Origin of the sequence: Saccharopolyspora mangrovi, from assembly GCF_035320975.1 — a bacterium.
Lineage (GTDB): Bacteria > Actinomycetota > Actinomycetes > Mycobacteriales > Pseudonocardiaceae > Saccharopolyspora > Saccharopolyspora mangrovi.
Genome location: NZ_JAWLNX010000002.1, coordinates 336,321 through 393,348, shown reverse-complemented (window position 1 = coordinate 393,348; position 57,028 = coordinate 336,321). Strand labels below are relative to the sequence as shown.

The 57,028-nt window shown below is 67.0% G+C and carries 51 protein-coding genes, 1 tRNA gene and 1 pseudogene (2 of these 53 only partly in view); 29 read left to right on the top strand and 24 right to left on the bottom strand.

Features of this window, described 5'->3' with window-relative positions; translation table 11 throughout:
• The 3 genes in view from R4I43_RS04415 to R4I43_RS04405 are tightly spaced (at most 19 nt apart) and all read right to left on the bottom strand, a layout consistent with a single transcriptional unit that may run on beyond the window.
• On the bottom strand, nt 1-1,066 hold the 5' portion of the coding sequence (locus R4I43_RS04415) for a molybdopterin molybdotransferase MoeA (RefSeq protein ID WP_324264207.1). Its footprint begins 170 nt before the window's first position; only the first 1,066 of its 1,236 coding nucleotides appear in the window; the start codon lies at nt 1,064-1,066; its stop codon lies beyond the left edge, outside the window.
• Nucleotides 1,053-2,126 carry a cytochrome d ubiquinol oxidase subunit II gene (gene cydB / locus R4I43_RS04410; protein ID WP_324264206.1) on the bottom strand — a complete coding sequence of 358 codons (1,074 nt, stop codon included), beginning with the start codon at nt 2,124-2,126 and terminating at the stop codon, nt 1,053-1,055. The genes R4I43_RS04415 and cydB overlap by 14 nt, the downstream gene beginning before the upstream one ends.
• Before the next feature lie 19 nt (nt 2,127-2,145).
• Nucleotides 2,146-3,693: a cytochrome ubiquinol oxidase subunit I gene (locus tag R4I43_RS04405; protein WP_324264205.1), complete on the bottom strand. Its 1,548-nt coding sequence runs from the start codon at nt 3,691-3,693 to the stop codon at nt 2,146-2,148.
• Nucleotides 3,694-4,170: 477 nt separating this feature from the next.
• On the opposite strand from R4I43_RS04405, the gene R4I43_RS04400 reads away from it, so the two are divergent.
• Both R4I43_RS04400 and fdhD read left to right on the top strand, forming a co-directional pair.
• Nucleotides 4,171-6,462: an FdhF/YdeP family oxidoreductase gene (locus R4I43_RS04400; protein WP_324264204.1), complete on the top strand. Its 2,292-nt coding sequence runs from the start codon at nt 4,171-4,173 to the stop codon at nt 6,460-6,462.
• A 121-nt stretch (nt 6,463-6,583) separates the two neighbouring features.
• Nucleotides 6,584-7,418 (top strand): annotated as a pseudogene (gene fdhD, locus R4I43_RS04395) (formate dehydrogenase accessory sulfurtransferase FdhD).
• Between the two features lie 20 nt (nt 7,419-7,438).
• Here fdhD and R4I43_RS04390 read toward each other — a convergent pair.
• Nucleotides 7,439-8,482 (bottom strand): FUSC family protein, encoded by a 1,044-nt coding sequence (locus R4I43_RS04390; protein WP_324264203.1) that lies wholly within the window; start codon nt 8,480-8,482, stop codon nt 7,439-7,441.
• A 333-nt stretch (nt 8,483-8,815) separates the two neighbouring features.
• Here R4I43_RS04390 and R4I43_RS04385 point away from each other — a divergent pair, with 333 nt between their 5' ends.
• From R4I43_RS04385 to R4I43_RS04370, 4 genes are all read left to right on the top strand, one after another.
• Complete coding sequence (locus R4I43_RS04385; protein WP_324264202.1) at nt 8,816-9,754, top strand: LysR family transcriptional regulator; 939 nt, start codon at nt 8,816-8,818, stop codon at nt 9,752-9,754.
• Between the two features lie 92 nt (nt 9,755-9,846).
• Complete coding sequence (locus tag R4I43_RS04380) at nt 9,847-11,487, top strand: Na+/H+ antiporter (RefSeq protein ID WP_324264201.1); 1,641 nt, start codon at nt 9,847-9,849, stop codon at nt 11,485-11,487.
• Between the two features lie 29 nt (nt 11,488-11,516).
• Nucleotides 11,517-12,971 carry an ATP-binding protein gene (locus R4I43_RS04375; RefSeq protein ID WP_324264200.1) on the top strand — a complete coding sequence of 485 codons (1,455 nt, stop codon included), beginning with the start codon at nt 11,517-11,519 and terminating at the stop codon, nt 12,969-12,971.
• A 51-nt stretch (nt 12,972-13,022) separates the two neighbouring features.
• Nucleotides 13,023-13,253: a hypothetical protein gene (locus tag R4I43_RS04370; RefSeq protein WP_324264199.1), complete on the top strand. Its 231-nt coding sequence runs from the start codon at nt 13,023-13,025 to the stop codon at nt 13,251-13,253.
• 13 nt (nt 13,254-13,266) lie between these two features.
• Here R4I43_RS04370 and R4I43_RS04365 read toward each other — a convergent pair whose 3' ends face one another.
• The 5 genes from R4I43_RS04365 to R4I43_RS04350 are packed head-to-tail and all read right to left on the bottom strand — an operon-like array spanning nt 13,267 to nt 16,234.
• Nucleotides 13,267-14,637: a tyrosine-type recombinase/integrase gene (locus R4I43_RS04365; protein ID WP_324264198.1), complete on the bottom strand. Its 1,371-nt coding sequence runs from the start codon at nt 14,635-14,637 to the stop codon at nt 13,267-13,269.
• Between the two features lies 1 nt (nt 14,638).
• The gene (locus tag R4I43_RS04360) at nt 14,639-15,133 is read right to left on the bottom strand and encodes a hypothetical protein (protein WP_324264197.1); all 495 of its coding nucleotides are present in this window, start codon (nt 15,131-15,133) and stop codon (nt 14,639-14,641) included.
• Complete coding sequence (locus tag R4I43_RS34265; protein ID WP_407691195.1) at nt 15,025-15,429, bottom strand: hypothetical protein; 405 nt, start codon at nt 15,427-15,429, stop codon at nt 15,025-15,027. The genes R4I43_RS04360 and R4I43_RS34265 overlap by 109 nt, the downstream gene beginning before the upstream one ends.
• A complete protein-coding gene (locus tag R4I43_RS34260; protein ID WP_407691187.1) occupies nt 15,332-15,853 on the bottom strand; it encodes an RNA polymerase sigma factor in 522 nt (173 codons plus the stop codon). Before R4I43_RS34260 ends, R4I43_RS34265 begins: the two co-directional genes overlap by 98 nt.
• Before the next feature lie 60 nt (nt 15,854-15,913).
• On the bottom strand, nt 15,914-16,234 hold the full coding sequence (locus R4I43_RS04350) for a hypothetical protein (RefSeq protein ID WP_324264195.1): 321 nt from the start codon (nt 16,232-16,234) through the stop codon (nt 15,914-15,916).
• A gap of 301 nt (nt 16,235-16,535) precedes the next feature.
• On the opposite strand from R4I43_RS04350, the gene R4I43_RS04345 reads away from it, so the two are divergent.
• A complete protein-coding gene (locus R4I43_RS04345) occupies nt 16,536-17,171 on the top strand; it encodes a TetR/AcrR family transcriptional regulator (RefSeq protein ID WP_324264194.1) in 636 nt (211 codons plus the stop codon).
• A 410-nt stretch (nt 17,172-17,581) separates the two neighbouring features.
• Here the strand turns inward: R4I43_RS04345 and R4I43_RS04340 are convergent, their stop codons facing one another.
• The 4 genes from R4I43_RS04340 to R4I43_RS04325 all read right to left on the bottom strand — a co-directional run bounded on the left by R4I43_RS04340 (nt 17,582) and on the right by R4I43_RS04325 (nt 21,840).
• Nucleotides 17,582-18,391, bottom strand: coding sequence for an SDR family NAD(P)-dependent oxidoreductase (locus tag R4I43_RS04340; RefSeq protein ID WP_324264193.1), 810 nt, complete (start codon nt 18,389-18,391; stop codon nt 17,582-17,584).
• Between the two features lie 116 nt (nt 18,392-18,507).
• A complete protein-coding gene (hchA, locus tag R4I43_RS04335) occupies nt 18,508-19,386 on the bottom strand; it encodes a glyoxalase III HchA (RefSeq protein ID WP_324264192.1) in 879 nt (292 codons plus the stop codon).
• 53 nt (nt 19,387-19,439) lie between these two features.
• A complete protein-coding gene (locus R4I43_RS04330) occupies nt 19,440-20,453 on the bottom strand; it encodes an NAD(P)H-quinone oxidoreductase (protein ID WP_324264191.1) in 1,014 nt (337 codons plus the stop codon).
• 28 nt (nt 20,454-20,481) lie between these two features.
• Nucleotides 20,482-21,840 carry an MFS transporter gene (locus R4I43_RS04325; RefSeq protein WP_324264190.1) on the bottom strand — a complete coding sequence of 453 codons (1,359 nt, stop codon included), beginning with the start codon at nt 21,838-21,840 and terminating at the stop codon, nt 20,482-20,484.
• Nucleotides 21,841-22,023: 183 nt separating this feature from the next.
• Between R4I43_RS04325 and R4I43_RS04320 the strand changes: the two genes are divergently transcribed.
• A complete protein-coding gene (locus tag R4I43_RS04320) occupies nt 22,024-23,298 on the top strand; it encodes a PucR family transcriptional regulator (RefSeq protein ID WP_132674405.1) in 1,275 nt (424 codons plus the stop codon).
• Between the two features lie 126 nt (nt 23,299-23,424).
• On the opposite strand, the gene R4I43_RS04315 is transcribed toward R4I43_RS04320, so the two are convergent.
• On the bottom strand, nt 23,425-23,778 hold the full coding sequence (locus R4I43_RS04315; RefSeq protein WP_132674281.1) for a UBP-type zinc finger domain-containing protein: 354 nt from the start codon (nt 23,776-23,778) through the stop codon (nt 23,425-23,427).
• A 382-nt stretch (nt 23,779-24,160) separates the two neighbouring features.
• Here R4I43_RS04315 and R4I43_RS04310 point away from each other — a divergent pair, with 382 nt between their 5' ends.
• The gene (locus tag R4I43_RS04310; protein ID WP_324264189.1) at nt 24,161-25,435 is read left to right on the top strand and encodes an MFS transporter; all 1,275 of its coding nucleotides are present in this window, start codon (nt 24,161-24,163) and stop codon (nt 25,433-25,435) included.
• A 44-nt stretch (nt 25,436-25,479) separates the two neighbouring features.
• Here R4I43_RS04310 and R4I43_RS04305 read toward each other — a convergent pair whose 3' ends face one another.
• A complete protein-coding gene (locus R4I43_RS04305; protein ID WP_324264188.1) occupies nt 25,480-26,385 on the bottom strand; it encodes a TetR family transcriptional regulator in 906 nt (301 codons plus the stop codon).
• 312 nt (nt 26,386-26,697) lie between these two features.
• On the opposite strand from R4I43_RS04305, the gene R4I43_RS04300 reads away from it, so the two are divergent.
• The 6 genes from R4I43_RS04300 (at nt 26,698) to R4I43_RS04275 (ending at nt 32,691) form a co-directional block, all read left to right on the top strand.
• Complete coding sequence (locus tag R4I43_RS04300) at nt 26,698-27,495, top strand: cyclase family protein (RefSeq protein WP_324264187.1); 798 nt, start codon at nt 26,698-26,700, stop codon at nt 27,493-27,495.
• The gene (locus tag R4I43_RS04295) at nt 27,492-29,156 is read left to right on the top strand and encodes a class I adenylate-forming enzyme family protein (protein ID WP_324264186.1); all 1,665 of its coding nucleotides are present in this window, start codon (nt 27,492-27,494) and stop codon (nt 29,154-29,156) included. Before R4I43_RS04300 ends, R4I43_RS04295 begins: the two co-directional genes overlap by 4 nt.
• An 83-nt stretch (nt 29,157-29,239) precedes the next feature.
• Nucleotides 29,240-30,109, top strand: a complete 870-nt coding sequence (locus R4I43_RS04290; RefSeq protein ID WP_324264185.1) for a phosphotransferase family protein — start codon at nt 29,240-29,242, stop codon at nt 30,107-30,109.
• Between the two features lie 43 nt (nt 30,110-30,152).
• A complete protein-coding gene (locus R4I43_RS04285; RefSeq protein WP_324264184.1) occupies nt 30,153-30,917 on the top strand; it encodes an SDR family NAD(P)-dependent oxidoreductase in 765 nt (254 codons plus the stop codon).
• A 523-nt stretch (nt 30,918-31,440) separates the two neighbouring features.
• A complete protein-coding gene (locus tag R4I43_RS04280) occupies nt 31,441-31,578 on the top strand; it encodes a hypothetical protein (RefSeq protein WP_324264183.1) in 138 nt (45 codons plus the stop codon).
• A 174-nt stretch (nt 31,579-31,752) separates the two neighbouring features.
• Nucleotides 31,753-32,691, top strand: a complete 939-nt coding sequence (locus tag R4I43_RS04275) for a tyrosine-type recombinase/integrase (protein WP_324264182.1) — start codon at nt 31,753-31,755, stop codon at nt 32,689-32,691.
• A gap of 399 nt (nt 32,692-33,090) precedes the next feature.
• Here the strand turns inward: R4I43_RS04275 and R4I43_RS04270 are convergent, their stop codons facing one another.
• Together R4I43_RS04270 and R4I43_RS04265 are read right to left on the bottom strand one after the other, a co-directional pair.
• Nucleotides 33,091-34,050, bottom strand: coding sequence for a tyrosine-type recombinase/integrase (locus R4I43_RS04270; protein ID WP_324264181.1), 960 nt, complete (start codon nt 34,048-34,050; stop codon nt 33,091-33,093).
• 115 nt (nt 34,051-34,165) lie between these two features.
• Nucleotides 34,166-34,239: transfer RNA gene (locus tag R4I43_RS04265), tRNA-Pro, on the bottom strand.
• 143 nt (nt 34,240-34,382) lie between these two features.
• Between R4I43_RS04265 and R4I43_RS04260 the strand changes: the two genes are divergently transcribed.
• The 4 genes from R4I43_RS04260 (at nt 34,383) to R4I43_RS04245 (ending at nt 36,160) form a co-directional block, all read left to right on the top strand.
• Nucleotides 34,383-35,144 (top strand): transcriptional regulator, encoded by a 762-nt coding sequence (locus R4I43_RS04260; protein WP_324264180.1) that lies wholly within the window; start codon nt 34,383-34,385, stop codon nt 35,142-35,144.
• Between the two features lie 12 nt (nt 35,145-35,156).
• Nucleotides 35,157-35,531, top strand: coding sequence for a hypothetical protein (locus tag R4I43_RS04255; protein ID WP_324264179.1), 375 nt, complete (start codon nt 35,157-35,159; stop codon nt 35,529-35,531).
• 137 nt (nt 35,532-35,668) lie between these two features.
• A complete protein-coding gene (locus R4I43_RS04250; protein ID WP_324264178.1) occupies nt 35,669-35,878 on the top strand; it encodes a hypothetical protein in 210 nt (69 codons plus the stop codon).
• Between the two features lie 45 nt (nt 35,879-35,923).
• Entirely contained in the window at nt 35,924-36,160 is a 237-nt protein-coding gene (locus R4I43_RS04245) for a hypothetical protein (protein WP_324264177.1), read from the top strand.
• 433 nt (nt 36,161-36,593) lie between these two features.
• Here the strand turns inward: R4I43_RS04245 and R4I43_RS04240 are convergent, their stop codons facing one another.
• Nucleotides 36,594-37,835: an FAD-dependent oxidoreductase gene (locus R4I43_RS04240; RefSeq protein ID WP_324264176.1), complete on the bottom strand. Its 1,242-nt coding sequence runs from the start codon at nt 37,833-37,835 to the stop codon at nt 36,594-36,596.
• Nucleotides 37,836-37,851: 16 nt separating this feature from the next.
• Nucleotides 37,852-39,090 (bottom strand): MFS transporter, encoded by a 1,239-nt coding sequence (locus tag R4I43_RS04235; protein ID WP_324264175.1) that lies wholly within the window; start codon nt 39,088-39,090, stop codon nt 37,852-37,854.
• A 220-nt stretch (nt 39,091-39,310) separates the two neighbouring features.
• Here R4I43_RS04235 and R4I43_RS04230 point away from each other — a divergent pair, with 220 nt between their 5' ends.
• The 4 genes from R4I43_RS04230 to R4I43_RS04215 all read left to right on the top strand — a co-directional run bounded on the left by R4I43_RS04230 (nt 39,311) and on the right by R4I43_RS04215 (nt 44,177).
• Nucleotides 39,311-40,183: a LysR family transcriptional regulator gene (locus tag R4I43_RS04230; RefSeq protein ID WP_324264174.1), complete on the top strand. Its 873-nt coding sequence runs from the start codon at nt 39,311-39,313 to the stop codon at nt 40,181-40,183.
• A gap of 92 nt (nt 40,184-40,275) precedes the next feature.
• Entirely contained in the window at nt 40,276-41,037 is a 762-nt protein-coding gene (locus tag R4I43_RS04225) for an IclR family transcriptional regulator (RefSeq protein ID WP_324264173.1), read from the top strand.
• 184 nt (nt 41,038-41,221) lie between these two features.
• Complete coding sequence (locus R4I43_RS04220) at nt 41,222-43,159, top strand: FAD-dependent monooxygenase (RefSeq protein ID WP_324264172.1); 1,938 nt, start codon at nt 41,222-41,224, stop codon at nt 43,157-43,159.
• 265 nt (nt 43,160-43,424) lie between these two features.
• Nucleotides 43,425-44,177, top strand: a complete 753-nt coding sequence (locus R4I43_RS04215; protein ID WP_324264171.1) for a FadR/GntR family transcriptional regulator — start codon at nt 43,425-43,427, stop codon at nt 44,175-44,177.
• Here the strand turns inward: R4I43_RS04215 and R4I43_RS04210 are convergent.
• The 5 genes from R4I43_RS04210 to R4I43_RS04190 are packed head-to-tail and all read right to left on the bottom strand — an operon-like array spanning nt 44,160 to nt 50,560.
• Nucleotides 44,160-45,029 carry an SMP-30/gluconolactonase/LRE family protein gene (locus R4I43_RS04210; RefSeq protein WP_324264170.1) on the bottom strand — a complete coding sequence of 290 codons (870 nt, stop codon included), beginning with the start codon at nt 45,027-45,029 and terminating at the stop codon, nt 44,160-44,162. The two genes, R4I43_RS04215 and R4I43_RS04210, sit on opposite strands and share 18 nt — an antisense overlap.
• Nucleotides 45,026-45,649 (bottom strand): bifunctional 4-hydroxy-2-oxoglutarate aldolase/2-dehydro-3-deoxy-phosphogluconate aldolase, encoded by a 624-nt coding sequence (locus R4I43_RS04205; RefSeq protein WP_324264169.1) that lies wholly within the window; start codon nt 45,647-45,649, stop codon nt 45,026-45,028. The genes R4I43_RS04210 and R4I43_RS04205 overlap by 4 nt, the downstream gene beginning before the upstream one ends.
• Nucleotides 45,646-46,455: an SDR family NAD(P)-dependent oxidoreductase gene (locus R4I43_RS04200; protein WP_324264168.1), complete on the bottom strand. Its 810-nt coding sequence runs from the start codon at nt 46,453-46,455 to the stop codon at nt 45,646-45,648. Before R4I43_RS04200 ends, R4I43_RS04205 begins: the two co-directional genes overlap by 4 nt.
• Nucleotides 46,456-46,487: 32 nt before the next feature.
• Nucleotides 46,488-48,221: an IlvD/Edd family dehydratase gene (locus tag R4I43_RS04195; protein ID WP_324264167.1), complete on the bottom strand. Its 1,734-nt coding sequence runs from the start codon at nt 48,219-48,221 to the stop codon at nt 46,488-46,490.
• A complete protein-coding gene (locus tag R4I43_RS04190) occupies nt 48,218-50,560 on the bottom strand; it encodes a glycoside hydrolase family 31 protein (RefSeq protein ID WP_324264166.1) in 2,343 nt (780 codons plus the stop codon). Before R4I43_RS04190 ends, R4I43_RS04195 begins: the two co-directional genes overlap by 4 nt.
• Nucleotides 50,561-50,657: 97 nt before the next feature.
• Here R4I43_RS04190 and R4I43_RS04185 point away from each other — a divergent pair, with 97 nt between their 5' ends.
• The 6 genes from R4I43_RS04185 to R4I43_RS04160 all read left to right on the top strand — a co-directional run.
• Nucleotides 50,658-52,115, top strand: coding sequence for an MFS transporter (locus tag R4I43_RS04185; RefSeq protein ID WP_324264165.1), 1,458 nt, complete (start codon nt 50,658-50,660; stop codon nt 52,113-52,115).
• A gap of 128 nt (nt 52,116-52,243) precedes the next feature.
• Nucleotides 52,244-53,683 (top strand): NAD-dependent succinate-semialdehyde dehydrogenase, encoded by a 1,440-nt coding sequence (locus R4I43_RS04180; protein WP_324264164.1) that lies wholly within the window; start codon nt 52,244-52,246, stop codon nt 53,681-53,683.
• Nucleotides 53,680-54,408, top strand: coding sequence for a sulfite exporter TauE/SafE family protein (locus tag R4I43_RS04175; protein ID WP_324264163.1), 729 nt, complete (start codon nt 53,680-53,682; stop codon nt 54,406-54,408). The genes R4I43_RS04180 and R4I43_RS04175 overlap by 4 nt, the downstream gene beginning before the upstream one ends.
• 289 nt (nt 54,409-54,697) lie before the next feature.
• On the top strand, nt 54,698-55,408 hold the full coding sequence (locus R4I43_RS04170; RefSeq protein ID WP_324264162.1) for an MFS transporter: 711 nt from the start codon (nt 54,698-54,700) through the stop codon (nt 55,406-55,408).
• A gap of 46 nt (nt 55,409-55,454) precedes the next feature.
• Nucleotides 55,455-55,928, top strand: coding sequence for a hypothetical protein (locus R4I43_RS04165; RefSeq protein ID WP_324264161.1), 474 nt, complete (start codon nt 55,455-55,457; stop codon nt 55,926-55,928).
• Nucleotides 55,928-57,028: the 5' portion of a Zn-dependent hydrolase gene (locus tag R4I43_RS04160; protein ID WP_324264160.1), read on the top strand. The gene runs 156 nt beyond the window's last position; 1,101 of the gene's 1,257 nt are visible here — the first part of the coding sequence; it begins with the start codon at nt 55,928-55,930; its stop codon lies off the right edge, out of view. The genes R4I43_RS04165 and R4I43_RS04160 overlap by 1 nt, the downstream gene beginning before the upstream one ends.

Here is a 57,028-nt window from a genome sequence, read left to right as displayed (position 1 = left end):
TGTTGTCCGAATGCCACGGGAGTTCGGTGGTGCCTCGCACCTGGTGGAAGTCGATCGCGGGACGCCCGCTGAGGCGCTCTAGGAGGGGCATGGCCAGGGTGACGATTCCGGCCACGGCAGCCAACGGGTTGCCGGGAAGCCCGACGAGTCGACGGGCGCGACCGTCGGCTGAGTTCGGCAGCTCGGCCAGCAGCATGGGGTGGCCCGGTCGCACCGCCACGGAGTCGACCAGCAAGCGTGCGTTGATCTCGGCCAGCACCGCGTGCAGGTGGTCGACTGGCCCCGCGGCCGTGCTGCCGGTCGTGATCACCACGTCCGCGGGGGAGTGGCGAACGGCGTTGAGCAGCGAATCGCGGTCATCGGACACCAGGCGGCGAGTGATCACCTCGGTAGCGCAACGCAGCCAAGGCTCGAGCATGGGGCTCAGCGCGTCCCTGACGCGGCCTTGGTGGGGGAGGCCGGTGTCGAGCAGTTCGTCCCCGAGCACCAGGAGCTCGACGGTGGGGCGCTGGTGCACCGCGAGGTGGTCGTATCCGGCTGCCGCGGCGAGTCCCAGCACGCCGGGCGTGACCGTGCTGCCCGCCGGCAGCAGTGGTTCGCCACGACTGCACTCTTGGCCGCGTGGGCGGACGTCGCGGCCGGGCGTCGGGGAACTCGCGGTGCCGAGTTCCCACAGCAGCGCGGTGGAACCCTCGACGTGTCCGTGCTCGTAGCGCAGCACTGCGCTCGCCCCGGCAGGAAGTTGAGCACCGGTGGCGATGCCGACGGCAGCCCCGTCGGGCAGCCGCGCAGGTTCCTGGCCGGCGAGCGTGGTGGATTCGTGAATCGTCCAGGGGCCTGGCCCGGCGACGGCCCAGCCATCCATCGCGGAGGTGTCAAACGCCGGAAGGTCTGTCAGCGCGGTCAACGGCTCGGCGAGCGTGTGACCGAGCGCCTCAGGAAGTTTCCGGGTGCGTGCGGGCATCGCGACTCCTGTGTCTCGCGCGATTTTTCGTGCTTTCGTCCATGTTGTGAGGTGACCGTGCGGTCTCGCGTGATGTTTCGGCCTGGTTCTACCGGCTGACATGGTTACGGCCCTCCTTGCCCGCTTCGGTGGTCGTGGCTTGGCCGGGAAGACGATCCGCCGGTGTTGGCGCGGGCGTGGGGGGCGCGCCGATTCGCTGGCGGAAGACCCAGTAGGTCCAACCCTGGTAGAGCAGCACGAGAGGGGTCGCGAAGCCCGCGATCCAGGTCATGATCTGCAGGCTGTAGTCGCCGGAGGCGGCGTTGTCGACGGTCAGGCTCCACTGCGCGGTCAGCGTGGAGGGCACGACGTCCGGGTAGAGAGCGAGGAACAACGTCACGGTCACCGCGACCACGCTCACACCGGAGAAGACGAAAGCCCAGCCTTCTCGGGCACGACGGTTGGCCTCGAGCGCTGCGATCAGACCGGCCAGTCCGAGAATCGCGATCGGGGTGCTGGCGGGCGCCCCGAACTCCACGCTCGTCCAGACCAGGAAGAAGGCCGCCAGCGCGAGGGTGATCAGGCCCGCCTTGACCGCGAGGTCACGCGCACGTCCGCGGATCGCACCGTCGGTCTTCAGCGCAGCGAAGACCGCTCCGTGGAACGTGAACAGGACCACCGTGAGCAGCCCACCGAGCACCGCGTAAGGATTGAACAGGTCAGCCAGGGTACCGAGGTAGACGCCATCGGCTCCGATCGGAAGCCCTCGGACGAGGTTGGCCAGCAGCATGCCCCACAGGAACGGAACCACCAGCGAAGACCAGAACAGGATGACGTCCCAGTTGCGCTTCCAACGGAGATCGTCCCGTTTCGCCCGATACTCCAAGGCGAGGCCCCGCACGATCAAGCCCACCAGGATCATGAAGGTCGGCAGGTAGAAGGCGCTGAACATGGTGGCGTACCAGTCGGGGAATGCGGCGAAGGTGGCGCCCGCTGCGGTGATGAGCCACACTTCGTTGCCGTCCCACACCGGACCGATCGTGCTGATCAGCGCGCCGCGTTCCTTGCTGCTCCGGCCGATGAGCTTGGTCAGGATGCCGACGCCGAAGTCGAAGCCCTCCAGGAAGAAGTACCCGGTCCACAGCACAGCGATGACGACGAACCACACGTCGGGGAGTTGCATGATCCTGCTTCCTCTCGGATCAGTACGCGAACGAGAGCGGCTTCTCAGCGTGTTCGGACGGGCGTGAAGGCACAGTGGAGGCCCGGGGTGGCCGTTCGGAGGTCGGGGGCCCTGCGCTGGCGTACCTCGCCAGCAAGCGGACTTCGACGATCGCCAGGGTCAGGTAGAGCCCGGCGAAGCCCAGCAGCGTGATGAGTTGCTCGGTAGTCGACACAGCTGGGGACACGGCATCGGCGGTGCGCATCAAGCCGTAGACGACCCAGGGCTGGCGTCCCATTTCGGTGAAGATCCAACCACTGGCGTTGGCGATCAGCGGGAACGCCAGGGTGAACAGGCCGATCCGCCAGGCCCACGCCGAGGCCGTGGTGCTCAACTCGCGGTTGTGCGTGACCATCAGCCGCGGGACCGCGTCATGGCGTGTCCGATACTGCGGCGAGAGCCACAACCTATTGCGGGTCAGCCACAGGCCCGCAACACCGACCAAGAAGGAGACCATTCCAGTGCCGATCATGACGCGGAAACCCCAGTAGGCGATCGCGACCTGCGGCAGGTAGTCGGCGGGCTGTCCGCCGAATGCGGCGGCCTCGGCCGCGGCGATGTCGTTGATCCCGGGCACCGGAGTGCTGAAGTCACCGTGCGCGAGGAAGGACAGCACTCCGGGGATCTGCACATCGATTTCGTTGCGCCCCTCGGCGACGTCGCCGTAGGCGAACACCGAGAAGGGCGCCGATCGCTCGGTCTCCCAGAGAGCTTCGGCGGAAGCCATCTTCATCGGCTGCTGCTCGAACATCACCTTCGCGAGGCTGTCACCGGAGAGAGCGGTGCCGAGGCCGGCGATCGCGGCCAGCACCAGACCCAGCCGGAGTGAGCTGCGCATGGCGGCCACCGCCTTGGTGTCCACGGGCGCGCCTCGGTTCTTGCGCCGGCTGTCGCGCCACAGGTGCAGTGCGGAGATGCCGACGACGAAGGCGCCAGCGGTGAGCATGGCGGCGGTCAGCGTGTGCGCGACCACGACCACGGTCGTCTTCTGGAAGAGCACGGCGCCGATATCGGTGAGCTGGGCCTTGCCGGTTGCCGGGTCGATCCGGTAGCCCACCGGGTGCTGCATCCAGGAGTTCGCGGCCAGGATGAAGTAGGAAGACAGCACGGTGCCGAGTGACACGATCCAGAGGCACGCGCAGTGGATCTTCCTCGGAAGCCGGTCCCAACCGAAGATCCACAACCCGATGAAGGTGGATTCGAAGAAGAAGGCCAGCAGTGCCTCCATCGCCAGCGGTGCGCCGAAGACGTCGCCGACGAACCGGGAGTAGGCCGACCAGTTCATCCCGAACTGGAACTCCTGCACGATCCCGGTGACCACACCCAGAGCGATGTTGATGAGGAAGAGCTTCCCCCAGAACTTGGTGGCGTGGAAGTACTTCTCACGGTCCGTGCGCACCCATGCGGTCTCCAGGCCGGCGGTGATGGCCGCGAGACCGATGGTCAGCGGGACGAAGATGTAGTGGTAGACGGTCGTGAGCCCGAATTGCCACCGCGCGAGAGTGTCCTCGGCCAGTGCCGTGTACACGTCAACTCCTCCTCGGCCGCGCGCCTGGACGTGCCGGGATTGCATCGACACGTCGCGGGAAACGCGAAATCTTGACGACGACCACCTTTGTCGCTTTTCCTTGGCGGGTCAAAGTGGTGTTTTCGAAGGGTTGATAACCAGCGCCTATTGATGGCTGAATGATTGCTCCGGTTGTTTCCTGTTGGGGTGCACTTGCGCGCGGTCGAGGTCTGTCCGGTGTGCGTGATGCTGGGCACGTCTGGGCTGGAATGCTCGTGAGCGGTCGTGGCAGAATGCCTGCAACTCCGTCAGTGGCAACGTTTTTCGGCGAACGCGGAGCTTCGTGGTTCGTGATGGTAAAAGCTGCTTATCGGACGATATCTTCTTGTTCTTTGACTTTGTTTCGGATTCGGCGTTCGCTCGTTGCCGACTGGATTTTTGAAGTCCGTCGCTACGCGATTTTCGCGCCCGACGGGCGATTAGGGGATTGGTCACAACATGAGCAGGATGGAAGATCCCGACGACGACCTGAAGGTCACCCCACCGAAGACGTGGGCGACAGGTGTGCCGGCCGTCACGCACGCCATGCAGTACTCGCTCAGCCAGACCTCGCCGCGACGGACCGCGCTGACGCTGCTGAACCTCAACCAGGGCAAGGGGATCGACTGCCCGGGATGTGCCTGGCCGGATCCGGATCCCAAGCACCGGCCGATGAACGAGTACTGCGAGAACGGCGCCAAGCACATCAACGACGAGGCGACCACCAGGCGTGTCGCCGCCGAGTTCTTCCGGCAGCACCCGGTTTCCGAGCTCGACGAGAAGTCGGATTACTGGCTCAACCAGCAGGGACGGCTCACCGAGCCGATGGTCAAGCGCCCGGATTCCGACTTCTACGAGCCCATCGACTGGGACGAGGCCCTCGATCTGATCGCCGGGGAGTTGCGCGCGCTCGACTCCCCCAACGAGGCGCTGTTCTACACCTCGGGGCGCCTCAACAACGAGGCGGCCTTCCTGCTGCAGCTGTTCGCGCGGGCGTTCGGCACGAACAATCTGCCCGACTGCAGCAACATGTGCCACGAGTCCAGCGGGTTCGCGATGCAGGAAACGCTGGGCATCGGCAAGGGCAGCGTCAGCCTGGACGACATGCACCACTCCGACCTGATCTTCGTGATCGGCCAGAACCCGGGCACCAACCACCCGCGGATGCTCTCGGCGTTGGAGAACACGAAGCGCAACGGTGGCGAGGTCGTGGCGGTGAACCCGCTGCCGGAGGCCGGGCTGATGCGGTTCAAGAACCCGCAGAAGATGCGCGGTGTCCTCGGGCGGGGGACCGAGATCGCCGACCAGTTCCTGCAGATCCGCCCCGGCGGCGACTTGGCGTTGTTCAAGGCCTTGAACCTGCTGTTGCTCGAGGCCGAGGATGCCGCCCCCGGCACCGTCCTGGACCACGAGTTCATCCGTGCGCACACCACGGGGTTCGAGGAGTTCGCCAGGCAGGCGCGCGAGCTGTCGTGGGAAGACGTGCTTTCGGCGACAGGCCTGACTCGTCAGGAGATCGAGCAGGTCCGCGATCGCGTGCTCGCCAGCGGCAGTGTCATCGCGTGCTGGGCGATGGGCTTGACCCAGCACAAGCACGGCGTGGCCACGATCCGCGAGGTCATCAATTTCCTGATGTTGCGCGGGAACATCGGCAAACCCGGGGCGGGGGTGTGCCCGGTGCGCGGGCACAGCAACGTGCAGGGGGACCGCACGATGGGTGTGTGGGAGCAGATGCCGCAGGAGTTCCTCGACTCCCTCGAGCACGAGTTCGGATTCACACCGCCGACCGAGCACGGCTGGGACTCGGTCGACTCGATTCGCGCCATGCTGGACGGCCGCGCGCGGTTCTTCCTCGGCGTGGCGGGCAACTTCGTCCGCGCCACCCCCGACAGCGAGGTCACCGAGAAGGCGATGCGGCAGTGCCGGGTGACCGCGCACATCTCCACCAAGCTCAACCGATCGCACACCGTGTGCGGTGAGACTGCCCTGATCCTGCCCACCTTGGGGCGAAGCGATCGCGACATCCAGGCCGGAGGCGAGCAGTTCGTCACGGTCGAGGACTCGATGAGCATGGTCCACGCCTCCCGTGGACGGCTCGAGCCGGCATCGGATCGGCTCCTCAGCGAGGTCGCCATCCTCGCCCGGCTGGCCCGCCGCGTGCTCGGGGACGATCCCGACATCCCGTGGGAGGGGTTCGAGGCCGACTACGACACGATCCGCGACCGGATCTCGCGCGTGTTGCCCGACTTCGAGGACTTCAACACCCGGGTGGCCGATCCCGGTGGGTTCGCGCTGCCGAACCCGGTGAACAGCGGCACGTACCCCACCGCGACCGGAAAAGCGGTCTTCACCTGCAACGAGTTCGAGAGCATGGAACCGGGCAAGGGATATCTGGTCCTGCAGTCACTGCGCTCGCACGACCAGTGGAACACCATTCCGTACGCGTTGAACGACCGGTACCGCGGTATCCACAACGCACGGCGGGTCGTGCTGGTGAACCCGGCGGACCTGGACGAGCTGGGCATCGCCGATCAGACCGAGGTGGACCTGGTGAGCGTGTGGCACGACGGTGTCGAACGGCGGGCACCGGGCTTCCGGGTGATCGCCTACCCGGCGGCGCGCGGGTCCGCGGCCTCCTACTATCCGGAGACCAACGTCCTGGTCCCACTGGGCAGCGTGGCCGACACCAGCAACACGCCCACCTCGAAGGGTGTGCTCGTGCGCCTGGAACCCGCCGCCAGCGCGAGTTGACGAGACCCGGCAGGCGCTCGCTCCCGGAACGCGGGGCGGGCGCCTGCCCGCGGTTCATGGAACGCAGCCTGACCCCGAGCGCTGCCCGGCCGGGCCGGGGACGCCGTAGAAGGAGAACACGATGGGAAGAGTGACCGTCAGACGTCCGGTGTTGCGCATCCGCGATGGCAGGCAGTCGCAACGGCCCGACACCCTCGCTGCCGAAGAACCCGATGGAGATCCGCATCGGCGGGCGTCCGGTCACGGTCACCATGCGCACTCCTGGTCACGATTTCGATCTCGCGACCGGGTTCCTGGTGAGCGAAGGCGCGGTGCGTGCGGCCGAGGACGTCATGTCCATCCGATACTGCGCGGGTGCCATGGCCGATGGTGTCAACACCTCCAACGTCGTCGATGTCGCACTGGCGCCAGGAACCCCGGAACCCGAGGCATCACTGGAACGCAACTTCTACACCACCTCGTCGTGCGGGGTGTGCGGAAAGGCCAGCCTGGATGCGATTCGCACGACGACGACGTGGCCGATCGCCGATGACCCGCTGGAAATCGACCCGGCCACGCTCACGTCCTTGCCCGATGTGTTGCGGTCCGCCCAGCGGGTGTTCGACAGCACAGGCGGACTGCACGCGGCCGGACTGTTCACATCCGATGGTGAACTCATCTGCGTACGCGAGGACGTCGGGCGGCACAACGCCGTCGACAAGGTCATCGGAAACGCCGTGCGGTCTGGCCTGCTCCCGCTGCGTGAAACCATTCTCATGGTCAGCGGCCGGGCTTCGTTCGAGCTGGTTCAGAAAACCGTGATGGCCGGGATCCCCGCCTTGGCGGCCGTGTCCGCGCCTTCGTCGCTGGCCGTGGAACTCGCCGAAGACAGCGGACTCTCGCTGATCGGTTTTCTGCGTGGTGAGTCGATGAACGTCTACTCCGGAGCCGAACGGCTGACGTTCGAATCCGCGTAACGGCATGGCCGGAACCGTCGTCAGGTGCGGAACGCTGTGCTGAGGTGGGACCGGTTCCGGCTCGACCTCAGCTTCGGCCGTCTGACGAGCACCGCCATCGCGATGCCGGCGGCGACCCCGATCAGCGTGTCGATGCCGCGATCGGTGAGCATCGTCAGCGGGTCGGACGGGTCGGCGAGCTGGGTCATCAACATGATCAACGGCGTGAAGAAGCCGAGAGCGATGCCGTAGTGGCGCATCATGAACAGTTCCGTCGGGAACAGCAGCACGATCACGAGGACGGCGAGCACGGTGCTGCCGAAATCGGGGGCCAGCAGCAGCGCGGTGGCGACGAGGCCGGTCAGCGTTCCCAGGACGCGGTGGATTCCGCGGTGGACGACGTCGTGGATACCGGGGTCGAGCAGGTTCGCCTTGTCGATGACGGCCAAGGGCACGGCGGCTGACACCATCGCCCAGTTGGCGTGCTCGGTGCCGAGCAACAGGCCGCACGTACCGGCGACCGAGATCGCGAGGGCGTAGCGCGCAGCGTGGATCAGCAGGTCGAACGCGCACGGGCGCCGGCGGTTGGTATCGCGGGTGCTGCGCTCGCCCGGGGTGGTCCTGGCGGTCCCGATGCGGGACACGAGCAGGCAGAACAGCGCGGTGCCCAGGCAGATGCCCACGGCGAGGTCGTACGGCACGTGACCTGCCGGGATGGTGGCGGTGGTGCCGAGCGCGAAGATGCCGAAGAAGGGGCCCGCAGGACGCAGGTCCAAGGTGTCGGTCAGCAACGAGATCAGGGTCGCGCAGCAGACCGCGACCGCGACGAGTGCCCAAGGAGGGGCTTGAAGCTCGGAGAGCAGAACGCCGGTGCTCACCGAGGCCACGAGGATCGCGCCTGCTTGGGTTTGATGTCTCAAGCGGAGGCGGTATGGCTCGGCTCGCCCGTACATCCCGGTGAAGGAACCGAACACGGCGTAGACGAGCATCTCGTAGTGGCCGGACAGCAACACCAGGATTCCGGGGAAGAACAGGCCCAGCGCGACCCGGAACGCGTGCACGTGGTCCCTGTCGGACGGGCTCATCCTGATGAGGAGGCGGACGTGCCCGCGGACCGACCGCAGGTGCTCCTGTCGACGAACAGCGCGCAAGGGAACCTCCCGATCGCGTCGGTGCGGTAGCGCACCGTCCTGCCCGCGATCACATCGAATTCTGCGTTCTGGGAAATGCCGCGACGGCATCCCGCGTGAATTCCGGCCCCTTTGCCGCGAATTTCATCGCAATTGGTTACAGGAATTATCTGCCGCTGGATCCGAGATGTCCAAGTGGTGATTTCGAACAGGCGATAAGGGTGGCTTATCGGTCGGCTCCGCGTCGGCGCTCACCTGCGGGTGTTCAGTCGACCGGGCTAGAACGGTGTGGTCAAATGGGTCATGCTATTCCGCCAGCTTGAGTACTTCGTCGCCTTGGCGCGGGAGCGCCACTTCGCGCGAGCGGCAAGTGCTTGTTATGTCTCGCAGCCGGCGTTGTCCGAGGCCATTCGCAAGCTCGAGCACGAACTCGGAGTGCCGCTGGTCTGGCGCGGGCACAACTACGAGGGGCTGACCCCGGAGGGGGAGCGGCTGGTGCTGTGGGCGCGGCGGATCCTGGCCGAGCACGACAGCCTCAAGCAAGAGGTCGCGGCCCTGCAAACCGGGCTCACCGGCCGGCTCCGGCTGGGCGTGATCCCGGCGGCCTCGGGCACGGTCGCGTTGCTGACCGATCCGTTCTGCGCCGAACATCCTCTGGTGAACGTGCATCTCGAAACCAGCTTGCGATCGAGCGAGATCGTCGATCGCATTCGCCGGTTCGAGCTGGATGCCGGTCTCGTCTACCCCGACGACCAGGACGTCTCGGACGTCCTCGTCCACCCGCTCTACGAGGAACAGCACGTGCTGGTCGCCAATGGCGAACTGGTAGCAGGCTACGCGGACACCATCAGCTGGTCGGATGCGCTCGAATTGCCGATGTGCCTGCTCAACGAGGGAATGCGCGGGCGCCAGCTCATCGACGCGGCATTGGCCGCGCACGACCTGAAGCTGACACCGCGGCTGGAAACGGATTCGTTCGTCTCGCTGCTCGCGCACGTGGGAACCGGCCGGTGGGCCTGCATCATTCCGCAGACGTGGCTGCGGACCCTGCGGCCACCTGCGGGTGCCAGGGTGCTGCGCTTGGAGGCGCCGTCGTTGCGGTCTTCGATCGCGCTGGTCACCAGCGCCGCCGAGCCGGGGCCGGTGCTGGCTCGAGCGTTGCGGCGCACCGCCCAGAACGCGGAGATCGCGGGCACGCTCGGAACCGCCCCTCCGTCGGACGAGTGATCGGCGCGGCGGCCGTCAGCTGGCCGGACTACCGGGGATGATGCTCCGCTGTCCTGGTTCGCGGGCGGATTCACTCGGGTGGAGGTGTGCCCATGCTTGGTGAGGTCGGCTTCGCGCTGGCGGTGGTCGGTGTCGTGGTGCTGGTGGGCCAGTCCGGTCGGTGGACGCGTCTGCCCGACGCGGTCGCGCTCGCTGTGGTCGGGCTGGTGTACGCGGCGCTTCCCGGGCCGACCGTGCGGTTGGATCCGCAGGTCGTGCTCGACCTGGTGCTGCCCCCGCTGCTGTACTACGCGGCGCTCAACTCGAGCTTGCTGGCGCTGCGCAACCGCCTCCGGGCAGTCATCAGCCTGTCCGTGCTGTTGGTGCTGGTAACGGCGTTCGCCGTGGGCGGTGTGGTGGCGTGGCTGGTGCCGGTGGTCCCGTTGGCCGCGGCGGTCGTGCTGGGAGCTGCCGTAGCTCCTCCGGACCCCGTGGCCGCGCTCGCCGTGGGGCGACGTGCTCAGCTGTCCGGCCGGTTGTCGACGCTGATCGAGGGCGAGGGTCTGCTCAACGACGCCACGGCGCTGACGGTGTACCAGCTGGCGCTGGTTGTCGCGGTCGGCGGGCAGTTCGATGCCGGATCGGCTGCCGGGACGTTCGTGCTCGCGGTGCTCGGCGGGTTGGGCATCGGGAGTGCGGTCGCGTTGCTGGTGCGATCGACCAGGCCGTTCCTGACCGATGCCATCCTGGTCAACGCGGTCTCGCTGGCCACGCCGTTCGTGGCTTACGTCTTGGCCGAACTGTGCCGGGTGTCGGGGATCCTCGCGGTCGTCGTGGCTGGTTTGATCATCGGACATCAGAACCCGCGGTTGCAGAGCAGCGCGAGCCGGATCCAGATCAGCGCGGTGTGGCGGCTGGTCAACTTTCTGCTCGAGGGCGTGGTGTTCCTGCTCATCGGCATGCAGCTGCCGGAGGTGGTGCGCGGCGTCGAGCAGTACCCGCCGGCAACCGTGGTCACCGCCGTCGCGGCCACGCTGGGCGGGGTGCTGCTGGTACGACCTGCCTGGCTGGTGCTCACACAGCACGTGCCGCGCCGCTTGCGGAGCAGGCTCGGTGGCCTCGATGACCGCAGAACTGCCGAAAAGGCGTTGTCAGGTCGGGAAATCACCGCGTTGAGCTGGGCAGGCACTCGCGGCGTGATCACCCTGGCCGCGGCGTTCGCGATCCCGGAAACGACTGACTCCGGTGCCGCTTTCCCCGCGCGTGATCTTCTACTGCTGTCCGCGTACGTGGTCGTGCTGGTCACGCTGGTCGGTCAGGGCCTGACGTTCGGACCGCTCGTGCGCGTGCTGGGAACACGCGCCGATCTGGTGGATCAAGCGCGGCTGCGCAACTACGCGCGCATCGCCGCGGCTGACGCCGCTTTGATCAGGTTTGACGAACTGGTGCGCGACGAGCAGCTCTCCGAGCAGGCAGCCGCCAGCATCCGCAACAGCCTGATCGCACGCCGCCGACGGCACGCCGACCAAGCGGCGTTTCTCGAGGAGGATCCGGCCACACCGCGTTCGGCCGACTACGAGTCCGCGCTGCGGGTGCGCCGCGGTGTGCTGGACGCCCAGCACGACGAACTCCTCAAGTGGCGTGATGCCGGGCGCTTGCCGGACAGCGATCTGCGCTTGCTCCAGCGAGAACTCGATCACGAGGAGCGCACCCTGCCGATGCCCACCGAGGGTGACTCCCGAGGACACGCCTAGGGGCTGCGGCGCTCGATTCGCACGAGAACATGGTGCGCGGCTGCGCGTTCGGGAGGTTACTGCTCGACCGCTTGCGTCCTGATAGGACGCGCCGATCGACCCATCGGAAACGCGTCTTGGCCACAGTGGATGGTGTGGTGCTGTACTTCGGTCACGGCCTTGTACGCGGCGGTCCGGTCTCCACCGCGCGAGATTCGAGGGGGTGTGTCGTGCCGGTGTGGCGGGTGCGCGATTTCCACGGCGACGACCTGGATCAGGCGATCCACATCTGGGATCAGAGTCGCGAAGGTGCGGAACCGGTTTTCTCGGCCGCCGAGGTGGTGTCGATGGCGCAGTCCGGTCACCCGGCGATGGTCGCGGTCGTCCAGGACGACGTCGTCGGGATGGCGGCGGCGAGAGTGGAAGGCGAACGGGCATGGCTGGCTCTGTTCGCGCTGGACAGTCGTTGGCGCAACCGTGGCATCGGCAGCGCTTTGCTCACCGAGCTCGAGAAGAAGCTGCGTCATCAGGGCGTGCACCGCATAGCGAGCCTGGTTCCCGAGGGAGCGGCTGGGGAGAAGGCGATGGCCAATTCCGGCTACCGCCCGCGCACCGATTTGACCTACTTCGAGAAGGTCGAGGAACTCGACCCAGCTGATGTCGACATGCTCGAACACCTCGGCGGCAGCCTCATCCCGCCGGGACGATGGGATGAGCTCGCCGGGATGCAGCGGGAGAAGGACGTCATCGAACGCCGGGTCGTGCTGCCGATCACGCACCGCGAGCAGGCGGAACGGCACGGTGTGTTGCCGCCGAAGGCCACCGTGCTGTTCGGGCCGCCCGGCACCGGCAAGACCAGCTTCGCCAAGGCGATCGCCTCCAGACTGAACTGGCCATTCGTCGAACTCTTCCCCTCGCGACTGGCGGCCTCGTCGCCGGACGGACTGGCGGCGTCACTGCGGGAGGTCTTCGCCCAGCTGGAAGAGCTCGATGACGTCGTGCTGTTCATCGACGAGGTCGAGGAGATCGCGGGTACTCGCTCGACGCCCTCGGCGGGCCCAGCGCACGGTGTGACCAACGAGCTGCTGAAGTTGATCCCCGGGTTCCGCGAGCACGATCACCGGCTGCTGGTCTGCGCCACCAATTCGGTGCACTCGTTGGACCCGGCGTTCCTTCGACCGGGGCGTTTCGACTACATCATCCCGGTCGGTCCGCCGGATCGGCCTGCGCGTCGGGCCGTGTGGTCGCGCTACCTCGGACCAGCACGCGACAACGTCGACCTGGACCTGCTGGTCGAGCGGAGTGAGTTCTTCACCCCGGCCGACATCGAATTCGCGGCACGTCAGGGTGCGCAAGCGGCTTTTGAACGTGACGTGTTCGAGGCGAGCGGGGAACTCGCCACCACCGAGGACTACTTGCAAGCGATCGCCGAGGCGCGCCCGACGCTGTCGGCTTCGGCGATCAGCGACTTCGAACGCGATATCGAGGTGTACACGCGGCTGTAGGCCGTGCTCGCTCGTGATCGTCTGTGCACGACGGAAAGGTGGATGTGCGCTATGCGTAACCGGCCGCTCGTCTGGGCCTGCGCGGCCGTCCTGGTCGCGTCCGGGTTGATCGCGTTCCACGTGGTCGCAGCGCCGCGAGGTGAGCTGGCGGGAGGGCTCCACATCGGCATGGGGCTGATCTTCGTCGGACTGCTTGCTGCGAAGCATTACCTGGACCAGAAGGCGCTCGCCTTGTCCAAGCGGCGGCACGGCGACCGAGCTTCACAGCAAGCTCGGTCGTGATCCGCGGCGCCGGTTAGCCGCTGCTCGCTGAGCGTTCCACGGTGATGGTGACGTGCTTCATCAGAGGCTGATCGCTCTGGGAGCTGTGATCACCGAGGGCGCACAGGACGTTCATCTCGGGCATGTACCCCGCGGCGCAGCCTCGCGGGATGTCGTAGGGAATCGCCGTGTAGCCCTGCAGATGACGGGTGCTGCCGTCGCGGGCCGTGCTGGTGATGTCGACGTCGTCGAATTCGCTGATGCCGCTTTCTCGCATGTCGTCGGCATTCAGGATTTCCTCGCTCTGTATATGTGATGGTTTCAGGGGGTATTGAATTTGGCTCCTGGGTTGGGCCGGCGGGCTTTGGCCTTCCAGTGCGAGGGGGTGTGGCTCGCCGGTGAGTGCGGAGAGGGCGGTGGCGGCTTCTTCGATCTCGGCGCGGATGTAGGTGGTTGTGGCGGTGGGTTCGTGTCCGCGGGGTAGGTGGCCGGCGTAGGCGCGGGTGACGGCGTAGCCGAAGTGGCGTTCGACCCAGGTGAGGGTGGTGTGCCGAATCCAATGGATGCTGACCTGTTGTGCGGCGACCCAGGGCAGGTGGTCTCCGATGCGGTTCCAGAGGTGGTCGTAGCGGCGGCGGGTGATGGGTCGACCGTCGCGGTAGCGGAACACGGTCGCGTCGGGAGCGGTGTTGTGGCGGTGGTGGATATGGGCACGTAGGTGGTCCATGAGGCTGGGCGAGATGGGCTGTGTTCGTCGTGTGCCACCTTTTTCGGTCAGTTGGACGACGCAGAGTTCGGGGTCGAGGTCGCGTGGTCGGAGGGTGAGTGCGCCGGCGCGGCGGCATGCGGTTTCGGTGTGGAAGCGGAGGAGGAGTGAATCGAGAGCGGGGTCGTTGCCGGTGGTGGCAGCGATGTGGTTGATCTCGGTGAGGTGGCGATTGGAGAGGGCGCGCCGGGTACTGGGCAACCTGGTTGGTTTTGGCACGCGACTGGCCGGGTTGGCGGTTCCCGAGAGCAAGCCGTCTGCTTCGGCTTGTTCGTAGAGGCGGCGTAGCGCTGCGATGAAGTGCTCGGCGGCGCTGCGGCCACCGCGGCTGTTGCGCCGGGTAAGAGCTCGCGCTTGAACGTGTTCCGCGAGGAGTCGGATCTCGGTACTGGTGGGCTCGGTGAGTCGACGTTGCGGCCAGTGTTCGACGAGTTGTCGCCAGTAGCGACCATATGTCCGTCTGGTGCCGACGCTGACCGAGGCCGCTACCAGGGGTACGTACTGCTCGAATGTCGGCGTCGGCGGATCTGTGGTGGTGAGATCGGTGGGGGCTAGGTTGAGTCGCGCCAGGAGGACGCGGAGTGCCTGAAGTTCCTCGCGGATTCCCTCAGTGTCTCCCTCGTCGGTTTCAGCGCGCATGTCAGTCCTGAGCGATGACCTGGGTGTGGAAGAGGAGAAGCATCTGTTCGACCATGGCCTCTGGGTATAGGAGGACGAGATCGTGGCTGGGCATGGCCGTGAGCAGGACGCTGCGGCCGGGCTCAATGCCACAACGTCCCCTGACTCTGGATGGAATCCCGAGGCAGCCGCGCCCTGGCAGCGTGACGGTGCCGTCTGCTGGGTCCCGGCGGATCACGACGATACCGGCGACTGTGGTGAGTGAGAGCCGATCGTGGGGTGACCAGCCGAGTCGGTCGAGAACGCTGCGTGCGGCGATCCGGCCAGAACGATCGATGCGTCCCATGCTGAATGCTGATGAGCTGTCTGCCACCGGTCCCAGCTCGGGAACGGGAAGCGGGGGAATCTCTAGCTCGGCGTCAGGCCTACGGTCGGGGATAACGGCAGCGACGATGGATTCCGTCCATCCTGTCGGGCCAGTTTGTTCGTCCCGGTTAAAGCGGCCGATCCTTTCCATCTCCGTCGCCTCCCCCTGTTCCGTGCTCTGAGTGTGTTTGGAAAGCCCACCGAAGTCCCGCTCAAACCTCGGAGATATATGGGAAGGGTAGTCGGGATGGTGCGATTTCCGTCGCAGTCAGTCGGTGCTCCCCCCCCTACGCCCGTTGATCGGCGGGCCCGCGACCGCTCACGAACTGGTTCCGCAAGACCCGTTCGTTCACGACTGAAGAGAGCGGCGAGGCGGCGGATGGCGCGGTGTTGGAGGGCTTTGACCGCGTTGACATCGCGATTCATGGCTACTGCGGTATCGGCGATCGAGAAGTCGTGGAAGAACCGCAGCAGCAGGCACTTCCGCTGGGACGATGCTTTCCGGGCTGGCGTGTGCGACTTGGGTGCTGGCGGTGTCATGATCGAGGAGTTCGTTCCGGTGGCGGGCGGATTTGAGCTGGTCGCGGATCAGATTGGCGGCGATAGTGGTGAGCCAGGCGCCGACGTCGCGGCCCTGGTAGGTCACGGTGTGCAGACTTCGCAGCGCGCGCAGGAAGGTCTCGCTGGCCAAGTCCTCGGCCACGGCCTGGTTGCGGAGACGGGCCTGCAGGTAGCGGTGTAGTCCTGGTGCGTAGGTCTGGTAGAGGGTGGCGAAAGCACCGCGATCGCCGGCCTGTGCGGCAGTCACGAGCTGCCAGGACGCGCTGCTCCTCGGGGACGCGATGTCTGTGGGAGGAGTTGGTGTGCTCATGGGGCTCGTCACGAGTGAGTTACGGCAGCTGAGGTCGTGGAAGGCGCTGAGGCATGGCGGCTAGGCCTCCTGGTCTCGTGCAGTCCGCGGATCGCGCCGGTGGCCGCGTAAGGAACGAGAAGTGCTTTGGAGGCCGTGCCTCCGGTCTCTGGCGATCAGATCGCGCAGCGTCCCGACGAGCCAGCCGATGAGTGGGATCAGTGCCGGACTGACCATGAACAGCATGAGGGGGATCGCCATGCTGAGCAGTTGGGCCATGCCGTTGGTCATGGTGCGCCCCATTCTTGCCATGTCGTGCACGGTGGATTGGGCTAAGCGGTTGAAAGGGTCCTGCGCTGCGGAGTCGGCGGTTGAGATCAGTGCGATGAGCAGCTGAACCATGTGGGCAGCCTTGGCGCCCGGACTTGCGGCGGTCGATGCGGTGGGCTCGCATCCGCCGATGCACCGCAGCTTTACCTGCGGTCAGTGCCTGTCTTTCGCGCGACCCGCTCGCCTCGGCCATGGAGATTGACCCTTGCTGCAGCCCATCTCTGTCCCGGAAGCGCTGGTGGCACTTCGCGCGGTTTGGTGCCACGAGGCAGCGGACTCGTCACATGAACGGAATCGGTGTGCACACCTTACACAAAAATACCACGAATGTGAACTCGGGTGGCAGCGTGATCGCTTCTGTATAGTTTGGGGCGTGAGTGACCAGGGGTTTCACGCGGAGGTGCGGGCCCTCCTCCGCGATCGACTACTCGATGCGGCCTTCGAGCTGACCTGCTCCCACGGCTGGCAAGCCGTGACCATGGGGCGCATCGCCGAGCGGGTCGGAGTGAGTCGCAAGAGCGTCTACAACGAGATCGGCACCAAGAACGATCTGGGAGTGGCCCTCATCGCTCGTGAGACCGAGCGCTTTCTCGCCGGAGTCTCCGCCCAACTGCAGGCCCATCCGGGTGATCCGGGTCGTGGCCTGCCGGCCGCCACGGAGTTCGTGATGCGCACGGCTGCCGACAATCCACTCGTCAAAGCTGTGGTCCTCGGCGCCCCCGGGGGCAACAACGATCTCCTGCCCCTGCTCACGACCCACCCTGAACCGGTCCTGCAGCCCGCCCTGGCCCGCATCCAGGCCGACGCCGCCGTCCTCTACCCGCAGCTTCCCCCGGACACGCGCGTGTGGCTGATCGAAGTGTTCGTGCGCCTCACGCTCAGCCACCTCACTCAACCGGTTGGCCCTGTGGAAGATGCCGTCGCTCAAATCCGAACCCTCGTCGCGCACGCCACTACGGCCACGATTGAGACAGGCAGCGACACGTCAGAGGAGACGACGAAGCGGTAGATCGCCATGGGTTTGCGCTGAGGGGTGCCGGTGCGGAAGGTCTGTCTGGTCGAGGGGAGGCCGACGTCTGTTCCGTAAAGATGGGCCGACGTTCCGCAGGCACCGTTTGGGTCAGCGGGGGTGGGGACGCTGCCGCCGATTGGTCGTGCTCTCCGCCAAAGAACTTTCCCGGTGCCCGAACTCGGGGAATTGCCGGGAGGAACTGCGGTTGGCGGTTGAGACTTGATCGGGGCACGCAGCCCGGCACAGAGATCGACAACGATGCCTGGGGAACTCCACCACCGCAAGGAGTTGGCATCTTGACCTCGGCGCATGTTCCGGCGTTTTCACCGCCCGACGGATTCGGTGGGAGCTGAGGGAAAGCTCGTCGGACTCATGACCTCGACGAACCCGTGGGCGGGAGTCGGATGTCAGGTGCCGCTGGCCATATCGGACACGTGTTCCCACTTCTCCCAGTGGCGGATGCGGTCGGCGTAGACCCGGTTGAAGGTGTTCACAACACCGGAGCCGAAGGCGACCCGACGAGGCGGCTGCTTCGCGTCGACGATTTCGAGCATGGCCGGTCCCGCGTGGCTGGGGTCGTAGCCGCCTGATCCCCATGAGCCCGGCCGGATGGCGTCGTAGGCGGGGTTCGGTGTGGTGTGCTTGGCGGACTGGCCGCCCCAGTCGGTGGCGTAGCCTGCGGGTTCGACCACCGTGACGTGGATACCGAAGCCGGCGACTTCCTGGGCGAGCACGTCGGAAAGACCTTCGACCGCCCATTTGCTGGCGACGTAAGCGCCGAAGTGCGGGACGGCGACGATGCCGCCGAAGCTGGAGATCTGGATGATGTGTCCGCTGCGCTGCTCGCGCATGATCGGAAGTGCGGCCTGGGTGACCCACATGGTGCCGAACAGGTTTGTCTCGATTTGCTCGCGTGCCTCCTTTTCGGACGTTTCCTCCACGAAGCCGAACAGTCCGTAGCCTGCGTTGTTGATGACGACGTCAAGGGCCCCGAAGTGCCGCTGCGCGGCGTGCACCGACTCGAATGCGGCGGCGCGATTCGTCACGTCGAGAGTGAGGGGAAGGATCGCGTCGCCGTAGGTGTCGACCAGTTCGGCCAGCGCATCGGGGTTGCGGGCTGTGGCGGCGACTCTGTCGCCACGGTCAAGGGCTGCCGTGGCGAAGACGCGGCCGAATCCGCGGGAGGCGCCAGTGATGAACCAGGTCTTGCCACTCATGCTGATGCTCTTTCACTGGGGTTCGGGTTTAGTCCCGGGGCCGCCGCGGTGATCCGGTTGTCGGATCCCCCGGCGGCCCGGGATTCGTTGCGCTTTGGTGAGCGCCCGAAGGGGCCCTATCCGGTCTTCTGAACTGCCTCGATGAGAGCCCCTGCGGCGAGGAGGCCGAGATCGTTCGAGGCGAGTGGGCTGTCGCCGGTCAGAAGCTTGCGGTCTTGGTGGGTCTTGCCGGTCATGTCATCGTTGAGGACTGTCAGACCTTGTTTGGTCAACCGGTCGGCCACGAGCCACCGCAGCCGCCCTGGCAGGTAACCGATGTCAAGGTTCGGCCCTTCGTCGAGCGCATCCGGGAACACGCAGGCGGAGTAGCCCTTGAATGGCGATTCCTCCTTGTCCAGGGAGGCGGCGAGCAGCGCGGCAGGGCCGTGGCACAACGTGATGACGAACTTGTCGTTCGCCAGAGCCCAGTCCAGCGTGTCCCGCACGGCCTCGCTCTCCGGCAACCCGATGACGGCAGCATGTCCACCAGGGATGAAAACGGCAAGGTAGTCAGAATCCTCTCCGAGTTCGTTGGCGACGACCTCGGTGAGTTTCTTGGGTTGCTTCAGCTTCGCCTTGAGCGACTCATAAGTGGCCTGCACAGCCTCGTCCTCGTGCGGCATGGCCCACAATTCGAGTTTGGCCGGATTGCCACCAATGGTCGCGACATCGACCTCGAAACCGGCCTCGATGAGGTGGTGCAGGGGAAGCAGCATTTCGACCGGGTGGTTACCCGTCGAGAAGAACTTGCCGTTTTCCAGCAGGAGGTAGCGCTCGTCCGCAGCGATCATGAGGATCTTCCACTTGCCGCCGGTGTATTCACCCTTGTGCTGCACCCCGGCGAAGTTGGTCTTCGACGCGGTGTATTGGCTCAATGAGTACGGGGACGGGAAGAACGCGTTGTCCTCAGCTTCGTCCGGCGTTGGATTCTTGCTCAGATTGGCTGTATCGGACATCTCGTGAACCTACTTTCATTGTTGAACCTTGTCGAACCTGTGACCGAGCAAAGTCAGCTCGGTGGTCGCAGGACGATCTTGCCGACGTGAGAGCCGCTTTCCATCAGCCGGTGCGCATCGGCGGCGCGTTCCAGCGGGAACACCTCGTGGATCTTGGGTAGGCATCGGCCTGCAGACAGGGCGGGCCACACCTTGTCGCGCAGATCGTCTGCGACGGAGGCCTTTTCTTGAGCTGAACGGGATCGCATGGTGGAACCAGTAAGTTTTGCTCGTTTGAGCGCGATGTCGAGTAGGTTGACCTTCTCGGCGGTCTCGCCGCCAAGGAAGCCGATCAGAAGGATCGTTCCGTCCTTGGCCAAGGCCTCGAGATTGCGCGTGAGGTATGCGCCACCAACGATATCGAGAATGATATCGACCCCGTTTCCGCCGCTCCAGTCGTGCACGACGTCGACGAAGTTCTCTTCACCAAAGTCGATGGCTCGTTCGGCGCCCAGTTCGAGGACCGCGTGGCATTTGTCCGGACCAGTGTCAGTGGCGCAAGCACGGAGGCCGAATTCCTCGGCGAGCATCAGGGCGGTCGAGCCGATGCCGCTGGTGCCGCCGTGGACGAGCAGAGTTGCACCCTTGGACGCGCTGGCGATGCCGAACAGGTTTGCCCACACGGTGAAGAAGGTCCCCGGAATGGCCGCGGCGTGCACCGCGTCGACACCGTCGGGCAAGGGGAGCGCCTGGGCGGCAGGCATGACGCAGTATTCGGCATAACCACCGCCTTCGGTCAGTCCGCAGACCCTGTCACCGATCGCGAACTGGGTAACGCCGTGGCCGACGGCGACGATCTCACCGGCGATCTCGAGCCCTGGAGTCGGGTTGACCCCGGGCGGCATCGGGTACTTGCCCTCGCGCTGCATCACGTCCGGACGGTTGACGCCCGCTGCTTCGACTCGCACGAGGATTTCGCGGTCGCGCGGTGTCGGCACGGCCACGGTTCGGGGTTGCAACACGTCGGGACCGCCGGGCCGGGAGATGACTATCTCGGTCATCTCGTTTGGGGTCGGTGCCTCGTTCACGATCGTCTCCTGTGGGTGTGAGTGGAGATCAGGAGGTTTCGGTTGCCGGAGTGGTCTGGGTGGTTGCGTCGAGCGCCACTGCGTGCGTTTCCTTCATCGCCAGTACGCATCCGGTGCTGATGATCCCGAGGGCAGAGAGGAAGAAGGCGACGCCGAAACCGCCGAACTCTGCTGCGAGAGGCGCTGCCACCAGTAGCGGCATGGCGCCGCCGAGAATGCCGGCCAGGTTGTAGCTCATACCCGCTCCGGTGTAGCGATACCGGGTGTGGAAGAGCTCCGGTAAATAGGCAGCGGCCGGGCCGTAGGGGATGGCGAGTACGAGCATCAGCAGCATCATCGCCACGAAGAAGGAGAAGGCGTTGCCGGGCTGCATGATGGCGAAGGCCAGCGGCCCGGCGACGATCCCGAACGTGGTGCCGACCAGCAGGACCGGCCGACGGCCGATCCGGTCCGAGACGATCGCCGAACCGATGACACCGACGGAGAGCACGCCTGAGGCGAGGATATCGACGACCAGGATCGTTGTCTGCGACAGGCCGAGCACGCCTGTGCCATCGGCGCGCCCGGCGTAGCCGGTGAGGTAAACGGTGGCGATGTAGAAGGAGGCGAACGTCATCGACAACATGCCGCCGCCGAGCATCACCTGACGCCACTGTTCGCGCAGGACGTCGGCGAAGGGCAGTGTGGCACTCTCGTTGCGGGTGGCGGCCTTGCTGAACGCGGGCGTCTCATCGATCTTGAGACGCACGTACAGCCCGAGGGCGATGAGCACCGCGCTGGCCAGGAAGGGAACGCGCCATCCCCAGTTCGCGAACGCCTCAGGGCTCACGACCAGCGCCGACACCAGGAACGTCGCGCTGGACATCGCGACGCCGAACCCCGGGCCGAGCTGGGGGAACATGCTGTACAGGCCTCGTTGCTTCGGCGGCGCGTACTCGGAGGTCAGCAACGCCGCTCCGGCCCATTCCCCGCCGAGCGCGACGCCCTGCACCGCCCGCAGAACTACGAGCACGATGGGCGCCGCAACACCAATGTCAGACGCCGTCGGTACGAGTCCGATCACGAACGTGGCACCGCCCATCATGATCAGAGTCGTGACGAGAGTCCTCTTGCGACCGAGGCGATCGCCGAAGTGACCGAACACGATCGCCCCGAGGGGGCGGAACACGAAGGCCACACCAAACGTGGCGATCGCCGCGACCGTTGCCGCCGCCGGGCCGAGCGAGGGGAAGAACAAGGGGCCGAACACCAAAGCGGCGGCGGTCCCGTAGATCAGGAAGTCGTAGAACTCGATCGTGGTTCCGACCAGTGAGGCGGTTGCTATGCGCCCCATCGGCCGCCGTGGCGCGGCACCATTGCCGGACGCCGTGGGTAGTTCGGTGCTCATGCTTCCCTCGAGGGTGATTAGGAGCTTCGGGTAGCACTCGACTATCCCGGTTACTCGCTCCCCAGGGCACGATGACCGGCTCACAACACCTGTCACATCGCCTTGTTGTTGGACAACAAAAGTCGGTTACGCTGACAAGACGATGTCGGCCATGGGTACTTTTGAGGTTCGGGAGTTGTGGTGATGGCGCGACGGAATGGGGTAAAGGGCGAGGTCGCTCCCGCTGTTCGGCGCATCATCGACGGCGTCGAGGCGTCTTTCGATGCGATCGTGGCGCGCTCGGTGGAGCGGACCTGGGCGCAGGTGCCCGCCTATGCCGCGAGCCCGGACGAAGGGCTGCACGCCGAGTTGACCGCACACGTGGATGCGGTGTTCAGGGCTGCGCTGACCTCGTTGTCCGAGGCCCGGTCGCCGCAGCGCTCCGACTTCCCGGTCACCTGGAAGTACGCGGCCAACCGCGTGCGCCAGGGCGTGGCCTTGTCCGACTTCCTCAAGGCGTACCGGATCGGGCAGGTCACCCTGTGGGAAGGGCTGCTGGAAACTGCGAAGGACGACCCGGAGGCGCGGGAAGCGGCGCTCACACTCGCCACCCACGTGATGCAGGTGATCGAAGTGGGCAGCACGGTGGCGGCGGAGGCCTTTCTGCACGCCCACCAACACCAGGTCGCGGAAAGCGACCGTGTCCGTCGAGACCTGCTCGAGGACCTGCTCGCGGGTCGTGACTTGTCGCCGGGCCCCAAACAGGCGATGTTGCGGTCGGCCGGTCTCGAGCCCGCGACCAGCGTGAGCGTCGCCTCCGCGGCACCGATCCGGCCGCTGTTGGGTGACTGGACGCTGCGCGATGCCGTATCAGCGGTGCGTGAGGCGGTCGGCGCCAGTTATCACGGGCTCACGGTCGTCCGCCAGGACGAGGTCGTCACGATCTTCCCGGTGCGCTCCGGTGGAATGAGCGGTGCGGCGGACGCCCTGGAGAAAGCGATCGCGCGGCTGAGCCGACAGGGAATTCCGCTGGCGGTGGGCATCAGCACCGCCCACAAGGGCCTGACCGAAGTGCCGGAGGCCTATGCCGAAGCGTGCGTGGCCAGGGACGGGCTTCGGGGTGAGCCGGGAGTGCTGGCGCTGCCGCAACTGTCGACCTTCGACTACCTGGTGCTGCGCGAGGACGAGACGGCCCGCCGGTTGATCCGGCCAGCGCTGCGCCGGTTCGTCGAGGAAGACCAGGCCCGGGGCGGGGCGCTGATCAGCACGCTGCTGGAGTACATCGCGAGCGACCTCAACGCGAAGGTCGCGGCGGAGCGCCTGCACATGCATGTCAACACCGCCTACTACCGGCTGGACCGCATCGCTGAGCGCACCGGATGCGACCTGCGCCGGCTCGCCGATGTGCAGGAGCTGTTGATCGCCGTGCGGTTGCTCTCCGGCCGCCCACCGGCCGCATCGCCGCCGGAAGGTCGGTGAACGCTCTCCAGAGTTTGTGGATTTGGCCACCGAGGTCATCTCAGCCATCGACGGTGGTCTTCCACTAGCCCTCGCAGCCCTGTCTGCTGAATTGCGCCGGCGCGCTGGCGCCTGTGGATGTGCCCATCAATGCAGGCGCCGGCGCCAATCCGGGGGAACGCGCTCCGCTGGCCCCGGTACCGATTGGGACACCGGGTGAGAGGTCGGTGGTGCGAGTTCGGGGCCCCGGTGGAACCGTCCGGTCTCGATGTTCCAGAACCAGTCCTCACCTGGTTCGAAGCTGCTGATGACCGAGTGACCGGTGGTGCGGGCGTGCTGGGTGGCGTGTTGTCCGGGTGAGGAGTCGCAGCAGCCGATGTGCCCGCACTCGGCGCAGCGCCGCAAGTGAAACCACCAGCCGTCGCCGGCCAGGCATTCCACGCAGCCGTTTCCGCTGGGGCTCACAGCTGGATTGATCCCTGGGATGGGCCCGGTTGCCATGGCAGACCTCCTGACTCGCGGGTTCTTGCTTACCACCGGAGTCTCTCTCCATCGAGAACGATTCGGATGGGACTCCGGCAGAACACACCCGATTATGACTGGCTGACAGCATTTCGGCTGCACGTTGCACCCGGGATCTATTGTGGTCGGCCAACAGAACCCTTTGTCGTTCCACCACAGTCTTTCCCCATCAGATAGTGGAGTCATGTTCTTCCCACCACAGAGGAGGTTGTGGGGGAATGTGCCGCGAATTGCTCATGTTGACCCGCTCAGTCCGATCACCGATGTGGGGTCGGCAAGTCATCCCGAAAGCCGGTGGGGAGCAGCCGTGTCACGCCGGATCGGCATGCGTGGGACTGCAGCTGGCAGGAAGAGGAGCGCGGTGAAGCGAGAAGACTCAAGGCTCTTTGATGGTGTTGCAGTGGCGGAGCGTTCTGCTGCTTCTCAAAGCCTGGGGGAGCACCCTGGTGCGCGTTCGGCGTTCGCTTTCTGGGTCGTCGCCGCGGCCATGGCATTCGCCCTCGCCGCTAGTGCGGTACCGTCCCCGCTCTATGTCGACTACCAGGCGCAGTGGCAGTTCTCCGCCGCGACGTTGACGTCGATTTACGCAGCCTACGCCGGTGGTGTGGTGGTCGCGCTCTTGCTCTCTGGGGGTCTATCGGATCGGATCGGGCGCCGACCAGTATTGCTGGGTAGCGTCGCGGTGCTGATCGCCAGTCTGGTTCTGTTCGTCTTCGCGAGCGGAGTGGCGTGGCTGTACGTCGCGCGTGGCGTGCAGGGCCTGGCCACCGGTGTGTTCACCGGCGCTGCCGGAGCCGCCCTGACTGAGCTGCACCCGCGCAGTGATCACCGATTTGCGGCGATGGTGAACAGCACTTCCGGAGCGTTGGGGATCGCAGTGGGCGCGGTCGCCGCCGGCGCGATAGCCGAGTTCGTCGTTTTCCCGCTGCGAACGCCCTACGTGCTGCTCGCGATCGTCGCGCTTGTGCTGGTGACGGCAATTGCGTTGCGCGTGCCGGAGACCGTGGAACGTACCGGTGGGGGAGGTGTGCTCCGCCTTCAGCGCTTGAAGATCCCCCGTGAGATCCGTGGTCAATTCGCCTTGGCGTCGCTCGGCGCATTCGCGGCCTGGGCGGTGGCCGGCCTCTACCTCGGGCTGGGCGGCAGCATCGCCAAGGAATTGCTGCAGGTCAACAATCACCTGGTCGTGGGCCTGGTGATCCTCAGCATGCAGGGCGTAGGTGGGGTGGCGCAGGTGGTGTTCACCAGGATCTCCAACGTGGCCGCCTCGTTGGCGGGGAGTGCAGCGTTGATCGCGGGCATGCTCATCGCGGCGATGGCGTTGCCGCTGTCGAGTCCGGTTGTGTTCTTCGCCGGTGCGATCGTGACGGGGATCGGGTTCGGTCTGACGTTCATGGGGGCGACGCGGCGAGTGGTGCAGGCAGCGCCGACCCACGCCCGCGGGGAAACGCTTGCCGCATACTTCGTCGTGGCCTACGTGGCGATCTCCGCACCGGTGGTCGCCGCCGGGTTCGTATCCGCGCCGCTCGGGCTCGCGACTACCTTCTACCTGTTTGCCGTCACGATCGCACTCGCAGCGGTGAGCACTCTGGTGGGCACCGTGCTGGGCCGGCGGGCGGATCGCACATCGCGTTGAAGCTGCAGTTGGCCTGGCGGTCGTTGCCGGCAACGGCACTCCCGTCAGGCTTCGGGAGATAGCTGCGTGCGTGGGTGGTAGCCGAGGAGATCCAGTGCAAATTGCGCGTAGTCGATGGCGATCTGCTCGGGTGTGGTCGGCCCTGCCGGTCGAAACCACTGGGGCAACGACGTGCACATGGTCGAGATGGCCCGCGTCGCGCTGCGAGGGTTGGAGGTCGTAAGGGTTCCTTCTCCGATCGCGGTGTCCACTTCTTCGTCGAGCATGCCTTGGATGTCGTTGCGCAGCCCGGCGATGCGCCGCCGGCTCGCGGGCTCCAGGCCGCGCATCTCGCTGGCGCCGATGAACACGAGATCATGCCGATGCGTGTGGAACAACGCCAGGCATTCGACCATGAGCGCCACCCGCAGATGCGCGGACCGCCCTTCACGTCGTGCGGCGGGAACCCTCCAGTGCAGCTCATCCATGCTGATGTCCAGGCAGGTCACCAGCAGTTCCTGCTTGCTGCTGTAGTGGTGGTAGACGCCCGGCACGCTCATCTCGGCCCGCTGTGCGATCGAACGCATGGTGGCACCGTGGTATCCGGTTTCGACGAACGCGCCGATGGCGGCTGTGAGCACCGGGTCTATCGCAAGCGGCGGAAAGTCCCGCCAGTTGTCGGTACGGGTTCCCGGGTGGCCAGGCGCCGCCGGCGGCCAGGGGCGCGCGGCCTCCGCTGAGAGCCCGCTGAGCAGATCGCTCGCTGTCGTTGCCAGCTCCGTCGCGATGACGTGGAGCCTGGCGACCGAGACGCCGGTCTTGCCGGTCTCGATGGCACTGAGCGTGGCCGGGCTGACGTCGATCCGCTTGGCGAGATCGCGCAGTGACGTGCCGCGGCTTTGCCGAGCTGCCCGGATGGTTTCCCCGACGAGGTCCGAACGCGTGTGTGGCGGGTGAGGGGCTTCCTCCAAGTGTTCAGCATAGCAAAACACTTCTTTATGGCGCCTGTTCAGTTCATCCGCTCATAGGTTGACCATGTGCCTTTTTAATGCGAACTTCTAGCTCCACGAAGACGCATCGTCAGACCGAACGATCGTTCCGTACTCGATGATGAGGCAGGGATTGACCATGGCTGATGTCGCCAACATGGACGAGCTCCTCCGCAGTGCCCCGACGAACTGGGGCAGGTGGGGCACCGACGACGAAGTGGGCGCTCTCAACCACCTCACCCCGCAAGAGGTGCTTCGCGGTGTCTCCCATGTCCGGACGGGCGCAGTGTTCACTTGCAGCGGCTGATCGGCGACCCGAATGGGGATCCGGTGTGGCCGGGGCGCGCGCCGGCCACCAGGGAAATGATCATCGACGAGTCCCGCTGGGATGAGGACGGTGCCCCAGCTTTCCCAGGCGGACTGCACTACGCCGATGACAAGCTCGAAGCCTTTCTGCAGGGATCGACCCAATACGACGCGCTGGGGCACGTCTGGTACGGCGGGAAGATCTGGAACGGCTACGACGCTCGCACCACGGTGGGCGGCCTGGACAAGGCCAGCGTGGAACCCATCGCCGAGCGGGGTGTCGTGGGGCGGGGAATCCTGCTCGACATGGCGCGGTACCGGGGTAAGGAGAACCTGGGCAAGGCGGAAACGTTCACGCACGAAGATCTCGAGGCCTGCGCCAAGGAGCAGGGCGTCTCCATCGAGAAGCACGACGTGCTGATCGTGCGCACCAACTTCCTCAAGCTGTTCTTCGAACAGGGGGATGCGTTCTACGAGGACTTCTGCGAACCAGGGCTGGTCTACAGCCGTGAACTCACGGAGTGGTTCCAGGACAGGGAGATCCCGAACCTGGTCACGGACACCATCGCCAACGAGGTCACCTTCGACCCGAACAACGGCTTCGCGTTGCCGTTGCACTGCGCGTTGATGCGCAACCTCGGGGTGGTGTTCACCGAGGTCTGCGATCTCGAGAAGCTGGCTGACGACTGCGCCCAGGACGGGCAGTACACCTTCCTCTACACCGCAGCCCCGCTGAAGGTGCACCAGGCGACAGGTGCGCCGGTCAACCCCGTGGTGGTCAAATGAGCACGTACAACGATCGTCCTTGGCTGGATCACTACACCAGCGGCACGCCGGCTGACATCACCGCCGACTACTCGACGATGCTCGAGATGCTCCGAGCGGCGGTGACATGTGCACCTCAGGTCACAGCGATCCGGTACTTCGACGGAGAACTCACCTTCGCTGAGGTCGACGCGGCCTCGGACGCTCTGGCAGTCGGGCTGCAGGACAACGGGTTTCGACGCGGCGACCGCTTGGGCATCTACGTTCAGAACAACCCGGCATTTGTGATCGCACTAGTAGCCGCGTGGAAAGCTGGGGGAGCAGCTGTCGCGATCAACCCGATGAACAAGGCTCGAGAGTTGACCTATCTCCTGGCTGACTCGGGTGCCACCGCGCTGCTGTGCCTGGACGAGCTCCACGCGTCGGTGGCGCGCGATGTGGTCTCCTCCGGCGCGACGCAGGTCTCCACGGTCATCACGTGCTCGGCCCTGGACTGGCAGACTCGAGGGGACCAGCGGATCTTCGGGCGGGTAACCCGGGAGCGCCACGAGGGAACTCTCGACCTGCTCGAACTCATCGACGACAACCGAGGCCGTGAGCCGCGGGCCGAGCCACCCAGGCCTGGGGATGTCGCGGTGCTGACCTACACCTCGGGAACCACCGGTCAGCCCAAGGGCGCGATGAACACGCACGGCACGATGGCGTTCAACGCCCAGACGTATCGCGATTGGATGGGCCTGACCCCGTCCGACAGCGTGTTGGGCATCGCCCCGCTGTTCCACATCACCGGACTGATCGGCCACGTCGGCGTCGCCCTGCTGCTGCCATGCCCGCTGGTCCTGGCACACCGATTCCACGCCGGTGCGATCCTGGACGCGGTCCGGGAACACCGTCCTACCTTCACTATCGGCGCGATCACTGCGTTCATCAGCCTGTCCACGGTGGAGGGAGCTACTGCAGAAGACTTTTCGTCCCTCCGGCTGATCTATTCCGGTGGTGCTCCAATCCCGCCGGCGGTGAACGAGCAATTCCTGGCGAAGACCGGTCACTACATCCACAACGCTTACGGCTTGACCGAAACGAACTCACCCACCCACCTCGTGCCACCCCACTCCAGAGCGCCGGTGGACCCCACCTCGGGAGCGCTGTCGATTGGCGTTCCGGTGTTCAACACCGCCGTGCGGATCCTCGACGACGACGGTGTGGAAGTCCCAGCAGGCCACCTGGGCGAGATCGCGATCTCGGGTCCGCAAGTCGTGCCCGGCTACTGGAACAGGCCCGAGGCCACTGAGGCCTCGCTGCCCGGCGGAGAGCTCCGCACCGGCGACGTCGGCTTCATGGACGCCGAAGGCTGGTTCTACATCGTGGACCGCAAGAAAGACATGATCAACGCGTCGGCGTACAAGGTCTGGCCGCGTGAGGTCGAGGACGTCCTCTACGGGCACCCGGCGGTGTTGGAGGCAGCCGTAGTCGGAGTTCCCGACGAGTACCGCGGCGAGACCGTCAAGGCCTTCGTCGTGCTCAAGCCCGGCTCCTGGACGACCGTGGACGAGCTCTCCGGTTACTGCAGGAACGGTATGGCGGCCTACAAGTACCCGCGGGAGATCGAGCTGGTCAGCGAACTACCCAAAACGACAACCGGGAAGATCCTGCGTCGACAGTTGCGTACCACCAATCCCTGACCCAGTGCCAGCCTGGCCGACCCGAACGCCTCGCCGACCTCGTGATGCTGGAGGCCGGCGAGGCGTTGTGGAGGAATGATCCCTTGACCAGTCACAACGCGACGTCGGAGCAATCAGAGCTGCGAGAACTCGTCTGCCCGGAGGAATTGGGCCGTTTGCTCGCCGACAGCCTGCAGGATCCGGCATGGCAGGACATGACGTGGACGCTGATCACCGGCGGTAAGTCAAACCTGACCTTCGAACTCACGAGTGCTTCCGGTCAGTTGGTGCTTCGACGTCCGCCGCGGGGCCCCTTGCTGCCGCGTGCCCACGACATGGGTCGCGAAGTGCGGGTCCTCCACGCCCTCGCGAACACGACCGTCCCGGTGCCGGAAGTCGTCGTTCAGGACACCACGAGTAGCACGATCGGCGCACCCTTCTACGTCATGGAGAAGGTGTCGGGACACGTGCTGCGTGACGAGATGCCGGACGACTACGCCCTGGCCAATGAACTCGCCGTTCGCATGCCGGAAAGCCCTCCGCCCGCTGTCGTCCACGGTGACTTCCGGTTGGATAACTGCCTGATGAGCCGGAACGAGCCCTCCACCGTGGCTGCCGTGCTCGACTGGGAACTGTCCACGCTCGGCGATCCGCTCACCGATGTCGGACTGCTGCTGTTCTACTGGCGGGAAGTCGGCGAAGCACAACGTCTCCTCAGCCCGACCGTGACAACGCTCCCGGGATTTCCCGCAAGAGATCACCTCGTTGACCGCTACGTGGCCCACACCGGTCGAAACGTGGACGCAATCCACTTCTACGAGGCGTTCGCCCACTTCAAGTTCGCGGTGATCGCCCAAGGCATCGCCGCCCGCGTCGCCGGGGGTGCCATGGCGGGTCAGGACTTCGGTGATCTCTCCGACGAGATCATCCGAATCGCGGAGGAAGGACTGGCCATTATCGGTCGGTCGGCCTGACCGGTATCCGCAGAAGCGCATCGCAGCAGAACGGAGAGGAATCATGTCGGTGCTGGACACCTTCCGCTTGGACGGGAAGGTCGCGATCGTCACCGGTGCGAGCTCAGGTCTAGGCGCGGGCTTCGCGCGCGCGTTGGCCGACGCGGGTGCTGACGTCGTACTGGGCGCGCGCCGCGGGGACCGTATGAGCGAGGTCGCGGCTGACGTCGAAGCCAAGGGACGCCGCGTCCTGGTCGTGCAGACGGACGTTTCCCAGCCGGAGGATTGCACCGCGCTCGCCGACGCCGCGATGACAGAGTTCGGCCAGGTCGACGTCCTGGTCAACAACGCGGGCCTTGGCACCGCAGTGCCCGCGCTTCGTGAGCAGCCCGATGAGTTCCGGCGCGTTGTGGACGTCAACCTCATGGGCAGCTACTGGATGGCGCAGGCCTGTGCTCGCGTTATGCGGCCCGGGTCGAGCATCATCAACATCGCCAGCGTGCTGGCCCTGATCAAGTCGTTCGCGCCCCAAGCCGCCTACGCAGCGAGTAAGACGGGCTTGATCGGCCTCTCTCGAGACCTGGCTCAGCAGTGGACCGGACGGCGGGGAATCCGGGTCAACGCCGTGGCGCCCGGATACTTCGCCAGCGAGATGTCGGCTGAGGTGCCGGCCGAAGATCTCGAGCTGTTCCTCCAGCACACGTCACCGCTCGGACGCATGGGCCAGCAACATGAGCTCGACAGCGCGATCATCTTCCTCGCCAGCCCAGCATCCTCCTACATCACCGGCATCACGCTACCCGTAGACGGTGGAATGTCAGGACACTGAACAACGTGATCTGTCTTGTCGCTCGATGCTGGCCTCCTAGCGGCTGCCTGACTGGTAGTAACCGAGCGTGTGTCCCATGCGCCGACGGTCCGGCGCCTTACCGGAGCTGCTCAGTCAGCAAGGGTGGGAACCACCCGATGATGATGCGTGGCCCGGGATCGGTGAGTATCTCTCCCGCACAGGGCTTGACAGCCACAGAAGCTGGAAGATCAAGTCGACCACCTGCGCCGCGGCCCCAGCACAGGTGGTCAACCTGCGCTGCATGTCTTTCGGGATCGAGCTGAACGCATCACCGAGTACCACGAAAGACCACTCCGCGCCCAGCAAATGAGAACCCCCACGAGCCGAAAGACTCGTGGGGTAAAAGAGTGTCCGAGGGGGGACTTGAACCCGCGTGCACAGCTGAATGTTGGCCGGAACGCGAGTCTACCGCCGGGCTTTCGACCGCGACGATCTTGAACTGCCCGCCCTGGCTGCGCTTGCACACGTGCCGATACCGGAGGTTTCCGGCAGACCCTGTCCTATGCAGGTCAAGACCTGCGACAATGACGTCTTTGAAACGCTTCAAAACCCCGGCAGCCCGCTCACCACCAGCAACCACACCTACAACCAGCTCCTACGCAGCCTGCGCGCCCCCGGCGAACGGCCTTCGCCCTCCTGACCGGACGCTGGCGAGCCCTCCGTCACTTCACCACCAGCCCCCGTAAGGGACGGGGCATCCGTGGTGAGCCGGGCAATGTGCGACGGATTTCCTGAATCCGGAGCTAGCGTTGTAGGCCAACGTGGGCGGCGCACAGTGCTACGCCGCTGAGCTTCGGACTCTGGGGAGGGTGGCGTGGATATTGAGCGCTTGTCGGCTGGGTTGTCCGAGTCGTGGCGTTGCCTGGTTCGGGACTGGGACCGGTGTTTGCGCGCCACTGGGCGTCCTGAAACAACCCGTTACAACTACCTGCTCGCGGTGGTCCAGCTCGGAAGGTACGTCGGGGCCAACGGCGATGGGGATTCCGTTGACGATCCCTCAGCTGTGTCGCGCGCGGACGTGGAATCCTTCCAGGCGTGGATGATTGAGACTCGGTCGGCCTCGACCGCGCTCAACAAGCACAAGTGTCTGCAGCAGTTCTTTCAGTGGCTGGCCGAGGACGAGCAAGCCGTGGACCGCTCGCCTGTGGACGGTGTTCGTCCGCCGCAGCCGCCGACGAAGTTGATCCCGGTCATCAGCAGCGACGACACGACACGCTTGCTGGAATCGTGCAAGGGTTCTGGGTTCATAAGTCTTCGTGATCAAGCGATGATCCGGCTGTACTGCAACACCGGCGCACGGCTGTCCGAAGTGGCCAACCTTCGTGTCGATGACATCGACTGGAGCACGGATTCGCTGATCTATCACGGTAAGGGTGGCAAGACCCGTCGTGTTCGCATGGGTCCCAAGACCGCACGAGCGGTGAGCCGGTATCTGCGAGCACGTGTGCGGCATGCGGGTTCGGAGCTTCCTGAGCTGTGGCTTTCCGAACGCGGTGGCGCCCCATTGCGCGCGAACGGCATCAAGCTCCGCCTCCGTCGCCTGGGGGAACGTGCCGGCGTCGCACGGGTTCATGCACACCGGTGGCGACACAACTACGCCCATGAGTGGAAGCGTTCCGGCGGCGATACGGGCGATCTGATGTTGCTGCTGGGCTGGAGTAGTGACGCGATGGCCCGGCATTACGGCGCGAGTGCTGCCGCCGAGCGTGCTCAGGAAACGCAGTCAAGGATGAGGATCGGTGACGATGTCTAAGCGCTCAGAACTCACTCCCGAACAACGGCGGCGCCGCGCTCGGATCGCAGCCCACGCCTCGTGGGCCAACACCCCGGATCGTTCCGCACGCACCCGCTCGGGGACCTCGGCGTTCCTTACGGGATTTGAGAAGCAGGTCGACCCCGACGGCGTACTCACACCGGAGGAGCGATCGCATCGCGCTTACCACGCCCGCATGGCCTACATGCTGGCCCTCGCCGAACGGTCCGCCGCTGCACGACGTCGGAATAAGGACCACAACGGTCAGCACGATCCGAAACACAGGTAAGAACGGAGCTGCCAATGCAGTGGGGTCCCCCAAAACCCCGTAACCCCCCCCCCCCCGGGGGGGGGGGGGGGGGGCCCCCCCGCCCCCCCCCCACCCCACTGCATTGTGATTCAGAGGTCGTCGCCGATGGCCAGCCGGTCCTGAGCCACCTGGGCGCGCTGTGCCGCGGCGCTCGCGCCGTAGTGCCTGGCCATGGTCTCTGAGCTCCAGCCCAGCACGAGCATCAGATCACCGGTGTCTCCACCAGCAGCCTTCCACTCATGCGCATAGGTGTGGCGCCACCGGTGGGCATGGAGGTTCTTGATCCCCGCCTGCTTGCCGAGGCGCTTGAGGCGGATCTTGATGCCGTTGGCATGCAGTGGCCGACCACCCCGGTCCGACAGCCACAGATCCGGTAGATCCGCACCAGCCCGCTTGGACCGGGCGCGCACATAGCGGCTCACCGCCCGCGCGGTACGAGCTCCAATCCGAACCCGGCGGTCCTTCGCGCCCTTGCCGTGAAAGACCACGGTCTCGGTCTTGAGATCCACATCATCGATAGTGAGCTGGGCGACCTCGGACAGGCGCGCGCCGGTGTTGGCGAACAGCCGGATGATCGCCTGATCCCGCAGGCTCAGGAAGTCCTTGCCGGTGCAGGCCTCCAGCAGCTGCGAGGTGACGTCGCCCTCGATGACCGGGATCAGCTTGGCCGGGACCGCGGGCTTGCGGACCCGGTCCATCGGCGAGCGATCGATCTCCCGCTCGTCGTTGAGCAGCCAGCCGAAGAACACCCGCAGCGCCTTGTGCTTGTTCACCGCCGTCGACGCCGATCGTGTCTCGATCATCCATGCCTGAAACGCCTCGATGTGGTCCCGGGTGACTTCCGTCGGGTCCTCTGCGGCGTCGTCGGCGTCGGGGTCCGGGGAGTGCTCGCCGAGGTAGCGGGCCAGCTGGCCTGCGGCGAGGAGGTAGTTGTAGCGGGTGGTCTCGGGATGGTTCACCGAACGCAGGCTGCGGTCCCAGTCGCGCAGGTACCCGGCCCACCCGGTCGACAGACCCTCGGTGAGCTTGCCAAGATCAAAAACGGCCATTCCAAAACTCCGTAGTCAAGGTGTCCATGAGCGGCGTGCTTGACTCCGGGAAGCGGTTCAAGAACAGAAAAAGAGGGTTTCCGTAGGCTCTGACCTGCGGAAACCCTCTTGCCGGTCGGGACGGCGGGATTCGAACCCACGACCCCTTGACCCCCAGTCAAGTGCGCTACCAAGCTGCGCTACGTCCCGGCCACCCCGTGGGGTGTGCCAATAGCTTACCCCACGGTTTTCGCGGCGATCATGACCCCCTCCTAAGGTTTGTTTCCGCAGGTCAAGGACAGGATCGGACTCGTCGCGAGCCGCAAGGATGCGGGTGGCGGTGATCGCCGCTCATGGCCACCTTGACTGCGTTGGCGAGCCCACCGAGGGCCTGTCGCCAACTGTGCGGGGAAGCCTTCTTCGATAGTGGTAACTACGCGGCTGCCGCGCAGTGCTATGCCGAAGCGGCGCATGTCAGCAAGGAAGCGCGCGAGCCTGATCTCTGGGCATGTGCCATGACGCGCCACGCCTTCATCAGCATCTACGAGCACCAGTTCAAGGATGCCGCCCCGTTGCTTGAGGGGGCGGCCACGCTGGCGGCGCGGGGCGATCCCGCCCGGACGACTCGGTACTGGGTTGCGGCCGTCCAAGCGCAGACGTTCGCGGGCCTGGGGGATCTGTCCAACTGCGAACGAGCGTTGGACAGGGCCGAGCACGTTGCCGGTCTGGACGACAGGGCACCCGCGACGGGGTGGCTTCGGTTCGAAGGGTCTCGGCTGGATGAGGAACGCGCCTCCTGTTTCGTCGCGTTGCGTCGCCCGGACTTGGCTGAGCCCGCGCTCAACAAGGCGCTGGGGCAAGCGAGGTCGGCGCGTCGTCGTGGCAGCGTGCTCGTTGATCTTGCGATCGTCGGTGCTCAGCGAGGGGACGTCGATCAGCTGGTGATGAACGGTGCTGCGGCAGTGGACAGCGCCAGGCAGACGGCCTCGGTCGGCTACGTTGGCCGCAAGCTCGGAGGTCTGCGAGAGCAGCTGGTGCCGTATGTCGGCGACCGGCGTGTGCGCTACCTGGATGCGCAGATCAAGGACCTCGTGTCCGCAACGAGTTCACAGTGAGGAGAAGTGTCAGTGTCGGATGAGAAGGGCCGCATCTTCCGCGAGGCGTGGATCGCTGGGGTGAACGCGCACTACCCAGGTGAGCCGAAGCCCGGCTACATCGCGCCGTGGGAAGACACGCCCGACTGGGAACGCGCGAGCGCAGCAGCGGTGTATCAGCAGGTGCAGGACTTCATCGAGGCGACTGCCGGTAGCGCTTCGAAGCTCACTCGCGAGCAGAAGGGCAGGTTCGTGGCGCTGTGCTGGACCGGCCAGATCTACAAGCATTTCGCCGATCCCAAGCCTGCCTACGTCGCGGACTGGGTGGACATGCCGGAATGGCAGCGCGAGACCGATTCCAACATCTTCGAGCGCATCGAAAACGAGACTGCGCCACGCACCGCGTAGAGGTGGTTTCGTGGCCTCCTGTTTGCCGAGTGCGACCAATAGGGGAGCGCGGCTTGAGGAAGTTGATACCGGTGCTGGAGGCGGACGCGCGGCTGGAGGATGTTGCTGATCTTCCACGATGAACGCTCCGCACGGTCGTGCTCGACTTCCTCACGGAGGTGATCAGCTCTGGCAAGTTCGCGGCCGTCGGCACCCCTGGTGATAGCGACCTCGCCAGCCGCATCGAATGGGAACGCCAGACCCGCAGCTCGCAGATGCTGAAAGACGTCACTGGCGAGGACAACCCCATCGACGCATCCAATCAGGCGATTTCCACGCAGAGTCTTCTGGCGAAGTTCGACCGCTGATAGCTTGATCGACGTGGCCCGTGCTCCGGAAAATGGAGCACAGCAATGAATCTCCTGATTGACGGAACTGAGCTGAACTTCGTCAAGGCGAGCCGTTCGCACATCGACGGCAAGGAGTGCGTCCACGTCGCCGTTGAAGGGGCTACGGCATTCCTGGTCGAGTCCGACAACCCCTCGTTCGTCGTTGAGACCCCGGTGCGCAACCTCACCGTCTTCTTCGACGGGGTGAAGCGTGGCGAGTTCGACCACCTGGTGGCCGGTGTCCTGGAGCCAGCCGTCTGATTCTCACGCGAAGGAGCCCTCGCCACATCGGCGAGGGCTCCTTGTTCAGGTGTCGATGACAGGCGGTCAGGCGTTGGCATTGCCCGCCGCCCGGCGCAGAATCGACCCAGGTGATCCAGCGGAAACCCTCTAATTCTGTTCTTGAACCGTTGCCCGGAGTCAAGCATGCCGTTGATGGACACCTTGACTACGGAGTTGTGGAAATGGTCGTTCGTGATCTTGGCGAGCCTCACCGAGTCTGTCGAGCCTGTGGGCTGGGTACCTGCGCGACTGGGGTCGTTTCCGCGACGACCGGGCACCTCCTGTTCTGGCGAGGCCCCCGTTGTCGCGGTAGCGGCACGTGAGATCTGCGCGGGCTACGTACGCCGGGGATGTGCTGAATGTTGACGCAGCGACTGCGACGGCTTGGTGGGAAAGCCGAGACTGAGGGTTTTCAGCCTGGGAGCCTGGCGCCTTGGTGGTCGAGTTCGCGTCGCACTGCGGTGGCGTCGACGTCGCCATCACGGGCGATGAATGCTGCGGCGACGCCGGCGGCTTGCCCGGTGGCGAAGGCGGTTCCCATGACTCGCAGGGAGGCTCCGGCACCGCGGTCGCCGTCGACGGTGCGTCCACCGGCGAGCAGGTTCGGTGTGTTGCGGCTGCGGAGCACGTCGAGCGGGATTCCGTAATAGCCGGGATCGGCGATGTAGTTCCACTCCACGGGTAGTCCCGGGCCGGGGTGGGACTCGATGGGCCAGGCGCCGACTGCCACGGCCTCGTCCACGGGGCCGGGTTGCAGGACGTCCTTCTCCGTCAGCTGTTCGCGACCGACTAGGTGGCGGGACTCCCGGGTTCCCAACTCCGGTCCGGTGCTGACGATGTAGGCGTCGCTGCAGCCCGGGAGGCTGCGCACGACCGCCAGGTAGGCCTGCGCCTGTTGGCGGGCGCTGCGCTCCGCGCGGCTGGTGTCAGCGGCGTCGCGCGCGTCGTAGCCCTCGTCGGCGAGGTAGGTGATCAGGTCTCCGGACACCGGCATCCGGGCGATGAGGCCTGTCTCGCCGGTGAGGTCCTCATTCCCGGCTTCCTTGGCCGCGCGCACGGCGGCTGCCAGCGCTTCGCGGGTGACCGGTGCCTCGGTCGGAATGCCGCCGAAGCGAACGCCGAGCGTGCCGTTGAGGACCCAGCCGTCGTTGCCGTAGCGCACCTCCGCACCACCGTGGTGAGCCAGGTCCGCCTCGCCGGTGGCGTCGACGAACGCCGCGGCCGCGTGCTCGTGCACCCCGGAGTGGTCGGCCACCCGCACGGCCGTGATCCGGTCGTCCTGCCGCTCGGCTTGCAGGAGGTGGGAGTGCAGCAGCACGTCCACGCCCGCGTCGTGGCAGAGCTGGTCCGCGACGCGTTTGACGGACTCCGGGTCGAAGACGACTGCGACCGCTTTGAATCGCTGCGGCTCGGTCACCGCGCCCAGTTCTCTCAGGCCGGCGAGCATCTCCTCGGCTACTCCGAACGCTATCTGCCGACGGTCTTCGGTGTGCAGTCCGCAGTAGGTCACCACGTTGCGCAGCGTGGCCGCTCCGCCGAGGCAGGGGCCGCGGTCGATCAGCAGCGTGCGCGCTCCGGCGCGGGATGCTCCGATCGCGGCCGCGATACCCGCGGACCCGCCTCCTGCGACGATGACGTCGTAGTTCTCGGTCACCCTTGGATTTCCTTTCCTAGCGGGCGGTGGCTTCGGTTTCGACCGCGGGCATGGGGTCGGTGACCCCGTGTTCCCGGACGCCGAGCATGAGCAGCATGCCGAGCAGCGGACCGGCGGCGAGGGTGGCGAAGGCCAGGAAGAACGAATGGGTCGTCTGGAAGACCGCGCCGAGCACCACCGGCACGATCGTGCTGCCCAGCTGCCAGAACGCGTTCGTGGCACCGGCGGCCGAGCCCGCGAGCCGCACTCCGGCGAGCTTGGGGATCAGCGCGACCATCAGCGGGCTGTAGCCGTAGGCGGCGACGCCGAGCAGCGGTGCCATCCAGAGGAAGCCGGTGAGGCTGTCGCGGGTACCGAAACCCAGCAGCGCCACGACGAAGGTGCCGAGCACGATGGCGGTGGGGATTCTCCGCCTGTCGCCGAAGAAGTCGGACAACAGGCCCATGAGGGGTTTGGCCACGCTCGCCGCGATTCCGAAGATCACGACCACGATTCCGGCCTGCACGGCGGAGATGTGACTTCCCTTGACCATCAACGCGTTGGACCACGTGATGAAGCCGTAGGTGCCCCACAGGCCACCGAATCCGGCCAGTCCGAGCAGCCACAGGTCGCGGTTGTGGGCCAGCGGACGCAGGTTCGGCATCGCCCGAGGCGCGCTGGTGGCGTGCGTGCCGTTGCGGAGCAGCGCGAAGCACAGGACGGCGATGACCATCGATGCCGCGCCGAACACGTGGTAGGAGGTGCGCCACCCGGAGGCGGCGATGAGGCTCGGCACGATGGCGTTGGCGATCACAGCGCCCAGCGAGGTCGCCGTCATGAACACACCCATGGCGAACCCGCGGTCCTGCGGCGGGAACCACTGCGAGATCAACTTGACCCCGGCGGAGTAGTCGCACCCCGCGAACACACCGACCGCAGCTTGAAATGCGAGACCTGTGGCCATCGAGTCGGTTTCGCCGAACAGGACCATGAAACCGCCTGCGGCGAACAGCGAGCAGCCGATCACCACGCGGGGGCCGAGCCAGTCGGTCAGCACCCCGCCGGCGGCGTTGGAGATGACGTAGCCGACGTAGTACCCGGTGGCGAAGACACCGAGCCCGGCGAGGGAGACACCCAGGTGTTCGCCGACCGACACCGAGGCCGGCCCCCAGGTCGACCGATCCACCGCAGTCATGGTGAACGCCGCCCACGACAGGGCGAGCACCACCCAGCGGTACGGGCGCCGGTCGATGACCGGCTCCGAGGTGAGACTCATCGTTGAGGCCCCTTCTTGGACACTGTGGCACCTGCCTAGAAGACATGCCTAAAGCACTGTGCGGCGACTAGCTACGCGGTCCGTCCGCACACCGGGACTGCGTAAGATCGAGGTAGAACTCCGACCGCAGATGAGTAGACCTCGTTTGCAGGAAACCGTCCAATACCCGTTGTCAAGACGTGCCATGCCCCGCAGGCATGGCAGGGGAAGCGAGGAGACCGTGGAGCTGCGCCACCTCCGGTACTTCGTCGCCGTCGCGGCGGAAGGATCCCTCACCCAGGCGGCGGAGCGACTGCACCTGACCCAACCATCGCTGAGCCGGCAGATCCGCCAGCTCGAAGGCGACATCGGCGCGGCCTTGTTCGAGCGCAATGCGGGAGGCACGTCGCTGACCCCTGCAGGGGTGGCGCTGCACCAACACGCGTTGCTGCTGTTGCGGCTCGCCGATGCCGCGCCAGACATGGCGCGCTCCGCGACGAGCCACGCCCGCGAAGTCGTGCACATCGGCATCCCCCCGGGATTGCCGGAGGGGTGGTTGCTCGACGTCCTCGCCGCGCTGGAGACCGAGGTTCCGCACGCCTCGATCACGTTGATCGAGGCCAGCAGCTCCGAGCAGCTGCGGATGATCCGCGAGGGCCACCTCGACCTCGGCATGGTCCGCGAACAACCGGCCGGCAAGCTGCGCGCCAAACTGCTGCTCGAGGTCCCCTTCGGCGTCGCCGCGCGCCCCGGACATCCCCTCGCCGGAGCAACGAGCTGCCGGATGCAGGACCTGGACAACCTGCGCATCCTCGCGCACGGTCGGCAACAGGTCCCCGTCGTCGACGACCGCCTCGTCATGGCGGCGCACGCCGCGGGTGTCGTGCCGCTCTGGCAGTTCACCCAGTTCTCCGAACACGCCCTGGCCTGCGCACAAGCGGCGAAGGCCGATGCGGTGCTGCTGGTCGAGCACACCGCGCACCGACTGCTGCCCGGCTGGACCTGGCTGCCCCTGACTGAACCGGAGCTGCCGCTGCTCACCTGGCTGGCGTGGCCCACCGAAACTCGCGCCGTCGTCCGCGCCGTCGCCGACGCCGTTCCTGCGCATGACTGAACCGTTCGGCGCGGCCCTCAGATCGAGCTGTTGGCACCATCGCAGACTCTAGAATGCGTGGATTCTGCAGGATGGAACCCCCGGGAGGAGCGATGGCGAGGGAGATGAAGCAGCCGCCGGCGTACGCGATCACCAGCGTTGATCACGCGTTGCGGCTGGCAACGATGCTGCAGCTGGAGGGTGGGCTGAGCGTCGCGGATGCGGCGGAGCGCTTGGGCGTCGCGCGCTCCACCGCCCACCGGTTGCTGGCGATGCTGGTCTACCGGGATTTCGCCGTGCAGGACGATTCCAAGGTTTACCGGGCGGGTCCTGTTCTGGAGTTGGCGTCACATTCGCAGTCGACGGTGTCGCGGTTGCGGCAGGTGGCGTTGCCGCACCTGCGCAGTTTGGTGGACAAGCTGGGGGAATCGGTCAACCTGACGGTGCGCACCGGGCGGACCGCTCGGTTCATCGCCAGCGTCGAGTGCCAGCAGGCGTTGCGGGTGGGTTCCCGCGAGGGGATGGTCTTCCCGGCGCACCGGATCAGCGGGGGATTGCTGCTGCTGGCCGAGCTCACCGATGACGAGCTCGACTCGGTCTACGCGGGGGCTGACGCCGCTGAGGCGCCTGAGTTGGATGCGCTGCGCCGTGAGCTGGCGAAGGTCCGGCGCAACGGGTTCGTGGTCAACCAGGGGCGTTCGGAGCGCGGGGTGGTGGCCATCGGTGTGCCGGTTCGTTCGGCGGATGGTGCGGTGATCGCGGGTGTGTCGGTGTCGATGCCGAGCGTGCGCTACGACCGGCAGCGGCTGCGCCCGATCGTCGCGGTCCTGTCGTCGGTCGTGAGCGCGCTGGAGAAGGACTTCAACGGGCACTGACAGCGGCCGCCCGGGTTGTGCCTGGCGAGCGGGGAGGCCGTGCTGGGCATTCTTCATAGCAGAACTTCATGTTCCTCGAGGCGCAACGATCGCAGGATGGATCGTGCTATCCGGTCGTCCGCGCAGCTCTGCGGCCCGTGATCGAGGCGTCGTGGAGTTCGATTGCCAAGAGGAGTTCAGTCCAGTGCAGTTCTATCTTGATGGTTACAAGCCGGGGGATCCGTTCGTCGAGGAGCCTCATCCGTCGGTGGCCGAGCGTCCGGCGGGGCTGCCGGAGACGGCTGATGTGGTGATCATCGGGTGTGGTCCTGCGGGGCTGATTCTGGCAGCGCAGCTCGCTCAGTTCCCGGAGCTGCGCACGGTGATCGTCGACCGGCGGGATGGTCCGCTCGAGGTGGGCCAGGCCGATGGGGTCGCTTGCCGCACGGTGGAGATGTTCGAGGCGTTCGGGTTGGCCGATCAGCTTGTCCACGAGGGGTATCAGGTCAACGAGGTGTCCTTTTGGCGACCGGATCCCGAGCGCAGCGGCTCGATCGTGCGCACCGGGCGCATCGACGACGTGGAGGAGGGCATCTCCGAGATGCCGCACATGATCGTCAACCAGGCCCGGATGCTGGCCTACCTGCGTGACCACATGGGCCGCTCGGCTGCCCGCGCCGAGCCGTTCTACGGGCTGCACGCCACCGACGTCCAGGTCGGCACCGACGGCGAGTACCCGGTCACGGTCACGCTGCAGCACGTCGAGGACTTCGAGCCGACGGGCGAGACCTCGACGATCCGGGCCAAGTATGTGGTGGGTTGCGACGGTTCGCGCAGCGGTACCCGGGAGGCCATCGGCCGCCGCCTGGAAGGCGATGCGACCAACAGCTCGTGGGGTGTGCTGGACGTCCTGGCCGTCACCGACTTCCCCGACATCCGGCTCAAGTCGGCCATCCACTCCGAGCAGGGCAGCATTCTGATCATCCCGCGTGAAGGCGGGTACCTGGTGCGGCTCTACATCGAGCTCGACAACGACCGCGACGGCGAGATGCTGCGCAATCGCAGCGCGACACCGGAGAAACTCGCCGCGGTGGCCAACCGGATCCTGCACCCGTACTCGATCGAGGTGAAGCACGTCGGCTGGTGGGCGGTCTACGAGATCGGGCAGCGCCTCTGCGACCGCTTCGACGACGCCGACGGCGAGCGTGAGCCGCGGGTGTTCATCGCCGGCGACGCCTGCCACACCCACAGTGCGAAGGCCGGGCAGGGCATGAACGTCTCGATGGCCGATGCCTGGAACCTCGGCTGGAAGCTGGGCACGGTGCTGCGCGGCACATCCCGGGCCGAGCTGCTGCGCACCTACTCGCAGGAACGGCAGAAGGTCGCCCAGCAGCTCATCGACTTCGACCGCGAGTTCGCGGCGCTGTTCAGCGCCCACTCCGATGACGACGAGGGAGGTGCGGATCCGGAGAAGTTCCAGCACTACTTCCGCGAGCAGGGCCGGTTCACCGCCGGGGTCGCTGTGCGCTACGAACCCTCCCTGACCACCGCTGCCTCAGCGCACCAGCACCTGGCCGAGGGGTTCCCGCTGGGAATGCGGTTCCACTCGGCCCCGGTGATCCGGCTGGCCGACGCCAAACCCGTGCACCTCGGACACGCGGCGCGGGCCGACGGCGCGTGGCGGCTCTACGCCTTCGCCGACCGCGCGCACCCCGCCAGCCGTGACTCCCGGTTGCGGGAACTCGCCGAATTCCTGGCCTCGGAGAAATCACCCCTGACCCGGTTCACCCCGCCCGGCGCCGACCCCGACTCCGTGATCGACGTGCGGGCCGTGCTCCAGCAGGGACACCGCGACATCACCGTCGAGGACCTGCCGCCAGCCTTCCTGCCCCGCAAGGGACCGTTCGAGCTCGTCGACTACGAGAAGGTCTTCTGCCCCGATCCGATCAGCGACATCTTCGACCTGCGGGGACTGGATCGAGATCGCGGAGCGCTCGTGGTCGTGCGACCGGACCAGTACGTCGCCCACATCCTCCCGCTCGACGCCCACGACGAACTCGTCGACTTCCTCCACGGGGCACTGGTCGAGGTCGCCACGCCGCTGTCCGGGCGTGGCGAGGTCAACGCCACGACCACTTCCTAGCAGCGCAGGACCATCGTGCACCATCTCTTTTGCGTTCGGGTGTGGATCGGTCAAGGGCGTGGGCGAGTGGTCGTCGGGCTCGCTGATCCTTGATGTTTGCGACGCACCGCAGCCGACAGGGGTAGGTGAACGCGGCGGATTTGGTCGCCGTCGGTGGCATCAGGTGACGCGGAACGCGGGGATCTTCGTGTCCAGTTCACTGGCCGAGAGTGGCGAGCTGGTAAAGTGGTCATACCTCTAGTTCTTCTGGGTGAGGAGCCGCAGCATGGGCGTCACGGACGACCCCTGGGTGCCGTTGCGTCAGGGATCGGTGTCGGATCTGATCGCGGAACGGATTCTCCAGGCGATCACGTCTCAGGACCTGAAGCCGGGGGACCGGTTGCCGCCGGAACGCGAACTCGCGAGTCGTCTCGGTACGAGTCGGCCGTCCTTGCGGGAAGCGCTGCGGTCGTTGAGGCAGAGCGGGCACATCGACATCAAGCACGGTAGCGGCGTGTTCGTCGCGGATCCCAGCGAGTCCCACGCGTTGCGCGACGCGAAGTTCGCCGAGGAGCTCACGCTCACCGAGTTGTTCGACATGCGCGAGGTGCTCGAAGTTCCCGCCACGGCATGGGCTGCGCGCAACCAGGACCGCGAGCTGCTGGCGAAGGTGACCGAGGCCTTCCAGGCTCTCGACCGGTGCGCTGGCGCCGCCGAGATCGACTGGGCGCAGCTCCGCGCGCTCGACGCCGCCTTCCACCTCCGGATCGTCGAGGCCGCGGGGAACCGCTTCCTGACCCGCACCGAGACCGTTCTGCAGGAAATCCTCGCGCGCGGGATGCAGTCCACGTTGCGGTTGCCGGGCCGGCTTGAGCGGTCCCGCCGCGATCACACGCGCATCCACGAAGCCGTGATCGCGGGTGATCCCGTCGCGGCGCGACGGGCGGCCAAGGCGCACATCGACGGGGCCCGCCGCGCGGCGCTCAAGCACCTGCGCGACGGGCAACCGACGGAGGAGGAGTCAGGGCAGGCGCACTGACGGGGCCGGCAAGCCCTGGACGCCGGGGTCGAGCCGCAGCAGCCGGCCCGCCAGCGGCTGTTCCTCGCGTTCGGCCGCCGACAGCGGGTCCAGAGCGCTCGTCACGAAAAGGTCGCCCATGTCGGCGCCGCCGAACGCGACGCTCGTGGGGTGCGAGACCGGCAGCGGCACAACGCGATCGAGCCGCCCGTCCGGTGCGTACCGGCGGAGCTCGCCGCCCCTGATCATCGCCACCCACACGCCGCCCTCGGCGTCGACGGTCAGTCCGTCCGGTCTGCCCGGGGAGTCCGAGACGTCGGCGAGGGTGCGGCGAGCACCCGGGTGGCCATCCCCGGTGTCGTAGTCGAAGACGTCCACGCGCAGCGTGGGAGTGTCGGCGTAGTAGAGCAGCCCGCCGTCGGGGCTCCAGCCCAGACCGTTGGACACGGTCACCCCGGTGACCACCGGAACCAGCTGGTCGTCGAGGCGGTAGAGGGATGCGGTGCCGGGGTCCTTGTCGGTGTGCAGCGTGCCGATCAGCAGCCTGCCCCGGGGATCGGGGCCGCCGTCGTTGAACCGCATCCTGGGATGGGGCGGCACACTGGCGACCTCTCCGAGCACCTCCGTGCCGGCCACTTCCAGCAACGTGTTGTCGCGTGCCGCGACGACGGTCGCGCGCGTGGTCGGGAACGCCGCGGCGACCTCCCCGCCCAGCACGCACCGCTGCGTGGCGCCGTCGGCGGGGGAGGTTCGGTGCACCGCCCCGCCCGTGATGTCCACCCACAGCAGGGTTTCGGTGCTCGCGTCCCAGAACGCTCCTTCGCCGAAGCGCGCGCGGACGTCGCCGACCGGATCGACGGTGACCGCGCTCATGACGTCGCTCCGGCGGCCTGCAGGAACTCGGCGGTGCGGTCGCGCAGTTCTCCCGGGTCGAAGCCGCCGTCGGGGTCCGCGCCCAGCAGGTGGTGCCCGACGGCAACGCACTTCGCCCCCGCCGCGACCACCTCGGCGGCCAGCGTGGGCGTCACGCCACCGCTGGCCATCACCTCCAGGTCCGGCATCGGCCCGCGCAGTTGCCGGAGGTAGTCGGCGCCGACCGCATTGATGGGGAACACCTTGACCACGTCGGCGCCCGCGTTCCGGGCCGACATGATCTCGGTCGGGGTGAACGCCCCCGGCACCGAGAGCAGCCCTTCGCGGCGCGTGCGTTCGACGACCTGGGCGTCGAAGTGCGGTGACACCACGAAACGCGCCCCGGCCGCGGCCGAGGCCGTGACCTGCTCGGGTGTGCTCACCGTGCCGGCGCCGATCAGCGCGTCGCCGGGCAGCTCCCGGCACAGCAGTGCGATCGTCTCCATCGGACGGTCGCCGGTCATGGTGACCTCGAACGAGCGCATCCCGGCTTCGTGCAGCGCTGCGCTCAGCCGGAGGGCCTGCTGCGGCGTCAGGCCGCGGTAGACCACGGTGAGCGGGCTGAGATCGATGTCGGTCATCGGTTCCTCCCTGCGGTGACGTCGAGATCACCGGTCGGATCGTGACGGCGGCTGAGGTGCCGGCCGCCGTCGACCGGGATGATCGTGCCGGTGATGAACGACGAGGCGTCCGAGGCGAGGAAGGCCACCGCGTCGGCGACCTCGTCGGGGGTGCCTGCGCGGCCGAGCAGCGTGGGCGGGGCGCTGTCGTCACCCCAGCTCTTGCCGTCCAGGGTGGTCAAAGTGGAGGGTGTGTTCACCACGCCCGGCGCCACCGCGTTGACCCGCATGCCCCACGGGGCCAGTTCCACGGCCAGCGCCTTCGTCGCCGCGCGCACGCCGCCCTTGCTGGCGACGTAGGGCCCGTAGCCGGGCAGCGGCATGGACTCCTGGAGGCTGCAGAAGTTCACGATCGAGCCGCCGGTCCGGCCGGCCGCGTGCAGCCCGCGCGCCACGGCGGTGCTCAGCACGCCCGTGGCGACGACGTTGACCGCGAGCACGCGGTTCCAGTCGGAGACGGAAGCGTCGAGGAAACCTCCCTTCGGGGAGTAGGCCGCCGCGCAGTTGACCAGCACGTCGAAACCGGGTGCGGCTTCGGCGCGGTCGGCGAGTGCTTCGAGCTGTGCCGTGTCGGCGAGGTCGCAGGTGACCCCTTCCAGCCGCGCGGCGACCGGGTCCTCGCACCCGCTGGCGAGGTCGGTCACGGCCGCGTCGCGGTCGACGCCGAGCACCGCCGCGCCGCGACGGGCCAGGTCGTGCGCCACGACCCGGCCGATCCCGGTCGCCGCTCCGGTCACGAGCGCGCGGCGCCCGCTGAGCTCGTTCATGCCTTCGTCTCCAGTCCTCGCTGCCGTCGCTGTCACAGGTGCCGCCGGGGGATCGCGTGCCCGCGCCGTCCGCGCAGGAAGTCCAGGTCGGCCCCGGTGTCGGCCTGGCCGACGTGCTGCCGGTACAACCCGCTCCAGCCGCCTTCCTGCCCGGCGGGCTGCTCCTGGGTGGTGGATTCGGCCGCGCGCCGGGCCAGCTCGGCGTCGTCGACGAGCATGTCGAGCCTGCGCGCGGCCACGTCCAGGTGCACGCGGTCGCCGGTGCGCAGCAGCGCCAGCGGGCCGCCCGCGGCGGACTCGGGCGCGACGTGCAGCACGATCGTGCCGTAGGAGGTGCCGCTCATCCGGCCGTCGGTGATCCGCACCAGGTCCCGAACGCCTGCGTCCAGGAGCTTCTTGGGGATCGACAGGTTGCCGATCTCGGGCATGCCCGGGTAACCGCGCGGCCCGGCGCCGCGCACGACGAGCACGGTGTCGGCGTCCACCGGCAGATCCGGGTCGTCGCAGCACGCGTAGTACTCCTCGACGGTGTCGAAGACGAGCGCGGTACCGGTGTGGTCGATCAGTTCCGGAGAGGCCGCCGACAGCTTGATCACCGCGCCGTTCGGGGCGAGGTTGCCGGTGAGCACCGCCGTGGCCGATCCCGCGGGCTGCACCGGTTGGGCCCGCGTGCGGATCACTTCCGTGTTCCAGTTCTGAGCACCGGTGCAGTTCTCGGCGAGGCTCTGGCCGGTGATCGTGCGCGCGTCGCCGTGGAGCTGGTCGCCCAGCTCGGTCACCACTGCGGGCACGCCGCCCGCGTAGCTGAACTCCTCCATGAGGAACCGGCCGGAGGGCAGCAGGTCGACCAGCAGCGGGATGTCGCGTGCCTGCCGGTCGAACTCCTCCAGCGGGAAGTCGACCTCGGCGCGCCCGGCCAGCGCGCTCAGGTGCACGATGGCGTTGGTGGACCCGCCGATCGCGGCGTTGAGCCGTGCCGCGTTCTCGAACGACCGCCGGTCCAGGACGGTCGAGGGCCGCAGGTCCTCCTCCACCAGGGACACGATCCGCTTTCCCGATTCCTCGGCGAGGGCGGAGCGGCCCGCGTCCACGGCGGGCACTGCCGCACTGCCCGGCAACGACAGGCCCATGACCTCCACCAGGCAGGCCATCGTGGAGGCCGTGCCCATGGTCGTGCAGTGCCCCGCGCTGCGGGACAGGCACGCCTCGGCCTGGCCGAACTCGGCGCGGCTCATCCGGCCGGCCCGGACCTCCTCGGCGAACTGCCACACGTGCGTGCCGGAACCGGCGTCGGCGCCCCGGAACTTGCCGTTGAGCATCGGCCCGCCGGTGAGCATGATCGTCGGCAGGTCGGCGCTGAGAGCACCCATGAGCTGAGCGGGAACGGTCTTGTCGCAGCCGGCGAGCAGCACCACGCCGTCGAGCGGGTAGGAGCGGAGGTTCTCCTCGACCTCCATCGCCATCAGGTTGCGGTAGAGCATCGCCGATGGGCGCATCAGCGTCTCGCCCAGCGACATCGTCGGGAACTCCAGCGGGAATCCACCGGCCAGCAGCACGCCGCGCTTGACCGCCTCGGCCACGTCGCGCAGGTGCCGGTTGCAGGGCGTGAGCTCCGACCAGCTGTTGCAGATCCCGATGACGGGCCTGCCGTCGAACATCTCCGGTGAACGACCCGAGTTGTACAGCTTGGACCTGTGGACGAAGCCCATCTTGCCTTCGGCGCCGAACCAGGAGGTGCTGCGTCGTGCGGGTTCGGGCGGTGTCATGACCGTGCCTCCTGCGGGGTGTGGCGGACCAGGCTCAACTGCGTCGACGAGCTGGTGGCGAGTTGGTCGCCGTTCACCTCGACCGTGAACGGGCGGGAGTGGAAGTCGAGCAACCTGGCGGGGGCGGTCACGTCGCCGTAGGCGTGCATTTCCCACGGGGCATCGAGCAGGTCGTCGGTGTTGCGGACGTGCTCGTCCACCGCCAACCTCGGCAGCAGCGCTCCGTCGCGCACCAGAACGGGAATGCGTTCCAGCGTAATGAATTCCTCGTGCAGCGCCGGGCCTTCGTACCGATCGCCGGTGACGAGGTCGGTCCACCCGCCGCGGGGGACGTAGAAGCGACGCCGCACCGGCTCGCCGCCGTCGTCGAAGACCGGAACGACGAGCAGGTCCGAGCCGAGCAGGAACGCGTCGTCGCGCCCCGTGGCGAGGTCGTCGTCGGGGAACTCCAGCGCCAGCGGGCGCAGCATCGGCCAGCCGTGCTCTGCCGACTCGTGCGCGGCCTGCCACAGGTAGGGCAACAGCGAGTAGCGCAGTCGGATCCACTCGCGCGTGATGTCCAAGGCGTGCTCGCCGAACTCCCACGGCTCGCGCGGGCGGAGTCCGTGGGCGCGCATGAGCGGCGAGAGCGCGCCGAACTGCGTCCAGCGCACGTAGAGCTCAGGCGTGAGTTCGGGGCCGAAGAAACCGCCGATGTCGTGACCCCACAAGCCGGGCATGCTCATGGCGTGCGACAGGCCGCCGCGCAGCGTCGTGCGCATGCCCGACACCGTGGACTCCGCGTCTCCACCCCACTGCGCGGGGTAGCGGTGCGACCCGGCCCAGCCGGAACGACCCCACACCAGGGGTGCGCGACCGGTCTTCTCGGCGATGGCCTCGCTGACCGCGCCGTTGTAGCGCAGCGGGTACAGGTTGTGGGCGTGCTCGGGTCCGGTTCCGTCAGCGAGCTGGACGTCGTCGGGCAGGCCCTCGCCGAAATCGGTCTTGAACACCGCGACGCCGTCGTCGAGGAAGGGTCCGTGCAGGTCCTGCCACCAGCGGCGGGCCTCGGGCGAGGTGAAGTCCAGCAGCGCCCTGGGCCGTCCGTCGGGCACGGGCGTGCCTGCGATCGTGGCGATCTCCCCGCCGGCGTGGGTGACGAGGTAGCCGCGCTCGGCGGCCTCGGCGTAGCGGGGCGATGCCGGGTCGAGGTAGGGCAGTTCCCAGACCGACAGCCGCAGGCCGAGACGCTGCAACGTGGTGATGAACTCCGCTCGTTCACCGAAGCGGTCGGTGTTCCAGATGAAGTCGCAGTTGAGCCGGTCGACGACGAGCCAGTCGGGGTCCAGGTGCAGGATGTCGCACGGGACGCCCAGTTCCCGTAGCGTGCGGCCGACCTCCTCCATCTGCGAGGCGGAGTGGTACCTGCAGCGGCCGAGCCAGTACCCGAACGCCCACACCGGCGGGACCGCTCCACGCCCGGTGAGCCGCGTGTAGGTCGTCAGCGCCTGCTTGGGGTCGGGGCCTGCGATCAGGTAGAGGTCCAGCTCGCCGCATTCGGCTTCGACGCCGAACACGCCGTTGCGGGAGTGGCCGACGTCGGCGTTGACGACGGCACCGGTGTTGACCAGCGCGAGGTAGCCCGCCGTGGAGTACCAGACCGGGGCCGGTTTGTAGGCCATGCCGGTCCCGGTGCCGAGCGCGTCCTCGACGCGCAGGCGCAGCCGCTGCCCGTTCTTGACCGAGCGGCCGAACTGCTCGCCGAAGCCGAGGATCTCCTCGTCGGGGCCGAGTTCGAGGTTGACCGCGGTCGTCTCACCCACGGTCGCGGCGGGGGAGATGGGCAGTCCGGCGACTTGGCGGAGCTTCCCGGCGGTGCTGATCAGCGTGGCGCCGGTGGCGGTGTCTTGGACTTCCAGCGAGAAGGGGCGCCGGCCGAGCGTGACGCGCAGTCGCCCCCCGGTCACGACGGTGGTGTGCTCGTCCTGCTCGACCGTCGTGCTGGTCTCGGCGTACCCGGGTGTGACGAGGATGCCGTGTTCGGTTCCTGCCGGTGCCGAACGCGGTGCGTCGGCCGCGCCGATCGTGATGCGCACGGCCTCGGGTCCGGCCCAGCGGACGTCCACCGCGACGTCTCTGGTGAGCAGGGGAGGGGTGTCGAGCTCGGGGAGGTTCGGCATGGTCGTCTCGATGCCTTGCTCGGTGAGCGTTTCGCCGGTGAGGTAACCGAAACCGTCGGCTCCCGGTTGGCAGAGAACGGCGCGCACTCGCGCGGTCACACCGTGGCCGGCGGTCGTGTCGGGATGCGTTCTCACCTCCTCGACCTCGCGCAACATGTACCGCTCTGTCAACGCTGACATCCCTTCTCCCGTGGTGACCGCAATCTTGACGCGGTGTCCCTGTTAGCTTAACTTCTGGCAAGAGGTCTTACCACTTCCCCCATGCAAAGGAAACCCCATGACAGGCAACGCCGCCGTCGTGCTCCGGAAACCGGACGACGTCCTGCGCCTGATCGACACAGGTCGGATCCGTCCCAAGAACCCCGGCTTGGTCAAGATCGTCGCGCTCGGCAGCATCTTCGTGGATGGCTGGGATCTGAGCAGTTTCGGTCTCGGGACCGTGCAGATCACCTCGGAGTTCAACCTCACCAACTCGGGGTTGAGCCTGCACTCGCTGCCCGTCATCTCGATGATCATCCTGCTCGGCGCGATGTTCGGCGGGCTCTTCGGTGGCTACCTCACCGACCGAGTCGGCCGCACGAAGATGTTGCTGATCACGCTGTTCCTGCTGGTCGGCGCCACGGTGCTGGCGGCGACGGCGCCGACCCCGGAACTGTTCTGCCTCTGGCGATTCCTGATGGGCGTCGGCGTCGGGCTCGACGTACCCGTGGCGTTGGCGTTCGTCGCCGAGTACAGCGCGATCTCCAACAAGGGCCGCAACGTCACGATGGCCCAGGTGATGTCCACGGCTGCGGCCGCGGTCGCGTTCTTCGTGATCATCCCGTTCCACTTCATCGGTGTCGGCGAGCAGCTGTGGCGGTGGTCGATCGGCCTGGGTGCCATCCCCGCGCTCATCGTGCTGATCCTCCGGTTCATCTACACCGCCGAATCCCCGATGTGGGCGGCGAAGTACGAAGGGCTCGAGAAGGCTGCGGAAATCCTGCGCAAGAACTACGACCTCGAGGTCACCGTGCAGGAGGAGCGCCGGGTCCCGGTGCCGCAGGAGGAGCGCTCCCGTGCCGGCAGTCTGCTAGCGCTGTTCCGGCCGCCCTACACGGCGCGCACCATCCTGGTCAGCATCCTGGTGGTCTGCCAGGCCGCGCAGTACTACGCGATCTCGCTGTACATGCCGAAGATCTTCAACTCGTTGTTCCCGGACAACATCGTGCTGGTGCTGGTGCTCTCCGGCATGGTCAACGTCGTCGGCGCGATCGGTGCGCTCGGCTGCGTCGCCGGGACGCAACGATTGGGCCTGAGACGACTCGGCCTGATCGGTTTCTCCATCACCGCGGGCTGTCTGGCGGTCATCAGCGGCGCGTTCAACGTTCTCGCCGCCTCGATCGCGGTGGTGCTGATCGCGCTGTTCTCGGCCGCGCACAACTTCGGCGCGGGCTACGTCGGCACCGCGATGGGAACGCTGTCCTACCCGACTGCCATCCGCGGAATCGGCGGCGGGTACACGCAGGCGATCACCCGGGTCGGCGGCATCATCGGCGCCTTCGCCTTCCCGGTCCTGCTCGAGGCGCAGGGCATGCGCTTCACGATCGGAGCGATCGTGCTCGCCCCGCTCGTCGCGATCGTCGCGCTGATGGTCATCCGCTGGGACCCGGTGGGCAAGGACGTCGAAGAACACGGTGACGAGGACGAGCACGACTTCGACGAGGTCGGCGCGAACACGTCGACGAGAACGACCTGAGCCGATGGGAGCCCTCGCGCGGCGGGGGCTCCCATCGCCGCGAACTCTCTGCCCCCGAGCCTCGGGCCGAACCGGAGGGCGCCCGGCCGTGAAGGTCCTCCGGAACACGAATCACAGGAGAAGAACGAATGCCTAGCCAGCCCACAGTCCTGATCGACGGCCGGTGGACCTCGCGCGAGTCCACCCTGGACGTCCGCAACCCGGCCGATGGCAGTCTCGTCGGCCGGGTTGACTGGACGGACGCCGAGCAGGCGGCTGCGGACGCCACAGCCGCGGCCGATGCGGCGGCGGCCGCCTTCGCCGGCTGGGCCGGCACCGGGGTTCGGGAGCGGTGCCGCCTGCTGTCGGCCGGGGCCGACATCATCGAGGAGCGTGCTGATGTCCTCGCCGACCTGCTCGCTCGCGAGGCGGGCAAGCGACTTCCCGAGGCGCGCGGCGAGATCGCCTTCTCGGTGGAGTACTTCCGCTGGTTCGCCGAGCAGGCGAGGCGGCCGCACGGGGCCGTGGTGCAGGAGGAGAAGGCGGTGCGGCGGCACCTGGTGCGCCGCAAACCGGCCGGAGTGGTGGCGAGTCTGACGCCGTGGAACTTCCCGTGCTCGATCCAGGCCCGCAAGCTCGCACCCGCGCTCGCCGCGGGCTGCACGGTCGTGGCGCGCGTTTCGGAGAAAGCTCCCCTCGCAATCACCGAGATGATCCGGTGCCTCACCGACGCCGGGCTGCCGCCGGGCGCGGTCAACCTCGTGCACGGGCCCGCTGCGGAAGTCACGGAGTCACTGCTTTCTCACCGCGCCGTGCGCATCGTCTCGTTCACCGGATCCACCGAGGTCGGACGGCTGATCATGCGTCAGGCGTCGAACCGGATCGTGCGGCCGTTGCTGGAACTCGGTGGGAACGCGCCGTTCCTGGTCCTCGACGATGCCGATGTGGAGGCCGCGGTCGAGGGCGCGATGCTGGCCCGGTTCCGCAACACCGGCCAGTCCTGCATCGCCGCGAACCGCTTCTTGGTCCAGGACGGCGTGCACGACGAGTTCGTGGCCGAGTTCGCAGCCAAGATCGAGGCGATGACGGTCGGCAACGGGGTGGCCGACCCGTGCCCCGACCTCGGCCCCGTGATCGACGACGAGCGCGCGGCGGCCGTCCGCGGTTTGGTGGACGAAGCCGTCGCAGCGGGTGCCCAGGTCCACGGCGGCGAGCAGCGACTCCCGGACTCCGGTAGCTACGTCGCGCCGTGCGTGCTCACGGGAGTGCCCCAGGACGTCGGCCTGGCCACGCAAGAGGTGTTCGGGCCGGTGGCGGGCGTGTTCCGGTTCTCCACCGTCGAGGAGGCGCTGACCACCGCCAACGCCACCGAGATGGGGCTCGCGGGTTATGTGTACTCCGGTGATCTCGGCAAGGGTTGGCACATCGGCGAGCAGCTGGACGTGGGCATCCTCGGGGTCAACGAGCCGCTGCCCAGCGTCGCCTTCGCACCGATGGGCGGAGTCAAGCAGTCGGGGCTCGGCAGGGAGGGCGCTGACATCGGACTTGAGGAGTTCACCGAGGTCCAGTACGCAGCGCTGACCCTGTGAGCGCGGCAACGGCGGTCTTGCTGGCCTTGCCGGTGCTGATCGGAGCCCTCACGCAGCGCACGACGGGCCTGGGCTTCGGTTTGGTGGGGGGTCCGCTGATGGTCGCCGCTGCGGGCCCGCACATCGGGGTGAGCTTGTCGAACGCGCTGTCGATGGTGCTGTGCGGGACCGTGCTGGCCCGGACCTGGCGGGACACCCATTGGCGTTCTGTGCTGATGCTGGCGCTGCCCGCGATCGCAGCCATCCCGCTCGGCGCGTTCGTGGCAGCGGTCTCGCCGACCGGACCGTTGCTCGTGCTCATCGGGTCGATGGTGATCGTCGCGGTGGTCGCCACGGTTCTGGCCGGACGCCAGAGGCTGCTGCGGGGAGTGCCGGGCGCGGTCATCGCCGGAGCGGTTTCGGGCTTCATGAGCGTGACCGCCGGGGTCGGAGGACCGATGGTGTCGGTGTACGCGCTCTCCGAGCGGTGGGCTCGACGAGTTCTCATCCCGACCGCGCAGGCGTACCTGCTCATGGTGAACTTCGGATCCCTGGTTTCGAAGGGGATCCCGGAGGTGTCCTGGCTCGGGTGGGTGTGCTGCGGTGCGGCCCTGGTGATCGGTGCGATCGCGGGGGAGTGGCTGGACAAGCGGATCGCGGCGAAGACAGGCCGCCGGTTGATCATCGGCGTCGCGCTGATCGGTGGTGCCGCCTCCGTGGTGCGAGGTGTCGTGACGATGCTGTGAACGCAGCGGAGGACGAGCAGTTCGTCCGAGGGCGAGGTCGGAAGGGAACCCGCACAGGACACATCAAAAGAGAGCGACCAACATGACGTGACGGAGCCCCGCCAGCGAGCGGAAGGCGTTCCCGGTCTGGGTGTGAGTGCCCAGCCCGGGAACGGTCGCTTTGTGCGGCTGGCTGAAGAGCGAGCGGCTCGACGTCGCCTCCGCCAGGGTCGGCCGCCGGTGGAACTCCAGCCGGGAGGTATGCGGTCTGCGCACGCACGGCTCGTGCTTCATGGCGACGGTTGAAGCGGTGGGCTTTCGCTGCGCCGCCCGTCCCATCGCGGCGTTCTCACGCGACGACGCCGTCCACGAGCCTCACGACGGCGTCGAGGTCGGGTTCGTCGTCGTTGTCGACGACGACGTGGTGAGCGCCGGACCAGGTGCAGTGTTGGGTTCCGAGTCGTTGCCAGAAGGCATCTGCTCGGTGCAGAACTTCGGCTACTACGGCATTCTCACGTGGCTGCCGACGTACCTCACCCAGCAGCTCGGACTCAGCACCACCAACTCCGGGCTCTGGACGGCCGTCACCGTGCTCGGCATGATCGCCGGCATCATGATCTTCGGCCAGCTGGCCGACCGGATCGGGCGCCGCCGCTCGTTCTGGATCTTCCAGGCCGGCGCGTTCATCTCGCTGTTCGCCTACAGCCAGCTCACCTCGCCGATGGCCGTGCTCATCGGCGGTGCCGTGATGGGCGTGTTCGCCAACGGCATGCTGGGCGGCTACGGCGCGATCATCGCGGAGAACTACCCGACCGTGGCACGGGCGACGGCCCAGAACGTCCTCTTCGGAATCGGACGTGGTGTCGGCGGGTTCGCTCCCCTGGTCGTGGCGCTCGTCGCCGGCTGGCAGGGGTTCGGCGCGGCGCTGGGCTTCCTCGCGCTGATCTACATCGTCGACATGGTGGCGATGCTGCTCATCCCGGAACGCGGTGGCAAACGCCTCGACGGCGCGGTCGCGTGACGGCGCTGCCCGTTTCCGACGTCTGACTGCTGGAAAGCGAGGAATCGTGCCGAACACGACGACACCGACGTCTGCGCTGCGTGCGCTCGGCGTCGACACGGACACCTACGGCCCGACGGTCAACACCGGGGGCTCTCCGCGCTACGTCGAGGTGCTCGGACGCGCCTTGGCGGAGGCGCTGCGCGAGTCGAACGCCGAGACGCTGGTCATCTGGAGCACACCCGACGAGGCGGTGCTGGCCCACGCGGTCGCGCTGCAGCTCGGTGCGACCGTCCGCAGGGCGTCCGAAGCGGAGGGAATCCTGACGCTCGACGAGCCGATCGCACAGGGCCAGCGCGCTGCGCTCGTCGCGACCGAGTGGGAAGGTCGCTGGCTGGCGAAGCTGCGGCAGTTCGTGCTCGGCAGCGGTGGCGAGGTCGTGGCGGCCGCCGCCGTCGTCGGCTCCGAGGCGCTCGACGCTGTCACCGGCCTTTCCACGGCGGCGCTCGTGCCGGCGCACGAGGCGAGGGAACTGCGCTGATGACGTCTCTCCGAGCCGACGGCAGGCGGTTGCGCGACCTGCTCGACGCGTTCGCTGCACTCTCTGAAAGCGACAGCGGGCCGGGCGTGACCAGGCTCGCCTACACGCCGCTCGAACGTCGTGCGCATGCGCTGTTCTCCGAGACCATGTCCGCTCTCGGCCTGAGCGTGTGGGTCGATGCGGCAGGAAACACGCTCGCGGAACGGCCGGGCTCCGATGTCGGCCTCCCGGCGATCGGCACCGGGTCGCATCTGGACAGCGTCCCCAACGCGGGCTCCTATGACGGGATTGTCGGGGTGTGCGCGGCGATGGAGGTGGCGCGGCTGCTGGTCGAGCACGACGTCGCACACCGGCATCCGCTGCGGTTCGTCGTGTTCGCCGCCGAGGAGGGTGCGCGCTTTGGTCAGGCGTGCACCGGCAGCAGGATCGCGGCGGGACTCACCGGTTCTGATGACCTGCCGTTGAAGGTGGACGCCGACGGCGTCACGCTCGCCGAAGCGATGGTCGGCGTCGGGCTCGACCCGTCGACTGTCGAGGACGCGCAGTGGAAACCGGCCGACTGGGCTGCGTTCGTGGAACTCCACATCGAACAGGGCAGCGTTCTCGAGACCGAGGGGGTCCGGCTGGGCGTCGTGAATTCGATCTCCGGCAGCACGAGGCTGCGTCTGGATCTCAGCGGCCGCGCGACGCACAGCGGTGGTACGCCGATGCACCTGCGCGCTGACGCGATGGCTGCGGCGGCCGAGATCGTGCTCTCCATCGAGGCGTTGGGCAAGGACGAACGCAACGTCGGAACCAGGACGACCGTCGGCAAGCTCGACCTCGCGCCGGGTTCGATGACGACGATCGCGGGCAGCGCGTCTCTGTGGGTCGACGTTCGGGGCACGGACGCGGGACGACAGCGCGACACCGCCGCCGAGATCGTGCGACAGGCGAAGCGGATCTGCGAGGAGCGCGGGCTCGGGTTCGGCCACGAACAGCTCGCCGATACCCCACCGGTGGAACTGCGGGAGGGCATCCGCGACGAGCTCGCCGCGTCGTGCCGAGCGGTCGGGGTCGAACCTCGGGTGCTGACCAGCGGCGCCAGTCACGACGCACAG

What these genes read in the sequence shown, in the direction of transcription:
- R4I43_RS04215 (WP_324264171.1), top strand. Translation starts at nt 43,425, where the DNA reads ATGGGCGTCACGGACGACCCCTGGGTGCCGTTGCGTCAGGGATCGGTG.
- R4I43_RS04350 (WP_324264195.1), bottom strand. Translation starts at nt 16,234, where the DNA reads ATGGTTCAGCTGCTCATCGCACTGATCTCAACCGCCGACTCCGCAGCG.
- hchA (WP_324264192.1), bottom strand. Translation starts at nt 19,386, where the DNA reads ATGTCCGATACAGCCAATCTGAGCAAGAATCCAACGCCGGACGAAGCT.
- R4I43_RS04325 (WP_324264190.1), bottom strand. Translation starts at nt 21,840, where the DNA reads ATGAGCACCGAACTACCCACGGCGTCCGGCAATGGTGCCGCGCCACGG.
- R4I43_RS04375 (WP_324264200.1), top strand. Translation starts at nt 11,517, where the DNA reads ATGGTGCGCGGCTGCGCGTTCGGGAGGTTACTGCTCGACCGCTTGCGT.
- R4I43_RS04295 (WP_324264186.1), top strand. Translation starts at nt 27,492, where the DNA reads ATGAGCACGTACAACGATCGTCCTTGGCTGGATCACTACACCAGCGGC.
- R4I43_RS04260 (WP_324264180.1), top strand. Translation starts at nt 34,383, where the DNA reads ATGGCCACCTTGACTGCGTTGGCGAGCCCACCGAGGGCCTGTCGCCAA.
- R4I43_RS04180 (WP_324264164.1), top strand. Translation starts at nt 52,244, where the DNA reads ATGCCTAGCCAGCCCACAGTCCTGATCGACGGCCGGTGGACCTCGCGC.
- R4I43_RS04235 (WP_324264175.1), bottom strand. Translation starts at nt 39,090, where the DNA reads ATGAGTCTCACCTCGGAGCCGGTCATCGACCGGCGCCCGTACCGCTGG.
- R4I43_RS04280 (WP_324264183.1), top strand. Translation starts at nt 31,441, where the DNA reads ATGCAGGTCAAGACCTGCGACAATGACGTCTTTGAAACGCTTCAAAAC.
- R4I43_RS04390 (WP_324264203.1), bottom strand. Translation starts at nt 8,482, where the DNA reads ATGAGCCCGTCCGACAGGGACCACGTGCACGCGTTCCGGGTCGCGCTG.
- R4I43_RS04320 (WP_132674405.1), top strand. Translation starts at nt 22,024, where the DNA reads ATGGCGCGACGGAATGGGGTAAAGGGCGAGGTCGCTCCCGCTGTTCGG.
- R4I43_RS04285 (WP_324264184.1), top strand. Translation starts at nt 30,153, where the DNA reads ATGTCGGTGCTGGACACCTTCCGCTTGGACGGGAAGGTCGCGATCGTC.
- R4I43_RS04360 (WP_324264197.1), bottom strand. Translation starts at nt 15,133, where the DNA reads ATGGAAAGGATCGGCCGCTTTAACCGGGACGAACAAACTGGCCCGACA.
- R4I43_RS04210 (WP_324264170.1), bottom strand. Translation starts at nt 45,029, where the DNA reads ATGAGCGCGGTCACCGTCGATCCGGTCGGCGACGTCCGCGCGCGCTTC.
- R4I43_RS04315 (WP_132674281.1), bottom strand. Translation starts at nt 23,778, where the DNA reads ATGGCAACCGGGCCCATCCCAGGGATCAATCCAGCTGTGAGCCCCAGC.
- R4I43_RS04270 (WP_324264181.1), bottom strand. Translation starts at nt 34,050, where the DNA reads ATGGCCGTTTTTGATCTTGGCAAGCTCACCGAGGGTCTGTCGACCGGG.
- R4I43_RS04370 (WP_324264199.1), top strand. Translation starts at nt 13,023, where the DNA reads ATGCGTAACCGGCCGCTCGTCTGGGCCTGCGCGGCCGTCCTGGTCGCG.
- R4I43_RS04190 (WP_324264166.1), bottom strand. Translation starts at nt 50,560, where the DNA reads ATGTCAGCGTTGACAGAGCGGTACATGTTGCGCGAGGTCGAGGAGGTG.
- R4I43_RS04205 (WP_324264169.1), bottom strand. Translation starts at nt 45,649, where the DNA reads ATGACCGACATCGATCTCAGCCCGCTCACCGTGGTCTACCGCGGCCTG.
- R4I43_RS04185 (WP_324264165.1), top strand. Translation starts at nt 50,658, where the DNA reads ATGACAGGCAACGCCGCCGTCGTGCTCCGGAAACCGGACGACGTCCTG.
- R4I43_RS04340 (WP_324264193.1), bottom strand. Translation starts at nt 18,391, where the DNA reads ATGAGTGGCAAGACCTGGTTCATCACTGGCGCCTCCCGCGGATTCGGC.
- R4I43_RS04365 (WP_324264198.1), bottom strand. Translation starts at nt 14,637, where the DNA reads ATGCGCGCTGAAACCGACGAGGGAGACACTGAGGGAATCCGCGAGGAA.
- R4I43_RS04200 (WP_324264168.1), bottom strand. Translation starts at nt 46,455, where the DNA reads ATGAACGAGCTCAGCGGGCGCCGCGCGCTCGTGACCGGAGCGGCGACC.
- R4I43_RS34260 (WP_407691187.1), bottom strand. Translation starts at nt 15,853, where the DNA reads ATGAGCACACCAACTCCTCCCACAGACATCGCGTCCCCGAGGAGCAGC.
- R4I43_RS04380 (WP_324264201.1), top strand. Translation starts at nt 9,847, where the DNA reads ATGCTTGGTGAGGTCGGCTTCGCGCTGGCGGTGGTCGGTGTCGTGGTG.
- R4I43_RS04400 (WP_324264204.1), top strand. Translation starts at nt 4,171, where the DNA reads ATGAGCAGGATGGAAGATCCCGACGACGACCTGAAGGTCACCCCACCG.
- R4I43_RS04195 (WP_324264167.1), bottom strand. Translation starts at nt 48,221, where the DNA reads ATGACACCGCCCGAACCCGCACGACGCAGCACCTCCTGGTTCGGCGCC.
- cydB (WP_324264206.1), bottom strand. Translation starts at nt 2,126, where the DNA reads ATGCAACTCCCCGACGTGTGGTTCGTCGTCATCGCTGTGCTGTGGACC.
- R4I43_RS04245 (WP_324264177.1), top strand. Translation starts at nt 35,924, where the DNA reads ATGAATCTCCTGATTGACGGAACTGAGCTGAACTTCGTCAAGGCGAGC.
- R4I43_RS04225 (WP_324264173.1), top strand. Translation starts at nt 40,276, where the DNA reads ATGGCGAGGGAGATGAAGCAGCCGCCGGCGTACGCGATCACCAGCGTT.